This is a genomic window from Collinsella aerofaciens (assembly GCF_040915425.1).
Lineage (GTDB): Bacteria > Actinomycetota > Coriobacteriia > Coriobacteriales > Coriobacteriaceae > Collinsella > Collinsella aerofaciens_BW.
In genome coordinates this window covers 3,160-50,860 of the sequence record NZ_JBCPDN010000004.1, presented here as the reverse complement: position 1 = coordinate 50,860, position 47,701 = coordinate 3,160, and the positions used below count along the sequence as shown (strand labels likewise).

The 47,701-nt window shown below is 58.9% G+C and carries 42 protein-coding genes and 6 tRNA genes; 41 read left to right on the top strand and 7 right to left on the bottom strand.

Annotated elements, in window-relative coordinates:
• The 37 genes from murJ to folB form a co-directional block, all read left to right on the top strand.
• Nucleotides 1-1,181 (top strand): murein biosynthesis integral membrane protein MurJ (gene murJ, locus AB5164_RS01260; RefSeq protein ID WP_368147734.1); only part of this gene is annotated, 1,181 nt, incomplete at its 5' end.
• A 6-nt stretch (nt 1,182-1,187) separates the two neighbouring features.
• Nucleotides 1,188-3,128 (top strand): excinuclease ABC subunit UvrC, encoded by a 1,941-nt coding sequence (gene uvrC / locus AB5164_RS01255; protein WP_346979577.1) that lies wholly within the window; start codon nt 1,188-1,190, stop codon nt 3,126-3,128.
• A gap of 365 nt (nt 3,129-3,493) precedes the next feature.
• On the top strand, nt 3,494-5,107 hold the full coding sequence (locus tag AB5164_RS01250) for an ABC transporter substrate-binding protein (RefSeq protein ID WP_368135294.1): 1,614 nt from the start codon (nt 3,494-3,496) through the stop codon (nt 5,105-5,107).
• A gap of 155 nt (nt 5,108-5,262) precedes the next feature.
• Entirely contained in the window at nt 5,263-6,219 is a 957-nt protein-coding gene (locus AB5164_RS01245; RefSeq protein WP_368135293.1) for an ABC transporter permease, read from the top strand.
• Nucleotides 6,220-6,222: 3 nt separating this feature from the next.
• Nucleotides 6,223-8,238 carry a dipeptide/oligopeptide/nickel ABC transporter permease/ATP-binding protein gene (locus tag AB5164_RS01240; protein WP_117848733.1) on the top strand — a complete coding sequence of 672 codons (2,016 nt, stop codon included), beginning with the start codon at nt 6,223-6,225 and terminating at the stop codon, nt 8,236-8,238.
• On the top strand, nt 8,239-9,066 hold the full coding sequence (locus tag AB5164_RS01235; protein WP_006236159.1) for an ABC transporter ATP-binding protein: 828 nt from the start codon (nt 8,239-8,241) through the stop codon (nt 9,064-9,066).
• An 80-nt stretch (nt 9,067-9,146) separates the two neighbouring features.
• Nucleotides 9,147-10,124, top strand: a complete 978-nt coding sequence (locus AB5164_RS01230; protein WP_368142252.1) for an acetylxylan esterase — start codon at nt 9,147-9,149, stop codon at nt 10,122-10,124.
• Complete coding sequence (locus tag AB5164_RS01225) at nt 10,117-10,968, top strand: acetylxylan esterase (protein ID WP_368136503.1); 852 nt, start codon at nt 10,117-10,119, stop codon at nt 10,966-10,968. Before AB5164_RS01230 ends, AB5164_RS01225 begins: the two co-directional genes overlap by 8 nt.
• 68 nt (nt 10,969-11,036) lie before the next feature.
• A complete protein-coding gene (locus tag AB5164_RS01220; protein WP_138375023.1) occupies nt 11,037-11,957 on the top strand; it encodes a dihydrodipicolinate synthase family protein in 921 nt (306 codons plus the stop codon).
• 170 nt (nt 11,958-12,127) lie between these two features.
• Nucleotides 12,128-13,093, top strand: a complete 966-nt coding sequence (locus AB5164_RS01215) for an ROK family protein (protein ID WP_368136504.1) — start codon at nt 12,128-12,130, stop codon at nt 13,091-13,093.
• Between the two features lie 140 nt (nt 13,094-13,233).
• A complete protein-coding gene (locus tag AB5164_RS01210) occupies nt 13,234-13,920 on the top strand; it encodes an N-acetylmannosamine-6-phosphate 2-epimerase (RefSeq protein WP_006236154.1) in 687 nt (228 codons plus the stop codon).
• Between the two features lie 98 nt (nt 13,921-14,018).
• The gene (gene rapZ, locus AB5164_RS01205) at nt 14,019-14,939 is read left to right on the top strand and encodes an RNase adapter RapZ (protein ID WP_368142251.1); all 921 of its coding nucleotides are present in this window, start codon (nt 14,019-14,021) and stop codon (nt 14,937-14,939) included.
• Nucleotides 14,940-14,945: 6 nt separating this feature from the next.
• Complete coding sequence (whiA, locus tag AB5164_RS01200; RefSeq protein WP_368142250.1) at nt 14,946-15,875, top strand: DNA-binding protein WhiA; 930 nt, start codon at nt 14,946-14,948, stop codon at nt 15,873-15,875.
• 193 nt (nt 15,876-16,068) lie between these two features.
• On the top strand, nt 16,069-17,094 hold the full coding sequence (gap, locus tag AB5164_RS01195) for a type I glyceraldehyde-3-phosphate dehydrogenase (protein ID WP_055286941.1): 1,026 nt from the start codon (nt 16,069-16,071) through the stop codon (nt 17,092-17,094).
• 140 nt (nt 17,095-17,234) lie between these two features.
• The gene (locus AB5164_RS01190) at nt 17,235-18,425 is read left to right on the top strand and encodes a phosphoglycerate kinase (RefSeq protein WP_368142249.1); all 1,191 of its coding nucleotides are present in this window, start codon (nt 17,235-17,237) and stop codon (nt 18,423-18,425) included.
• Nucleotides 18,418-19,185: a triose-phosphate isomerase gene (tpiA, locus tag AB5164_RS01185; protein WP_368142248.1), complete on the top strand. Its 768-nt coding sequence runs from the start codon at nt 18,418-18,420 to the stop codon at nt 19,183-19,185. Before AB5164_RS01190 ends, tpiA begins: the two co-directional genes overlap by 8 nt.
• Nucleotides 19,186-19,190: 5 nt before the next feature.
• Nucleotides 19,191-20,744 carry a 2,3-bisphosphoglycerate-independent phosphoglycerate mutase gene (gpmI, locus tag AB5164_RS01180; RefSeq protein ID WP_117635933.1) on the top strand — a complete coding sequence of 518 codons (1,554 nt, stop codon included), beginning with the start codon at nt 19,191-19,193 and terminating at the stop codon, nt 20,742-20,744.
• Between the two features lie 163 nt (nt 20,745-20,907).
• Entirely contained in the window at nt 20,908-21,162 is a 255-nt protein-coding gene (secG, locus tag AB5164_RS01175) for a preprotein translocase subunit SecG (protein WP_006236144.1), read from the top strand.
• A gap of 294 nt (nt 21,163-21,456) precedes the next feature.
• Nucleotides 21,457-23,133, top strand: a complete 1,677-nt coding sequence (locus AB5164_RS01170; protein WP_225093366.1) for a peptide ABC transporter substrate-binding protein — start codon at nt 21,457-21,459, stop codon at nt 23,131-23,133.
• Nucleotides 23,134-23,289: 156 nt separating this feature from the next.
• Nucleotides 23,290-24,327, top strand: a complete 1,038-nt coding sequence (locus tag AB5164_RS01165) for an ABC transporter permease (protein WP_117746680.1) — start codon at nt 23,290-23,292, stop codon at nt 24,325-24,327.
• A gap of 14 nt (nt 24,328-24,341) precedes the next feature.
• Nucleotides 24,342-25,277: an ABC transporter permease gene (locus tag AB5164_RS01160; protein WP_035138881.1), complete on the top strand. Its 936-nt coding sequence runs from the start codon at nt 24,342-24,344 to the stop codon at nt 25,275-25,277.
• A 2-nt stretch (nt 25,278-25,279) separates the two neighbouring features.
• Nucleotides 25,280-26,371: an ABC transporter ATP-binding protein gene (locus AB5164_RS01155; protein ID WP_022094887.1), complete on the top strand. Its 1,092-nt coding sequence runs from the start codon at nt 25,280-25,282 to the stop codon at nt 26,369-26,371.
• Complete coding sequence (locus tag AB5164_RS01150) at nt 26,371-27,399, top strand: ABC transporter ATP-binding protein (RefSeq protein WP_022094888.1); 1,029 nt, start codon at nt 26,371-26,373, stop codon at nt 27,397-27,399. Before AB5164_RS01155 ends, AB5164_RS01150 begins: the two co-directional genes overlap by 1 nt.
• 593 nt (nt 27,400-27,992) lie before the next feature.
• A tRNA-Leu gene (locus AB5164_RS01145) sits at nt 27,993-28,082 on the top strand.
• A gap of 59 nt (nt 28,083-28,141) precedes the next feature.
• Complete coding sequence (locus AB5164_RS01140; RefSeq protein WP_368142247.1) at nt 28,142-30,487, top strand: GAF domain-containing SpoIIE family protein phosphatase; 2,346 nt, start codon at nt 28,142-28,144, stop codon at nt 30,485-30,487.
• A gap of 78 nt (nt 30,488-30,565) precedes the next feature.
• Nucleotides 30,566-31,312 (top strand): anti-sigma factor antagonist, encoded by a 747-nt coding sequence (locus tag AB5164_RS01135; protein WP_055286928.1) that lies wholly within the window; start codon nt 30,566-30,568, stop codon nt 31,310-31,312.
• Between the two features lie 105 nt (nt 31,313-31,417).
• A tRNA-Gly gene (locus tag AB5164_RS01130) sits at nt 31,418-31,493 on the top strand.
• A 34-nt stretch (nt 31,494-31,527) separates the two neighbouring features.
• Nucleotides 31,528-31,601 (top strand) — tRNA-Cys (locus AB5164_RS01125).
• A gap of 42 nt (nt 31,602-31,643) precedes the next feature.
• Nucleotides 31,644-31,719, top strand: a tRNA-Gly gene (locus AB5164_RS01120).
• 336 nt (nt 31,720-32,055) lie between these two features.
• Nucleotides 32,056-33,789, top strand: coding sequence for a glycoside hydrolase family 13 protein (locus tag AB5164_RS01115; protein ID WP_368142246.1), 1,734 nt, complete (start codon nt 32,056-32,058; stop codon nt 33,787-33,789).
• 132 nt (nt 33,790-33,921) lie between these two features.
• Nucleotides 33,922-33,997, top strand: a tRNA-Gly gene (locus AB5164_RS01110).
• Between the two features lie 3 nt (nt 33,998-34,000).
• Nucleotides 34,001-34,075, top strand: a tRNA-Val gene (locus AB5164_RS01105).
• 634 nt (nt 34,076-34,709) lie between these two features.
• A complete protein-coding gene (gene nrdD / locus AB5164_RS01100; protein WP_055309732.1) occupies nt 34,710-36,932 on the top strand; it encodes an anaerobic ribonucleoside-triphosphate reductase in 2,223 nt (740 codons plus the stop codon).
• Between the two features lie 427 nt (nt 36,933-37,359).
• Entirely contained in the window at nt 37,360-37,941 is a 582-nt protein-coding gene (gene nrdG / locus AB5164_RS01095; RefSeq protein WP_217749989.1) for an anaerobic ribonucleoside-triphosphate reductase activating protein, read from the top strand.
• Between the two features lie 66 nt (nt 37,942-38,007).
• The gene (gene folE / locus AB5164_RS01090; RefSeq protein ID WP_022094399.1) at nt 38,008-38,565 is read left to right on the top strand and encodes a GTP cyclohydrolase I FolE; all 558 of its coding nucleotides are present in this window, start codon (nt 38,008-38,010) and stop codon (nt 38,563-38,565) included.
• A gap of 1 nt (nt 38,566) precedes the next feature.
• On the top strand, nt 38,567-39,148 hold the full coding sequence (locus AB5164_RS01085) for an HD domain-containing protein (protein ID WP_171021502.1): 582 nt from the start codon (nt 38,567-38,569) through the stop codon (nt 39,146-39,148).
• 43 nt (nt 39,149-39,191) lie between these two features.
• Nucleotides 39,192-39,677: a dihydroneopterin aldolase gene (gene folB / locus AB5164_RS01080; RefSeq protein WP_368142245.1), complete on the top strand. Its 486-nt coding sequence runs from the start codon at nt 39,192-39,194 to the stop codon at nt 39,675-39,677.
• Between the two features lie 6 nt (nt 39,678-39,683).
• On the opposite strand, the gene AB5164_RS01075 is transcribed toward folB, so the two are convergent.
• On the bottom strand, nt 39,684-40,460 hold the full coding sequence (locus tag AB5164_RS01075; RefSeq protein ID WP_368142244.1) for a M48 family metallopeptidase: 777 nt from the start codon (nt 40,458-40,460) through the stop codon (nt 39,684-39,686).
• Nucleotides 40,461-40,534: 74 nt separating this feature from the next.
• On the bottom strand, nt 40,535-41,548 hold the full coding sequence (locus AB5164_RS01070) for a dipeptidase (protein ID WP_368142243.1): 1,014 nt from the start codon (nt 41,546-41,548) through the stop codon (nt 40,535-40,537).
• Between the two features lie 120 nt (nt 41,549-41,668).
• On the opposite strand from AB5164_RS01070, the gene AB5164_RS01065 reads away from it, so the two are divergent.
• From AB5164_RS01065 to AB5164_RS01055, 3 genes are all read left to right on the top strand, one after another.
• On the top strand, nt 41,669-42,097 hold the full coding sequence (locus AB5164_RS01065) for an FKBP-type peptidyl-prolyl cis-trans isomerase (RefSeq protein ID WP_055286916.1): 429 nt from the start codon (nt 41,669-41,671) through the stop codon (nt 42,095-42,097).
• Nucleotides 42,098-42,100: 3 nt separating this feature from the next.
• On the top strand, nt 42,101-42,679 hold the full coding sequence (locus AB5164_RS01060; protein ID WP_022094405.1) for an urease accessory protein UreE: 579 nt from the start codon (nt 42,101-42,103) through the stop codon (nt 42,677-42,679).
• Between the two features lie 81 nt (nt 42,680-42,760).
• The gene (locus tag AB5164_RS01055) at nt 42,761-43,558 is read left to right on the top strand and encodes an HAD-IIB family hydrolase (protein WP_217107720.1); all 798 of its coding nucleotides are present in this window, start codon (nt 42,761-42,763) and stop codon (nt 43,556-43,558) included.
• A 77-nt stretch (nt 43,559-43,635) separates the two neighbouring features.
• Here the strand turns inward: AB5164_RS01055 and AB5164_RS01050 are convergent, their stop codons facing one another.
• The 5 genes from AB5164_RS01050 to AB5164_RS01030 form a co-directional block, all read right to left on the bottom strand.
• Complete coding sequence (locus tag AB5164_RS01050; protein ID WP_099431458.1) at nt 43,636-44,016, bottom strand: Fur family transcriptional regulator; 381 nt, start codon at nt 44,014-44,016, stop codon at nt 43,636-43,638.
• Between the two features lie 61 nt (nt 44,017-44,077).
• Nucleotides 44,078-44,488: an acylphosphatase gene (locus AB5164_RS01045; RefSeq protein ID WP_368142242.1), complete on the bottom strand. Its 411-nt coding sequence runs from the start codon at nt 44,486-44,488 to the stop codon at nt 44,078-44,080.
• Nucleotides 44,489-44,490: 2 nt separating this feature from the next.
• Nucleotides 44,491-45,597, bottom strand: a complete 1,107-nt coding sequence (locus tag AB5164_RS01040) for a Gfo/Idh/MocA family protein (RefSeq protein ID WP_271730820.1) — start codon at nt 45,595-45,597, stop codon at nt 44,491-44,493.
• 73 nt (nt 45,598-45,670) lie between these two features.
• Nucleotides 45,671-46,156, bottom strand: a complete 486-nt coding sequence (rnhA, locus tag AB5164_RS01035; protein ID WP_117564440.1) for a ribonuclease HI — start codon at nt 46,154-46,156, stop codon at nt 45,671-45,673.
• Nucleotides 46,157-46,219: 63 nt separating this feature from the next.
• Nucleotides 46,220-47,158, bottom strand: coding sequence for a LysR family transcriptional regulator (locus AB5164_RS01030; protein WP_368135931.1), 939 nt, complete (start codon nt 47,156-47,158; stop codon nt 46,220-46,222).
• Between the two features lie 273 nt (nt 47,159-47,431).
• Between AB5164_RS01030 and AB5164_RS01025 the strand changes: the two genes are divergently transcribed.
• On the top strand, nt 47,432-47,701 hold a 270-nt coding region (locus tag AB5164_RS01025; RefSeq protein ID WP_368147732.1), incomplete at its 3' end, for a PLP-dependent transferase.

The window sequence follows — 47,701 nt, the reverse complement described above, 5'->3', positions numbered from 1 at the left end:
TCATGTTCCGCTTCTTTGCTATCCAAATTCTGTTTTATGGCTTGGGTTCGGTGTTCTCGGGCGTTCTCAACGCACACCGCGACTACTTCTGGTCGACGTTTGCTCCGGTTCTCAACAATGTCATCGTCATCGCCAGCTTTATGGGCTTTGCTCCCGTGTCTGCACAATTTGGCGAGCAGGCCGGTATTATCTTGATCGCAGCTGGTACGACCCTCGGCGTCTTTGTCCAGATGGCCTGCCAGATTCCCGCGCTTGGCAAGCATGGCGTGCATCCTCATATCCATATCGACTTTAAGGACCCCGCACTGCGACAGACGATCGCGCTTGGTATCCCGACGCTGCTCGCCACGGTGTGCATGTTTGTCTCGACTTCTATCACCAATGCCGCCGCGCTGGTGGTGCAGCCCGAGACCGGCCCTTCCGTCATCGCATATGCGCGCCTGTGGTACACATTGCCCTATGCGCTGATCGCCGCCTCGCTTTCGACGGCACTCTATACCGAACTCTCTCACGATGCGCAGGAGAAGGATTACGACAGCGTCCGTACGGGCATTTCGCGCGGTGTTGCCCAGATGCTCTTCTTTCTGATTCCGTTTGCGCTGTATCTGATCGTCTTCGCGCGTCCGCTCAACATGATTTACTGCGCCGGCAAGTTCGATGAATCCGGTGTGGCGCTGGTGTCGGAGTTCCTTATCTATCTGGCACTTTCCCTGCCGCTCTACGGCGTGGTCGTGCTGATGCAGAAGAGCTTCTCGGCCCTGCTCGATATGAAACCTTATAGCCGCTATTGCCTGTACTCAGCTATCGGTCAGGCCGGTTCGGTGCTGCTGTTTGGCGTGGTGCTGGGCTACGGTATGCCGGCAATTGCGCTTTCGTACGTCGTTGACTACGTGGTCTTGGTCGGATGCTCACTGTGGTGGCTGCGCCGTCGTCTGCATGGCCTTCAGGTCAAGTCTATCCTGCATGGCGGTTTCTTCGGCCTACTGTTCGGTGGCTTGGGCGCTGCCGCGGGCGCCGGCGTTATGTGGGCACTTGAGCACTTTGTCGGAGCGCTTGGCAGCTCGATCCTCATTACCCTGGGCTACGTTTGTGTTGCAGGCGTTGTCTCGCTCGCTGTGACTTTTGGCCTTGCCTTCGTCTTTAAGATGCCCGAGGTCTCGGCGCTGCTTCGTCGCAAGTAGGTGCGCGTGGCAGGTCACGACAACATTCCAACACTTGCCGAACAGGTTTCGCGCGTTCCCACGCAACCCGGCTGCTACCTTTGGAAAGATGCCAAGGGCGATGTCATCTATGTGGGCAAGGCAAAAAACTTGCGTGCCCGTATGCGTCAATACGTGACGCTGCAGGATGAGCGCCAAAAAATACCGCTCATGATGCAATTGGTTGCGAGCTTTGACTACATCGTTGTCGAAACCGAGCATGAGGCGCTTGTACTCGAGCGCAACCTGATTGGCCAGTACCATCCGTACTTTAACGTCGATCTCAAAGACGATAAAAGCTATCCCTTTATCGCCATCACTAAAAGCGATCTATTTCCCGCTATTAAATACACGCGCGAGCGCCATAAGCCCGGCACGCGCTATTTTGGCCCCTATACCGATAGCCGTGCGGCGCGTGAGACCATCGATACGCTACGCAAGGTTATTCCTATTTGCTCGGCATCCTGTGCTGAATGGCGCCGCTGCCGCCGCATCGTCGAATCTCATAAGGGCGAAGAAGACATCGTCAATATGATTTGCGCGCAAAACGGGCGTCCCTGCTTTGACTACCATGTCGGGCGCGGGCCGGGCGCATGCGTCGGCGCGATTTCCCCTGCCGACTATGCCAAGAACGTCAAGCGTGTCGAACGCTTCTTGTCGGGCCATCGCAAGGATGTCGTCGACGAGCTTACGTCCGAGATGACGGAGGCAGCCGAGACGCTCGATTTTGAGCGTGCGGCGCGCGTCAAGCGTCGCCTGGAAGTCATTAGGGGCCTGGACGATCGCCAACAGGTCGTTTTTCCATCAAGCGTCGATATCGACGTCATCGGCTTCTATCGCGAAGAGACTATCTCTGCCGCGTGTGTCTTTGTCGTTCGCGAGGGCCGAACGGTTCGAACTTGCGAGTTCATCCTCGATAAAGGCCTGGATGTCGACGAGGAAGAGCTTCAATCGGGCTTTCTTAAGCGCTATTACGACGAGACGGCTGATATTCCAGCCGAGATCAATCTTTCTGTCGAGCTTGAGGATGCCGAAGCGTTGGGGGAGTGGCTTGCAGGCAAGCGCGAACGCTCTTGCCATCTCCATAGGCCGCAGCGCGGCGAAAAGCACCGCCTGCTCGATATGGCTTCCAAAAATGCGCGCCATGCCCTCATGCGCTACATGATGCGCACGGGGTACGCTGACGACCGCACCAATCAAGCGCTCCTGGAGCTCGAAAGCGCGCTGGCGCTGCCGGCGCCGCCGATGCGTATCGAGTGCTTCGATATCTCGACGCTGCACGGAACCTTTACCGTCGCCTCGATGGTGGTGTTTACCAACGGGCGCGCTGACAAGAGCCAGTACCGTCGTTTTAAAATTCAGGCCGAATTGGACGAGGCAAACGACTTCGTGTCGATGTCCGAGGTTTTGGGACGACGCTATGCTCCCGAGCGCATGACCGACGAGCGCTTTGGCTCGCGCCCCGATTTGCTCGTTGTCGATGGAGGTAAGCCGCAATTGACCGCTGCGATCAAGCAACTTGAGGCTCTTGGGCTCGATATACCAGTTTGTGGCTTGGCAAAGGCCGATGAGGAAGTTTTTGTGCCTTGGGACGAGACTCCCGTCGTGCTTCCGACCGGGTCCGCGTCGCTCTATCTAATTAAACAGGTGCGCGATGAATCGCACCGTTTTGCAATCACATTCCATCGTGAGTTGCGTGATAAAGCCATGACGGTTTCGGTACTCGATGACGTTCCAGGCGTGGGACCCACCAGAAAACGTGCCCTTATGCGCCATTTTGGCTCGATGAAGCGTTTGCGCGCGGCGAGCGAGCAAGAGATCGCGGAAGTTCGCGGCATACCCGCCGATGTTGCCAAGGCGGTCCATGAGGCGCTCGTTGCGTGGAATGCCGAGCGCGCCGAGGCGGCGGCTGGCCATTCCGATAGCTAAACACGAGCCTAAACTACTGATATACATGATTGCGTGATTTTCAACCATTTATTTCGCCATGATTGCCTGCTGGTTTCGGGTTTTATTAACGCTAAAACGTTTGACTAGTCATGGTGAACAACCCTGCTATCCTGCGGGTTGACGAAGACTGATATCTCACCTCGTCGATACATACTGTCTGGCGAATCGTTTGTCAATGAATTCGGTGAACGGTAGTAAATACCGTTCAAGCGTATGTATGTATCGGTCGCCGAGCGCGGCACCTCAGTTGGGTCCGTCGGTAGGTAAGGTATATATCGTCCGCAAGTTGCGCGGGGGCAAGTCTAGGTGCTCCCGGGTAAGATTCTCTATTGATAGGAGAAGACATGGCCATCATCAACAAGGGTATGTCCAGGCGTTCGTTCCTCGGCCTCACCGGCAGCGTCGCTGCTGTCGCAGGGCTTGGTCTCACCGGCTGCGGTGGCAGCTCTAGCGACGAGGGTTCCGCTTCCGGTTCCACCGATTCCGCCAACCGTGGCGGCGGCGTGATCACCGCTGGTTCCGCTTACGCTCCGTCCAGCTTCGACCCCGCCAGCACCGGCTCCGCTGTGGGCCTGGGTGCTAACTGGCACGTTATCGAGGGCCTCTACGGCATCGATTACCACGACTACAGCACCTTCAACGAGCTCGCCACCGACGATCCCAAGTCCGTGGACGACACTACCTTCGAGGTCACCATCCGCAAGGGCGCCAAGTTCTCCGATGGCACCGAGGTCACTGCTGACGACGTCGTTGCCTCCTACACCGCTTGTGCTGCTTCCGCTACCTATGCTCCGTTCTTCCAGCCCTTCGAGTCCATCGAGGCCAAGGACGCCAGCACTGTAACGGTCAAGACCAAGGTCCCCAACTTCTCCCTGCTCAAGGATCGTCTGGCCATCATCCGCGTTACCCCGGCTACCCAGGCCGAGGAGGAGCGCGCCAAGCAGCCGATCGGCTCCGGCCCCTGGATGTACGACTCTATCTCCGATACCGAGATCACTCTGGTTCCCAACCCCGAGTACAACGGTGAGTATGCTGCCGAGGATAAGAAGATTCAGTACAGCATCCTGACCGACCCCACCGCTCGCGTTACCGCTCAGCAGGAGGGCTCCACGCTCGTTATGGAGCTCGTCACCGCTGACGCCGTCGACCAGCTCGAGAGCGCTGGCTGCAAGATCGATAACGTTCAGGGTTTCGGCACCCGCTTCATCATGTTCAACGTCGCCAAGGAGCCTTGGAACAACGTCAAGGTCCGTCAGGCCGTCATGTACGCGCTCGACACCGAGAAGATGATCACCAACACCTTCGCCGGCCTTGCCACCGCTGCCAGCTGCTACCTGCCCAAGAGCTTCACCAACTATCATGAGGCTTCCACGGTGTACAAGACTGACACCAAGAAGGCCAAGAAGCTCATCGAAGAGTCTGGCATCACCCCGGGCGCCATCACCCTGCGCACCACCGACAACGAGCAGATCAAGGGCATGGCCGCCCAGGTCAAGAACGACCTCGACGCTCTCGGCTTCGATGTGACCATCCAGACCGATACCTCGCCGGCCACCTACGCTGCCATCGACGGCGGCGAGGCCTACGATATCCTCCTTGCCCCTGGCGATCCGTCCTGCTTCGGCGCCGACCCCGACCTGCTGCTCAACTGGTGGTACGGTGACAACGTCTGGATGCAGACCCGTTGCCCGTGGAAGGATTCCGCTGAGTGGGGGAAGCTCCACGGTCTCATGGACGAGGCTCTTGCCGCCGAGGGCGACGAGCAGCAGAAGAAGTGGAACGAGTGCTTCGATATCATCGCTGACAACGCCGTTCTGTACCCCGTTGTCCACGTCAAGACCGTCTCCGCTTCCTGGGACGATCCGTCCACCGCGCCCAACGGCGAGGCCCTCGATGGCTTCAAGGGCATCGGCACGACGAGCATGTCCTTCAGGGGCGTCGCGACCGTCAAGGCCTAAGACTCGCTTGAGTCATATGTAGGGCGTCGGTCGTAAGGCAACGTCCTCAGAGTTGAAACAAAGACCCGGGCGGCCTCGATGTCGCTCGGGTCTTGTAATGAGTATCCATACTCATATACCAGTTGGTCCTACCGACAAAAGAAAGGGGAGAGAACGTGAACAACTTTCTACGTTTGATTGGAAGGCGTCTCGTGGCGCTGCCGATCATGGCATTGGGCGTCACCGTACTGGTGTTCTTCCTTATGTCGTTCTCCAAGACCGACCCCGCCTATACGGCGTTGGGTGACGGTGCCTCGCCCGAGGCGGTTGCCGAGTACCATGAGAAGTATGGTCTGGACGACCCCTGGCCCGTGCGCTACGTGCGCTACATGGGCGATTTGATCCATGGTGACATGGGCACCTATGGTGCTGCTCGCAACTCCGTTGCCAAGCGCATCTCCACGGCCCTGCCCGTCACGATGCAGCTGACCTTCATCGGTCTTGCCATCGGCGCGGTCGTCTCGTTTTTGCTCGGCGTCATCGCGGCACTGTATCGCGATAAATGGCCGGACCAAGTGATCCGCGTCTTCTCCATCGCCGGCTTGGCAACCCCGTCGTTCTGGCTTGCCGTTCTGTTGATCCTGCTGTTCTCTTCCTACCTTAAGGTGCTTCCGGCGTCCGGTGCTCTGCCTCACTTCACCACCAACCCGGGAGGTTATTTGGCGCGCATGATTATGCCCGCTATCGCTCTGGCATTCCCGCTGACGGGCCAGATGACTCGTATCGTGCGTACGGCCATGGTTGAGGAGCTCGATAAGGACTATGTCCGTATGGCTCGCGGCGCCGGCGTTCCCGAGAAGGTCGTCGTCGGCATCAACGTTTTGCGCAACGCGCTGATCACCCCGGTCACCACCCTCGGTCTTAAGATCGGCTACCTCATGGGCGGTGCCGTCGTCATCGAGGTCATCTTCAACCTCCCCGGCATGGGTACCGCGATCCTGCAGGGCGTTCAGGGCAACGAGGCGAACCTGGTTCAGGGCGTCGTCATCGTCGTTGCTCTTGCCTTCATCATCATCAACATCGTGGTTGACATGCTCTACCTGCTCATCAACCCGCGCATCAGGACGGTGTAGATTATGGTAAAGATTCGAGAGAAGCAAACCGAGCAGCTCGAGAAAGCTGCCTCCAAGGGGCTCAAGCTCGGTGGCTGGAAGAAGATGACGCTGTCTTCTAAGATTGCCGCCGTCGTGCTGGCGCTGGTCGCCCTGACCGCGATTCTGGCGCCTCTTCTTGCCCCCTATAGCCCGGTCGAGATTTTCACTGCTCGCCAGGCTCCCGGCAACGGATTTATCTTCGGTACCGACGATAAGGGTCGCGACATTCTGTCGCGCATGCTCTACGGTGGTCGTTACTCGCTGATCATCGGCTTTGGCGCCACTGCCATGGCTCTGGTCTGCGGCTCGGTCGTGGGCGCCCTCGCGGCGGTTTCGCGCAAGTCCGTTTCCGAGGCGATCATGCGCATCCTGGACATCATCATGTCCATCCCGGGCATCGCCCTCGCGGCCGTCTTCGTCTCCATCCTGGGCAATTCCGTGCCGTCGATCATCTTCGCCATCGGCTTTATGTACACTCCGCAGATTGCCCGTATCGTGCGCGCCAACATCGTGTCCGAGTACGGCGAGGACTATGTCCGCGCGGTCATCGTTTCCGGCGCCAAGGCTCCGTGGATTTTGATTAAGCACGTCCTGCGCAACTGCATCGCCCCGATTATGGTCTTCACCGTTACCCTGGTAGCCGACGCCATCATCTTCGAGGCCTCGCTGACCTTTATCGGCGCTGGTATTCAGGAGCCTACCGCTACCTGGGGCAACATCCTCGCCGATGCTCGCGGTGGCGTGCTCGCTGGCCGTTGGTGGCAGGCGCTGTTCCCGGGCCTGGCCATCATGATCACCTGCCTGGCGCTCAACATCCTGTCCGAGGGTATTACCGACGCCATGGCCGCTGCTCCCTCCGCCGCCCTGGATCCGACCGACTCCTCCAAGCGCCGCGAGGCCGACCTGCTGGTCTCCGACCCCGTTCGCGCTTACAAGGAGCAGGCTCAGTCCCTGTCCGCCCGTCTTGGCGCCCTGCGTGATGTCGAACTAAAGCGTAACGACCGCCATGTGCCCGATGAGTCCGTTGAGCCGATCCTTTCGGTCCGCGATTTCTGCATCCAGTTTGAGCACCACGGTGACATCAACGTCGTCGACCACGTCAACTTTGACGTCCGTCCCGGCCAGACCATGGGCCTGGTAGGCGAGTCCGGCTGCGGTAAGTCCATCACCACGCTGGCCATCATGGGCCTGACCGACGATGACGAGCACCTTTCCGGCGAGGTCCTCTGGGAGGGCCGTGACCTGCTCAAGATGAGCAAGAAGGAGTGGTTCGGCCTGCGCGGTACCGATATCGCTATGGTCTATCAGGACGCCCTGTCCTCGCTCAACCCCTCCATGCTCATCTCTGCCCAGATGAAGCAGCTCACCAAGCGCGGCGGAACCCGTAGCGCCGAGGAGCTCCTGGAGCTCGTCGGCCTCGATCCCAAACGCACGCTCGAGAGCTATCCGCACGAGCTTTCCGGCGGCCAGCGTCAGCGTGTCCTGATCGCTATGGCTCTTACCCGCGACCCCAAGCTGGTCATCTGCGACGAGCCCACGACCGCTCTGGACGTTACCGTCCAGAAGCAGGTCATCAAGCTGCTTAACGACCTTCAGGCCAAGCTCGGCTTTGCCATGATCTTCGTTTCGCACGACCTGGCACTGGTCGCCGAGGTCGCTCATAACATCACGGTTATGTACGCCGGCCAGGTTATCGAGCAGGCGCCCACCAAGGAGCTGCTCACCAACCCGATTCACGAGTACACCCGCGGCCTTCTGGGCTCCGTCCTGTCCATCGAGAGCGGTTCGGGCCGCCTGCACCAGGTTCCCGGCGCCGTTCCGAGCCCGCGCGATTTCCCCAAGGGCGATCGCTTCGCACCCCGCTCGAGCCATCCGCGCATTGGCCTGGACACCCGTCCGGTCTTCAAGCGCGTGCCCGGCACCGAGCACTTCTATTCCGAGCTCCCCGATGAGGTGCTCAAGGCAAATGGTTTGACCCCTCACGCGGAGGTGATGTAGATGAGCGAGACCGCAGTCAACGGCGTCGAGCCGATCATCTTCCTTGATGACGTCCACGTCACCTTTAGGACCCGTACCGGCTCGATTCTGCACCCCAACCTGGTTCACGCCGTCCAGGGTGTAACGATTAAGCTCATGCCCGGACAGACCATCGGCATCGTCGGCGAGTCCGGTTGCGGAAAGTCCACCACCGCCAACGTCATGTGCGGCCTGCAGGCCCCCACGAGCGGCAAGGTCTACTTTAAGGGCAAGGACGTTACCAAGCGTACCGCCGAGGACCGTCGCCACATGGGTCGCGTCATCTCGGTCGTGTTCCAGAACCCGGCCACGGCGCTCAACCCCCGCATGGTCGTTCGCGAGCAACTGCTCGACCCCATGCGCGTCCACAACTTGGGTACCGAGGCCGAGCAGGAGAAGCGCGTCAAGGAGCTCTTGGAGCTCACCGGTCTGCCCAGCTCCGCCGCCGAGGTTCTTCCCGGCCAGCTTTCGGGCGGCCAGCGCCAGCGCGTCGCAATTGCCCGTGCCCTGTCGCTGAACCCCGATGCCATCATCGCCGACGAGCCCACCTCGGCTCTGGACGTTTCGGTCCGCGCGCAGATTCTGAACCTGCTGACCGACCTTAAGAAGGAGCTCGGCCTGGCCATGGTGTTCATCAGCCATGACATCCAGACGGTCCGCTATATCTCTGACGACATCATCGTTATGAATGGTGGCAAGATCGTCGAGCAGGGCGAGGCCAAGCAGGTCTTCCAGCACCCTCAGGACCCCTACACCAAGATGCTGCTCGGCGCTGCGCCGTCGCTGCTGCATCCCAAGCTCGGCGAGTAGCCTCGCTTTCCCTCCCGTGCGCCCGGTTCCCTTGCCGGGCGCACCTCCGTTGCGATTTCGAAAGGCTGGGTTCACGAGCCATGCCAAGTGCTCAGGAGCTACAACAGCAATTTGGTGAATATCGAGGCGCTATGCCCCGTCCATCGGATTTCGATCTCTTTTGGAAGGACCGCATGGCCGAGGCCGACGCCGTCGAGCTCGACTACGAGATTGAGGCGGCTTCGGTTGCGGATTCCGCGACCTGTCGGTTTTTCGACCTCTGGTATACCGGCATGTGTGGTGCACGCCTGCATGCCAAGTACCTTAAACCCGTCTCGGACGAGCCTGTGCCATTGGTACTTCAGTTCCATGGGTATCCGGGTGCAAGCCGCAGCTGGTTTGAGCAGGCGTCGTTTGCGGGCATGGGCATGGCGCTCATTGCTCTCGATTGTCCTGGCCAAGGAGGCCCCTCCGAGGACATTGGTGGATTTGAGGGCACGACGGTCGCGGGCCATATCGTCGCCGGTATCGACGGCGACCCGGCCAACCTCTACTATGTCCGCCTACATCAGGATATTCGCATTCTGTGCCGTATCGTTCGCGAGCTCGAGGGCATCGATCTTACCCGCGTGTATGTGAACGGCGCATCGCAGGGCGGCGGGTTGGGCATTGCGACCTGCGCGCTTAACAGCGAGCTTATCAATCGCGCCGCCATCCTCTATCCCTTCCTGTCGGATTTCCGCCTGGTTTGGGATCTGGACGCCGACGATATTGCCTATGAGGGCCTGCGCTATTGGTCGCGCTGGTTTGACGAGGACTCGACCCGTATCGAGGAAGCCTATGCCAAGCTGGCGTACTTCGATTCCAAGAACTTTGCCCCCATGGTCAAATGCCCCGTTCTGTTTGGCACGGGCACAGCCGATATCGTCTGTCCGCCGGCGACGCAGTTTGCGGTGTACAACAACCTGTCCTGCGACAAGCGTCATGAGTTCTTTGAGGGCTTTGGCCACGAGGAGATTCAGGACTTTGATGATTTGATCATTCCGTTTTTCTGTGAGGGAGGGGAGGCTCATGTCTAAGTGCGAGAGCAATGTTGACGAGCTGATTGTCCCCGGGCTCGTGGGAATTCCTGGAACGGTTTCGTCAAGGCTCGCAGACTATCGGGACTGGCACGGTGATGTCCAAGCAGATGTTTCTGATTTAGAGACATGCGCTCCGAATCTTGAGATTCAAGGCCTGGCCATTACGGCGATTGACTTTGTTAGCCCCTGCGCCCGTTACTCGGAGGTTTCCTTTGAGCTCGGTGACCATGCGGTCCACGCTCGTTTGATTGAGCCTGTCGGTCGTGCCCGAGTATCTGAGCGCGTGCCGCTGTGCCTGATGTTCCACGATATCGATCGGCCTGTGCGCGGCTGGCATCACATGACGAGATTTGCCGCCATGGGATATGCCGTGCTTGCACTGGACGACGGTGTTGCTGGTACGGACGACCTGCAGCGGGGGATTGCTTCGCCCGCTTTTGTCGAGCGCGTCCGTTGGGGCTGCGCGTTGGCGAAGGTCGCGCGCAATCTTGACGGCGTAGACTCCGATCGCATTTTTGCGTGGGGCGAGGGCCTTGGCGGCGGCGTCGCGCTGGCGGTTTCCGCTCTGGACGAGCGGGGCCTTGCCTGCACGGCGGTTGCCAATCCAATCCCCGGTGGCCTTGAGGCTCTGTCGTCTCGGGTGCGCGGATCGGTGCTCATGGGCACATCGCTCATGGATGCCGTGAGCGATCCCAAGGGCCAGTTCGCCGTATTCAACGGTCTTGAGTGTGACCGGAGGCATATCATCTATGCCAAATACGCTCACGAGCGCATCAATGCGTTCGAAAACGAAGTCGTCGACTTCTTGAACCAAACGTTCTACCCGTGTTCTTTGGCCTAGACGGCCTGGACACTGCCAACAAGAGTGGGTGGCATAGGGCCGCCCGCCAGACAACTAAGGAGATTCTTGTGGCAACTCAGAAATTCACCGGCGTTATCCCTCCCGTCGTTGTTCCCGATACCGAAGACCACCAGCTTGATGTTGCCTCCTTTGAGCGCAGCATCAACCGCATGATCGATGCCGGCGTCGATGGCCTGTTCTTCCTGGGCTCCTCGGGCGAGGTCGTCTTCTCCACCGACGAGCGCCGTCGCCAGATTGTCGCCGAGGCCGTGCGCATCGTCGACCACCGCGTTCCCGTTCTGGTCGGCATCATCGATACCGAGACCGAGCGCATGATCGAGCATGGTAAGGTCGCTCAGGAGCTGGGCGCCGATGCGCTTGTCGCCACCTGCCCGTTCTATGCCCTGCAGGGCATGACCGAGGTCGAGGAGCACTTCCGCATCCTGCACGAGGAGCTCGACCTGCCCATCTTCGCCTACGACATCCCCGTGTGCGTCCACACCAAGCTCCCCTGGAAGCTCCTTGCCAAGCTCGGCGCCGAGGGCGTCCTGGCCGGCGTCAAGGATTCCTCGGGTGATGACATCTCGTTCCGCTACCTCGTTCAGGAGAACGAGAAGAACGGCCACCCGATGAGCATCCTCACCGGTCACGAGGTCGTCGTTGACGGTGCCTACCTCGGTGGCGCCGACGGTTCCGTCCCGGGTCTCGCCAACGTTGAGCCCGAGGGCTACGTGCGTCAGTGGAAGGCCGCTCAGGCCGGCGACTGGGCTACCGTCAAGGCCGAGCAGGATCGCCTCAATGAGATTTCGCACATCTGGGATGTCACCTCGGGCGTCCAGGGCTATGCCGGTGGCGTCGGCGCCTTCAAGACCGCTATGAACCTCATGGGTATCTTCGACAGCCCGACCATGCCGCGCCCGGTGAAGGCCATGACCGGCGAGAACGTCGAGGCGATTAAGAAGGTCCTCCAGGACAACGGTCTCCTGTAAAGCTTCCCCAGTCACCCGATCTTGGGGCTCAAGTGGTCGGGCGTGACCCATTAGGTCAACGCCCGACCACTTTTATCCCAACCTCGGGCACCTGGGAAACCTTTACCGTGCGGCGGGGTTAATTCCGACCGCATTTCCTGTAGTTGTTTTTATCTCCTAAGGAGAACGACATGGAGAACAAGTACGTCTGCTCTGTCGATATCGGCGGAACTAAGATCGCGACCGCCATTATGGAGTACCCGGCTGACGGCAGCGTGCCCCATCCCGTTTTTGAGGCCGAGGTTCCTACCGAGGCCCAGGAGGGCGGCGAGGCCGTCTTCCAGCGTATCGAGGCGTCCATCAAGGCCGCTCTTGAGGCGAATCCCGATGTCGAGGTCCTCGGTGTCGGTATCGGTGCCGCAGGCGTCGTCGATCCCAAGACGGGCGCTATCGAGTATGCCAACGAGATCATGCCCGGCTGGTCCGGCGTTCAGTTGGGGCCGCGCCTGCGCGAGGACCTTGGTCTTCCCGTTGCCGTTGTGGGCGACGTGCAGGCTCATGCTCTGGGCGAGGCCCACTGGGGCGTCGGCAAGGGCAAGTTCTCCGTCTTGTGTCTGGGCATCGGTACGGGCATCGGCGGCGCATATGTCGAGAACGGCCGCGTGATGCAGGGCTTCCATGGTGCTGCCGGTCATATGGGCCACATCGAGTGCTCGGCTGCCGCCGGCATTCCCTGCGCCTGCGGACGTTCTGGTCATCTTGAGTCGGTTGCTTCGGGTACTTCCATTGGTCGTATGTACGATGAGCGCTTTGGTCGCGTCGACCCCAGCCGTCCTTCGGTCGGTCGCGATGTGAACGACCTGTGCCGTGCGGGCGACGCAAAGGCGACCGAGGTCATCCATGACGCCGGTTTTGCGCTGGGTGCCAGCTTGGGCTCGCTCGCTAACATCCTGGACCCTGAGGTCATCGTGCTTTCGGGCGGCGTGATTCACCAAGGTCCCGATTGGCGTTCACAGACGTGGAAGGATTCGGTGCACGAGGGCTATGCCAGCCAGGCGCTCGATCCGCTTCAGGATACGCCGATCCTGATCGGCTCTCTGGAGGGCGATGCTCCGCTCATCGGTGCCGCCGAACATCTTCTTGCATCGTTGAAGTAAACATAACTACCAAGTGCGCCTTCTGAGGTGCCGCAGATTGACGTGAAAGAGGAGCGAAGCGTACTTCGGTACGTGAGCGACGGTTTGAACGTCAAGGTGCGGTGTCTCAGAAGGCTGTTTTTAGAAAGGTTGAGTCGAACATGACCGTCGATCCTTTGATTCAATCCCTGAAGGGCAAGCTCGTCGTGAGCGTTCAGGCGTATATGGGCGAGCCGCTTCGCACGCCCGAGACCATGGCTCAAATGTCTCGCGCTTGCGAGCTCGGCGGCGCCGCCGCCATTCGCTGCCAGGGCCTTGCCGACATCGCCGCCATTAAGGGCCGCTGCGAGGTCCCCGTCATCGGCCTGTGGAAGGATGGGCACGAGGGCGTTTACATCACGCCGACGCTGCGCCACGCTCGCGCCTGCGTTGCTGCGGGTGCCGATATCGTGGCGATTGACGCCACCGATCGCCCACGTCCCGATGGCAAGTCGGTCGAGGATACCTTCCGCCCGCTGCACGAGGAGGGCGTGCTCCTGATGGCCGACTGTGCCACCATCGAGGATATTCGTCGTGCTGTCGACATGGGCTTCGACCTGGTGTCCACCACGCTTTCTCATGGTGTTGCCGCTATCGACTGCACCATGGCCGATGGCCCCGATCTGCCGCTTCTGCGTCAGGCGACCGAGGAATTCCCCGGTCTTCCCATCATCTGCGAGGGCCGCGTGCACACGCCCGAGGAGGCCCGCGCCGCGATTGATGCGGGCGCCTGGGCCGTTGTCGTCGGCACCGCCATCACGCACCCCACGAGTATTACAAGTTGGTTCAAGGCTGCGCTTGAGGCGTAAGACAGGCCTCGTATCCGCTTGGGGCGGTATACTCAATAAAGGCAATTGATCGCGCGGGATCCGCTGGCCGGGTCCCGCGCTTGTTTTAGGAGGCACACATGCAAAAGGGAGATGCCATGGATGCGGCGGAGCGCTCGGAGCGCATCCCCGATATCGTCATCATCACCGGAATGTCCGGATCGGGCCGAACGCAGGCCATGCATGTGTTCGAGGACATGGGCTATTTTTGCATCGACAACTTGCCTCCGCGTCTGATCGCCCAGCTTGCCGAACTCGTCGGCATCAATACGGGCGTGGGCAGGCATCTTGCCGTCACCTGCGACCTGCGCAGCCAGGGCTTGTTCGATGAGCTGCTCGATGCCGTTGCCGCGCTCGAGGAGCGCGAGATGAGCTGTGACATCGTGTTTCTCGAGGCCTCTGACGAGGTGCTGATCCGTCGTTATAGCGAAAACCGCCGCCGCCACCCCATTGCCAAGCCGGGGGAGACTACGGCCGATGCGATTCAGCGCGAGCGCCTGCAGCTGCAGGGTGTGCGCGATCGAGCCGATATGATTATCGACACGAGCCGTCTGCGCACCTCTGCCCTGCGCAACAAATTGCGCATGGCGTTCTCCGAGCTGTCCGACCAGCAGCTCATGGACGTTCACGTGTTCTCGTTTGGCTTTAAGCACGGCATGCCCGTCGAGGCGGACATTATGATCGACGTTCGCTTCCTGCCCAATCCGTTCTACGATCCCGAGATGCGCACCATGACCGGTCTCGATAAGAAAGTCTCTGACTTTGTTCTGAACCATCCCAAGACCCAGGAGTTCTGGAAGGCCTGGACGCAGCTGCTCGATACGGTCATGCCCGGCTATATCGCGGAGGGCAAGCCACAGCTTTCTATTGCCATCGGCTGCACGGGCGGTCAACACCGCAGCGTTGCCATCGCCGAGGCCACGGCACGTTATTTGGAAGGCGCCCAATATCACGTGAGCATTTCCCATCGCGACCTGTCGCGCGCCAACACGAAAGCATAGGTCTGCATGTCGTTTACCGCCGAGGTGCGTGACGAGCTCGCGCGCTGCGAACCCGAATGTGAATACTGCGATTTGTCGACGCTTGCCGCCCTGACGCGTGTGAGCGGTACACTTTCGCTGGCCGGCTCCGGGCGGTATCGTTTGACGGTCGCGACCGAGACGGGTGCCGTCGCGCGCACGATGATCACGCTGACGCATCGCATCCTTAAGCTCAAAACGGAATTCACCGTTCGTAAATCGGTCTTGCATAAGGTCCGTAACTATCTCATTACCCTGCCCGATCAACCCGACCTGGACAAGGCTCTGGTGCTGCTGGGCATTCTCGACCGCAGGGGAGGGCTCGTCGCCGGTGTTCCCCGGCACATCGTTGCCCGTCCCTGCTGCAGGCTTGCCTACATCCGCGGCGCGCTCATCGCCGGCGGTTTCGTGGCCGATCCCCGCGGCGACTTTCATTTGGAGATCGCGGTGCAGGGCGAGCAGTATGCCCGGGGACTTTGCGATCTATTGGAACAGATTGGGGTCCACGCGCGTGTTAATGCACGGCGGGGGTCTTATGCCGTGTACATTAAGAGCGCCGAGGAAATCGAGCATCTTTTAAAGCTGATTGGTGCCAAGCGCAGCGTTGCCGAGATTGAGGAGGCGCGCGCGGTCAAGTTGGTTAAGAACGACGTAAACCGTCGCGTGAATGCCGAACTGGCCAACCAGACCAGAAGTGCGGGTGCCGCCCAGCATCAGCTTGCGTTGATCGATGAGCTCGAACAGCGGGGTTTGCGCGACACGCTTCCGGACGCCTTGGCAGTCTTTTGCGACCTGCGCGAGCGCTATCCCGATCTGTCACTGCGTGATTTGGGGGAGATGGCTGACCCTCCCTTGTCGAAGTCAGCCCTCTACCATCGTGTTTTACGGCTTGAAAAGCTCATTGAAGCAAACAGGTAGTTTGAAGTAACGACTTATATATGGATTTAGCTGCTATTTTAGTATTTAAAACGTTTTAACGTAAATTTGATTTTCAATTTCGAGCATTCTCGTGAAATTCAAGTCAAAAAAAAGGTATATTAGGCGAGTGGTTAGTTTGTGGGCCTCAACGGCAGGCGCTGTAGCTTGCGGGGGCCTTACGAAAGGAGACACAATGGCAGTAAAGGTTGCTATTAACGGCTTCGGTCGCATCGGTCGTCTGGCTTTCCGTCAGATGTTCGGTCATGAGGGCTCCGAGATCGTCGCTATCAACGACCTCACCTCTCCCGATATGCTCGCTTACCTGCTGAAGTACGACTCCACGCAGGGCAACTATGCTCGCGATCACGAGGTCGTTGCTGGCGAGGATTCCATCACCGTTGACGGCAAGGAGATCAAGATCTACAAGGAGGCCGACGCCAACAACCTGCCTTGGGGCGACCTCGACGTCGACGTCGTTCTCGAGTGCACCGGCTTCTACACCAGCAAGGCTAAGGCTCAGGCTCACATCAACGCTGGCGCCAAGAAGGTCGTCATCTCCGCTCCGGCTGGCAGCGATCTGCCCACCATCGTGTACAACGTCAACCATGAGACGCTGACCGCTGAGGACAACATCATCTCCGCTGCTTCCTGCACCACCAACTGCCTCGCCCCGATGGCCAAGGGTCTGAACGACTTCGCTCCCATCGTGTCCGGCATCATGACCACCATCCACGCCTTCACCGGCGACCAGATGCCGCTCGACGGCCCGCAGCGCAAGGGCAACTTCCGTCGCTCCCGCGCCTGCTCCGAGAACATCGTCCCGAACACCACGGGCGCTGCCAAGGCCATCGGCCTGGTTCTCCCCGAGCTCAACGGCAAGCTCATCGGTGCCGCCCAGCGCGTCCCGACGCCGACCGGCTCGCTGACCAACCTCTACGCCGTCGTTGACAAGAAGGTCACCGTCGACGAGGTCAACGCTGCCATGAAGGCCTACGCCGAGACCATCCCCGAGACCTTCGCCTACAACGAGGACCAGATCGTCTCCCGCGACATCGTCGGCGAGACCCACGGCTCCATCTTCGACGCCACTCAGACCATGTGCTCTGACCTCGGCAACGGCCAGACCCTCGTTCAGGTCACCTCTTGGTACGACAACGAGAACTCCTACACCTCTCAGATGGTCCGCACCATCAAGTACTTCGAGAAGTTCGTTGCTTAATTTAGCTTTTAGCGAATAGCTCGTTGAGCGTCTAAAGAAGGGCGCGGCCTTATAGGGCTTACACCCTAGGGTCGCGCCCTTTTTATAAGAAATCGTCTGCCGTAATGGGAGGCAGACACGTACGAAAGGTAGAAGCAAACATGGCCTTTACCAAAAAGACCGTCCGCGACATCGATGTCGACGGAAAGCGCGTTCTCGTCCGCGTTGACTTTAACGTGCCTATCAAGGATGGCGTCGTTGGCGACACCACCCGTATCAAGGCTGCCCTGCCCACCATCAACTACCTCGTTGAGCACAACGCTCGCGTCATCCTCATGAGCCACCTCGGCCGTCCCGAGGGCACCGGCTTCCAGCCCGAGCTGTCCCTCAAGCCCGTCGCCAAGAAGCTCGCTGAGCTCTCTGGTCTCGACGTTGCCTTTGTCGCCGATACCTACGGCGAGAAGGCTGCCGAGGCTGTCGCCGCCGTCGAGCCGGGTAAGGTCCTCGTTCTCGAGAACGTCCGTTTCGACAAGCGTGAGAAGAAGAACGACCCCGAGATCGCCAAGAAGCTCGCTTCCTATGGTGACGTCTTCGTTCTCGATGCCTTCGGCACCGCTCACCGTGCCCAGGGTTCCGTCGTGGGCCCCGCCGCTTACCTGCCTGCCGTCGCCGGCTTCCTGCTCGAGAAGGAGGTCGACACGCTGACCGGTATCTTCGCCGAGCCCGAGCGTCCCTTCGTCGCTATCGTCGGCGGTTCCAAGGTTTCCTCCAAGATCGGCGTTCTCGATCACCTCATCGACTCCGCTGACACCCTGATCATCGGTGGCGGTATGGCCTACACCTTTTTCCTGGCTCAGGGCCTGTCCGTCGGTCAGTCCCTCAAGGAAGAGGACTGGGTCGAGCGCGCCGGCGAGATGCTCAAGAAGGCCGAGGAGAAGGGCGTCAAGATCCTGCTCCCCATCGACAACCGCGTTGCCGATCACTTTGGCGAGGACGCTGTCCCCGAGGTTGTCGCTTCCGACGCTATCCCCGACGACCGTGAGGGCATGGACATCGGCCCCAAGACCGAGGAGCTCTACGCCGAGGCCGTCAAGGGCGCTAAGACCGTGTTCTGGAACGGCCCCATGGGTGTCTTCGAGTTTGACAACTTCGCTCACGGTACCCAGGCTATCGCCGAGGCTGTCGCCGAGGCCGACTGCACCTCGATCATCGGCGGTGGCGACTCCGTCGCAGCTGTCAACAAGTTTAACCTAGCCGACAAGATGAGCTGGATCTCCACCGGTGGTGGCGCTTCCATGGAGCTCGTCGAGGGTAAGGCCCTGCCCGGAGTGGAGGCGCTTCTCGATGCCTAATCGCACCCTTCTTATCGCTGGTAACTGGAAGATGAACAACGACGTCGCCGAGGCCGCCAAGCTCGCCGACGAGCTGGCTCAGGCTCTGCCCGAGGTTCCGGCTGGCGTCGAGGTGCTCGTCTGCCCTCCGACCATCGACATCACCACGGTTCATGACCGCATTCAGGCTGCCCCCATCGCCCTCGGTGCACAGAACGTGTACTGGGAGGCCAAGGGTGCCTTCACCGGTGAGTCCTCTTGCGACATGCTCAAGTCCGCTGGCTGCACCTACTGCATCATCGGCCACTCCGAGCGTCGTGACTACTTCCACGAGACCGACGAGGACCAGAACAAGAAGGCCAAGGCTCTCGTTGCCGCCCGTCTTGTTCCCGTCTTCTGCTGCGGCGAGTCCCTCGAGGTCCGCGAGGCTGGCACCTATGTCGAGCACGTTGTGAACCAGGTCAAGGCTGGCCTTGCTGGTCTTGAGATCACCTGCCCCAAGCAGGTCGTCGTCGCCTACGAGCCCATCTGGGCCATTGGCACCGGCAAGACCGCTACCGCCGAGGACGCCCAGGAGGTCTGCGGCGCTATCCGTGAGACCCTCAAGGAGATGTTTGGCGAGGAGCTCGCCAACGGCATCCGCGTTCTCTATGGTGGCTCTGCCAAGCCCGGCAACATCGCCGAGCTCGTCGCCAAGCCCGACGTTGACGGCGCCCTCGTGGGCGGCGCTTCGCTCAAGGCTGCCGACTTCGCCTCTATGGTCGTCAAGGCAGGCGAGTAGGACATATGGCACAGCGTCATCTTCCCGCACTCCTGATCATCATGGATGGTTGCGGCCTTGCTCCGGCCGATGGCGAGAACGCCGTCGCCGCTGCCAAGACGCCCTTCCTTGATAGCCTGTACGAGAAGTACCCCCACACCACGCTCGGCGCTTCGGGCGAGGACGTGGGTCTTCCCGATGGCCAGATGGGTAACTCCGAGGTGGGTCACCTCAACATCGGTGCCGGACGCATCGTGTTTCAGGAGCTTTCGCGCATCAACAACGCCATCAAGGACGGCTCCATCGCCAAGAACGAGGTTTTTGTCAAGGCTATGGACGACGTCAAGGCTGACGGCAAGACCCTCCACCTCATGGGCCTTATGAGCCCTGGCGGTGTTCATTCTCATATGAACCACGTTGAGGCTCTGGTCAAGATGGCTGCCCAGCATGGCGTCAAGACCGTTCGTGTACACGCCTTTATGGACGGCCGCGACGTCGACCCGCAGTCCGGTGCCGGTTACATGAGTGAGTTCTGCGCCTTCCTGGCTAAGATCTCCGAGGAGACCGGTTGCGACGCTCGCGTTGCCACCGTCTCGGGTCGTTATTGGGCGATGGACCGCGACAACCGTTGGGAGCGCATCCAGCGCGCCTACGACGTCATGGTCAACGCGTCCGATGCTGATACCGACCCCGTTGCCGGTATCAAGGCCTACTACGAGAAGGACCCGCGCGGCGACGAGTTCGTCGAGCCCTTCGCTGCCCACAACGAGGGCATTCACGAGGGCGACGCGGCCATCTTCTTCAACTTCCGTCCCGACCGCGCTCGTCAGATGACCCGCGTGTTCACGGACAAGGAGTTCGACGGCTTTGAGCGCGAGCAGATCAAGCTTTCGCACTTTGTGACGATGACCGAGTACGATCCGACGTTTGACGTCGAGGTCGCCTTCCCCAAGACGTTCCCCGAGAACGTCCTGGCCGACGTTATCGCCGCCAATGGCCTGAAGCAGCTGCACACTGCCGAGACCGAGAAGTACGCCCACGTGACGTTCTTCCTCAACGGTGGCATCGAGGAGCCCAAGGAGGGCGAGGAGCGCGTGCTCGTCGCTTCCCCCAAGGTCGCTACCTACGATCTGCAGCCTGAGATGAGCGCTCCCGAGGTTACCGAGAAGCTCGTCGCCGCTATTAACGAGGATCGCGCTGATTTCTACATCGTGAACTTCGCGAACTGCGACATGGTTGGTCACACCGGTGTTTTCGACGCCGCCGTTAAGGCCGTCGAGGCTGTTGACGATGCCCTGTCCAAGGTTGTCCCGGCGATTCTCGCTAAGGGCGGCTTTGCGCTGATTACCGCCGATCACGGCAACGCCGATCACATGTTTGACGTTGCTTCCGACGGTTCCAAGCATCCGTTCACGGCTCACACCACCAACCGCGTGCCGTTCATCATCGTTGATGAGAAGGCACAGCTCACCGGTATCGAGGACGGCCGTCTTTCCGATATCGCTCCGACCATGCTCACCATGGCTGGTATTGAGCCTTCCGCCGAGATGACGGGTCGCGTGCTCGCCACCGAGGCCTAAGAGAAAACTCCAAGCGTTTTCTTGCAGGGGGTTGCCCATATTTGGGCAACCCCCTTTTTGGTATTTCTGCCATTTCCGCACCGTCCCCGAGTGGCAGGTAGGGGAGAGCGGGGGATTGTGGTACAGTACTGGAGTTTGAATTGTTCTATTAAGGAGCTTATCTATGGGTCCGTTCCAGATTCTTCTGTTTGTCGTTTGGGCTGTTTCTGCCGTGGCGCTGACGATTCTCGTCCTGATGCATTCCGGTAAGGGTACCGGCGTTTCGGATATGATCGCTAGCTCGCTGTATAACTCCAGCTCTGCCACGGGCGTCATGGAGCAGAACCTCGACCGCCTGACCGTCATCATGGCTGTCGTGTTTGCCGTGTGCGTCGTGCTGTGCATGTTCTTCTTCCCGCAGGGCATCGTGGGCTACTAATCACGAGCCGCATAAGTACTTGTAAAGGGTTCCGCAAGTGCGGGACCCTTTTTGTTTACAAATTTGTAACAGAGTCAAAATATCCCCACATACTTCGCCCAACTAAAGAAATTCTTGACCGTTGACCGGAATTAGCCCCAAATCGTGCATAAAATGCGCTACTGTATTGCGAAACGTTGGTCCGTTGTGCATAACCAGCCATAGCGACGGGCGACGTTTTTATGGTTCGGATCGGATTGTCTCGACATGTGTCCGACTGAACATTTCTTTGTCCTATCTCATAAGGAGGATGGCATGGCTGATTCTATGTTCCACCAGCCCGTTATGGGTCGTCGCGCCTTCGTTGGCGGTACCCTTGCTGCGAGCTCCATGGCTTTTCTTGCCGCATGCGGCAAGAAGGGTGGCGACGCTTCCGGTTCTGAGTCCGGTTCGACGCTGAACTTCTACATCAACAACCCGGTCTGCATCGACCCCTACAACGTCCAGGAGGACCAGGGCACTCAGGTCGAGTACCAGCTCTTTGACGCTCTGACCTCTTACGACGCCGAGAAGGGCGAGATCGTTCCGCTGGCTTGCGAGTCCTTTGAGTCCAATGACGACGCCACCGAGTTTACCTTCAAGATCAAGAAGGCCAAGTTCCACAACGGTGACGACGTTACCTCCAAGTCCTTCAAGCTCGGTTGGGAGCGTCTGGTCAACACCAAGTCGGCCATCGCTACCGAGTACGGCCCTTCCGAGGTCTCCTATCACCTTTCCATGGTCGAGGGTTATGACGACCTGCTTGCCGGTAACGCTACCGAGCTCAGCGGTGTTACGTGCCCCGACGATGAGACCCTCGTCGTCAAGCTGTCTTCCGCTTACGCTGACTTCCCCTTCGTCGCCTCTCATCCGGCTCTGGCCCCGGTTCCCGAGTGCGCCGAGTCCGATGTCAAGAGCTTCTATCTTGCCCCGGTCGGTAACGGCCCGTTCATGATGGACGGCAAGTGGGAGGATGGCCAGGAGATCAACGTCAAGAAGTTCGACGATTACTATGGCGACAAGGCCAAGATCGATGGCATCCACTTCCAGGTCATCAAGGACATGGAGACCGCTTACAAGGAGTTCCAGGCCGGTAACCTCGATGTCTGCGACGTTCCCGTCGCTCAGATCGATGCCGCCAAGAAGGATCGCGGCGTGTCCAAGGACGGCTACACCATGGGTGACGGCGAGCGCATGCTGCTCGGCGCCGAGCCTTCCACGTACTATCTGACCTGCAACACCACGGCTGAGCCGTTCAACAACGCCGACCTGCGTAGGGGCATCTCCCTGGCCATTAACCGTGAGGCCATCTGCAAGACCATCTTCAAGGGTACCCGTACCCCTGCCGACGGCATTGTTCCTCCGGGCATCGATGGCTACAAGGAGGGCGCATGGGAGTTCTGCGCCTACGATGTCGACAAGGCTAACGAGTACCTCGACAAGGTTGCTCCCGCTGGCGCTAACGGCGATCGTGGCATTAGCGTGACCCTGTCCTACAACCAGGACGGCGGTCACAAGGAGATCATGGAGTCCATCATCGGTGACCTCGCCAAGGTTGGCGTTACCGCTGTCTCCGATACCCCTGAGTGGTCTGCCCTGCTCGAGCAGTATCAGAACTTTAACTATCAGTTCGGTCGTCTGGGTTGGATTGCCGACTACCCGATCATGGACAACTTCCTGTATCCGCTGTTCCACTCCGACTCCCTCGGTGGCGACAACCGCTCCGGTTACAACAACCCCGAGTTCGACGCCAAGGTCGACGAGGCTCGTACTATTGTTGACGACGAGGAGCGCGTCGCTAAGATGCAGGAGGCCGACGCAATGGTCGCTGCCGACTGCCCGGTCATCCCGATTATGTTCTACACGCACACCATCGCCGGCTCCGATCGCATTAAGCACCTCTATGTCGATCCGCAGAAGCACGCCGATCTGGGTACCGCTGAGCTCGCCTAAGAGTTTGCAGCTTCCGTGAGGGTCAAGTATTTACGTAGACCTCATGGGAAACATACAGTTCTCCCTAACCTGGGGTAAACTGGCTGATGGTAATTTTGGGATGCCGGTCTGGCGATCGGCATCCCATTTAGGTTAATCCCTAGATAGGGGAGTGGTATGGGTAAGTACATCGTTAAACGTGTGCTTCAGTTCATCCCGGTGTTTTTGGGCGTTACGCTGATTCTGTTCGCCCTCCAGAATATCGTGCCGGGAGATCCGATCAAGCTGATCGGTGGAGACAAGGCTCTGTCCCCCGAGGTGGAGCTTCAGCTTCGCGTCCGCTATCACCTGGTCCAGACGGACGAGGACGGCAACGCGATCCTTGACGAGAACGGCGACCCCGTTCAAACGTCGCTTGTGGACCGTTACTTGTATTACATGAACGGCCTGCTTCATGGCGATCTGGGCAATTCGTATCAGCGCAAGCTGCCGGTTACGGAAATCTTTGCCCAGAAGTATCCGTATACGGTCAAACTTGCCGCGTGCGCCATCGTGCTCGAGGCAATTATGGGTATCGGTGCGGGTATCATTTCGGCGGTAAAGCGTTATTCCTTCTGGGATATTTTGGTAACGCTCACCACGTCGATCCTCGTTGCGGTCCCGGCCTTCTGGCTCGGTATGTTGCTGCAGCTGTTCTTTGGCGTCATCCTCAAGGACGCCACGGGCGGTGCAATCTCCATGCCGATCTCGGGTGCCGGCGGTTCCAGCTCTCAGTATCAGGATTGGATGCACTATGTGCTTCCGACCATTACGCTGGCTTCGGTTTCGACCGCTTATGCTGCGCGCATTATGCGCTCGCAGCTGCTTGATGTCATGAACCAGGATTACATCCGTACGGCAAAGGCCAAGGGTCTCTCCAATCGTGCGATCATCGTCAAGCATGCGCTTAAGAATGCACTCATCCCCGTCGTTACCTATATTGGTGTCGACTTTGGCGGCATGCTTTCGGGCGCCATCCTGACCGAGACGGTCTTTAACTGGCCCGGTATCGGCTATGAGGTCTATCGCGCCATTAGCATGCGTGACTGGCCCATCGTTATGGGCGGCGTTACGCTCATCGTTGTCGTCGTCATGGTGATCAACCTGCTCGTCGACATTAGCTATGCATTCCTCGACCCGCGCATCCGCCTTGGCGGTCCGTCGGATAAGGCCTAAGGGAGGTACGTCTCATGCAGGAAACTGATTCTCAGTCTCAGGAGCAGGCTACCGCCACCAAGGCCGCATCTGCTCCCGCCAAGTCCCGCACGCTGTGGGGCGACGCTTTTAAGCGTCTTCGTAAGAACAAGCTCGCCGTTATCGGTGTCTGCTGGATCATCATCGTCGTTGTGGTTGCCCTGACTGCAGATCTGTGGGCTAAGCCCTGGCTCGGTTCCCCGACGGCTTCCGACTCGACCACTATGGCCGAGACGTCGCTGTTGGCTCCGTGTGCAGAGCACCCGTTTGGCACCGACGCCCTTGGTCGCGACATTCTCGTCCGCGTTATCTACGGTGCGCGCGTTTCGCTGTCCGTCGGAATTATGGCCACCGCGATCTCCACGCTAATTGGTCTGGTCATGGGTGCTCTGGCCGGTTTCTACGGCGGCATCTGGGATACGATCATCATGCGCTGTGCGGACATCTTCCTGGCGTTCCCGTACGTGCTGTTCGTTGTCGCCATGATCGCCGTTATCGGCCGTGGCCTTCAGAACGTCTTTATCGCCATCGGTATTCTCGGCTGGCCTTCGATTGCGCGCGTCTTCCGATCCGCGATCCTGACGGTCAAGGAAAATGACTATGTTGATGCTGCGCGCGCGATGGGTGCATCCGATGCTCGTATCGTCGTACGTCACATCTTCCCGAACTCCGTCGCCTCCATCGTGGTCTACGCGACCATGAACATTGGTGGCGCCATTCTGACCGAGTCCGCTCTGTCCTTCCTCGGCATGGGCGTTATTCCGCCTACGCCTTCGTGGGGCTCCATGATTCAGGACGGTCAGCAGTATCTTCTGACCGCTCCCTGGATGATGATCATGCCCGGTCTGGCAATTCTCTCGACGGTGCTCGCCTTCACCCTGCTGGGTGACGGTCTGCGCGACGCCCTCGACGTCAAGATGAAGGACGCATAAGGATGAAGAAGAACAAGAACTATGTGGACCTGAAGGACCAGCCTGTTCCCGAGGGCCAGCATCTGCTCGAGGTCGATGACCTTAAGATGTATTTCCACACCGAGGACGGCGTTGTTCGCGCTGTCGACGGTGTCTCCTACACGCTCGATCGCGGCGAGACCCTGGGCGTCGTCGGTGAGTCCGGCTCCGGTAAGTCCGTGACCGCCATGACCATCATGGGTCTTATCTCGATGCCTCCGGGAAAGATCGAGGGCGGCGACGTTCGCTATCGCGGTCGTTCTATCCTCGAGATGACCGAGGAGGAGATGCAGCACATTCGCGGCAACGACATCGCGATGATCTTCCAGGATCCTATGACCTCCTTGAACCCGGTCTATAAGATCGGCAAGCAGGTGGGCGAGGGCCTTCGTCTGCACCGTGGCTACTCCAAGCAGGAGGCGCTCAAGCGCGCTACCGAGCTTTTGGACCTCGTGGGTATCCCCGAGCCCGAGAAGCGCGTCAATGAGTATCCGCACCAGTTCTCCGGCGGTATGCGTCAGCGTGTCATGATCGCTATGGCTCTTGCCTGCGATCCCGATATCCTGATTGCCGACGAGCCCACGACGGCTCTGGACGTTACCATTCAGGCTCAGATTATCGAGCTCATGCAGGAAATGCAGGAGAAGAACGGCAACGCCATCATCATGATTACCCATGACCTGGGCGTCGTTGCCGATATGGCCGATAAGATCATGGTTATGTACGCCGGCCGTCCCGTCGAGTTCGGTACTGCTGAGGAAATCTTCTACGAGAGTCGCCACCCCTACACCTGGGGCCTTATCCGCTCCATCCCGGAGCAGGCCATCGAAGAGAAGAAGCCGCTTACGCCGATTCACGGCAACCCGCCTTCGCTCATGAACCTGCCTGAGGGCTGCGTCTTCTCTCCTCGTTGCCCCTATGCGACGGACAAGTGCCGCAAGCAGCGCCCCGAGCGCGTTGTCACCGAGTCTGGTCATTACTCTGCGTGCCACTACTCCGGTGACCCCGAGTTCCTCAAGAACGCTCCTGAGACGTCCCGTACGCGCAAGGATTCCAAGAAGGGAGGCGAGGCGTAATGGCAGATACCAACGAGCGTACTCCGCTGCTGAAGGTCGAGCACCTCTCTAAGGAGTTCCCCGCTGAGTCCGGCATGTTCGCCAAGCGCTTCTCCAAGCGTGTCGTCTCTGCAGTGAATGACATTTCGTTCGAGATTTATCCGGGCGAGACCTTTGGTCTGGTCGGTGAGTCTGGTTGCGGTAAGTCCACGACGGGTCGCACCATCATGCGCCTGACCAAGCCGACGGCAGGCAAAGTGTTCTTCCAGGGCAAAGACGTTGCCGAGATGAGCAAGCATGAGATCAAGGACATGCGTCGCGAGATGCAGTTTATCTTCCAGGATCCTTATGCTTCGCTGAATCCCCGTATGACCATCGGCGAGATCGTCTCCGAGCCCATGACCATTCACGGCGTGGGCACCAAGGAAGAGCGCATTGAGCGTGTCCGCGAGCTTCTCGACGTTGTCGGACTGAACCCCGAGCACATCAACCGTTATCCTCATGAGTTCTCCGGCGGTCAGCGTCAGCGTGTCGGCATTGCCCGCGCATTTGCGCTGAAGCCAAAGCTGATTATCTGCGACGAGCCGGTTTCCGCTCTGGATGTGTCCATTCAGGCTCAGGTTTTGAACCTGCTTAAGGAACTGCAGGACAAGTTCGGTACCGCGTATCTGTTTATCGCTCACGACCTGTCTGTCGTGCAGCACATCTCCGATCGCGTTGCCGTTATGTATCTGGGTAAGATGGTCGAGGTTTCGGACTGGAAGACACTCTACAGTGAGCCGCACCACCCGTACACGCAGTCGCTGCTGTCTGCCGTGCCGGTGCCCGATCCGGATATCCAGAAGACCCGCAAGCGCATCATCCTCGCCGGCGATCCGCCGTCGCCGCTGGATCCGCCGACCGGCTGCCGTTTCCACACGCGCTGCCCGATCGCGCAGGGCATCTGCTCCGAGAAGCTTCCCGAGTTTAAGGAAGTTGCCCCGGGTCACTGCTGCGCCTGCCACTTCGCCGAGCCGTTCCCGATCAAGGAATCGCACATCGACCTGTAGTCGGTTGTTCTTGTCCGGGCCCGCCCTGGTGTTACTTTTCAGAACGTCCTCGGACATGCAAGAAACCCCCGCTGCGCACTTCGTGCGGCGGGGGTTTCTTGCGTCCTGCGGAGTGTTCTGAAAAGTAACACCAGGGCGGGCCCTACGTTAACTCGGCAGGGGGAGTGCGATTCCTTGATCGCTCACTTTGTCTAATAAGAAATTTAGTGAGGCCGGAGCTTTGGCTCCGGCCTCCCCATATAAGGGCTCGGCAAAGCCGAGCCACCAAATTTGCATCAGCCCCCAGAACATGTTTGAGAACTGTGCCTGAAGTACGTATTTGCAGGCCCCGAATCGGTGTTGCCTCCCGGCGCATTCCGCAGGGGGAGCGATATTTTGCAGCACGAAGTGCGTAGCAAAATATCGCTCATGCCCGAGGACGCGCTGGGAGGCAACACCGATACGGGGCCGGACATATCGATTTACCAGCGCATTTACAAATTCGTAAACTTTTTTCAAAAAAGTGCTTGCACAGTTCTCGAATCATAGGTTATTATCTTCCTCGTTGAACGCGCGGGTCCAACAAAACGAACTGCGAATCAACAACATAGCATGTCGGAGTGGCGGAATTGGCAGACGCGCTAGCTTGAGGTGCTAGTGACCGCTTTTTGGTCATGCGGGTTCAAGTCCCGCCTCCGACACCATCGCATTTGAGAAGCCTCTTCGGAGGCTTTTTTGTTACCGATAGACGGTGAGGTCCACGATGGAAACGCTTGAGCGCAACGAGTGGGCAGACGTTGCCCAACTGGTCGAGATCACGAGCGATGCTGTCATCATCTGTGAGCTCGACGGAACCATTCTGCATGTGAATAATCGTTTGCTCGACCTGATGTGCGAGGAACGCGCTGACGTCATCAGCGGTGATGTCAAAGACGTTCTGTACTCGTCTGCCTTTGAGCGCGCGACCGAACATCGCCTGCCGTTTGAGACCGATGGCTCCGAGAGCGAGCTGATGCTCAAGCTGAGCGACGGGTCTTTTATTCCCGTCTTGGTTCGCGCGGGTTCCGTTACGCCTCCGTGTATCTTTGGACGTCGTGCACCGCGTGTCCTGGTGGCGCTTCACAGCATCGAAGAGCAGTATTCCCACGATCGTCAGCTCAAACGCGCGCTATCGGAGCTTAGGGTGGCGAATAAACGCCTTTCGGGCACCCTTTCGGTCATTATGAGTACTGTGGGCTCCGATGAGCTCCCCAGCTTGCTCGATACCGTTTTGAATCAGCTCGTTGGAACGCTCGATGCTTCGGGTGCCGCTATCTATTTTTCTGAGAGCGGCGGTTTTAAACTTCGCGGTGTTTCCAAGGAGCTGTACGACAGCTACCTGCCTGAGTTTTTGCCGTATGGCGCTGGCATTCCGACGTATGTTCTTCGTGAGTCGCGTGCCTGTCGCTTGTCGATTCAACAGGACCTTAAGGGTGATAAGGCCGCCTCCGGTATGTTTATGGACTTGGACAATCGTTCTAAGCACCTATTGCGCATGCAGGATATGCCTCCGTACCGCAGCGAGATCTGTCTTCCCGTTTTTTACGGTACGCAGATTCTTGGCGTGCTGGAAGTTGGTTGGAAACGCCCTCAGGCACCGCTCGCCTATGACGTTAATGTACTCGAGGTCATTTGCGATTACCTGTCTATCCAGCTGGTCGGCATGGCATCGAGCCTTCGCTCCCGTCGCACGGCCGAGCTTGGCCGCTCGCTCAATGTCTTGCGTGATGAGTTGTTTACCTTTCTAGACGATTCCGCCGCGGCTACCCAGGCGGTATCGTCCGAGATCTGCAATATGCTTAACTGCCATTTTTGCCCTGTTGAGTATGACGCCAGCCTGGATTCCTACGTCATAGATTTTGAAGGCGGCAGTCGCGTTGCTTTGCCGGACGATCCCGAGAAGCTTTTCTTTTCCACGACGGCGCCAGCGGCACGTCTGGGGGCTGGACCTGATGGCTTTGAGGCATCTGTTTTGGGAGGTACGAGTGCCGAGGACCTTAAACACGTCCGTATAACTCGCGTTGACGAATCGATGCCTATGGGAGGCTGGCTTAGGGCGCATGGTCTGCCTTGTCAAGGTCTCTACGTCGACTCCGGCATCGAGGCGGGGTGCCCGCGCTCTGAGGGTGATGGCAAGCACAGTAACGACGCGATTGTTCCTGCTTCTGTTGCGAAGAGCCCGACGACGCGCGCGCTGCTGCTTCGTGATGGTAGCCAAGAGCCGATTGATGATCTTGAATATGACTACTTGGTGCACTTGGCGCATGACTTTGAACTGATCTACGAAGGCGAATCTCAAAAGCGCGAGGAGCGCCATATCGCTCAGACCCTTCAGATCGGCATGAGAAATTCCCTGGGGGATGTTCCGGGTATCGCAACCGATTCGGTGTACCTGTCGGCCACGAACTCGGCGTTGGTCGGCGGCGATTTCTATACGCTCATCCGTCTTCCCGACGACTGCGCCGTCATGATTTTGGGCGATGTGTCTGGCAAAGGCATTGAGGCTGCATCGATGTCCGCGCTCGTCAAGACGGCCCTGACGGCATATGCCTGGGAGGGCGCTGGACCGGCCCGCATGGCACGCTCCCTTAACAGCATGCTCATGGGCTTCTCGAGGGTCGAGACGTTCGTGACGGCCTTTATCGCCAAGATTGACCTTAAAGCCGGACGCGCAACGTATTGTTCGGCGGGCCATCCTCCGACCATGGTCATCAGGCCAGAGTCGATGCCGCTGGGTGGCGGCGAGGCCCGTGGGGGAGAGGTCGAGCTGCTTGGATGCCAATCGGGCGTAATCGGTGCTTTTGAGAGCATGGTGTACGAGACAGGCGTGTTTACGTTCGCTCCTGGTGACATGCTCTTCATGTATACGGATGGAACGATTGAGGCCCGCGATCGCACCGGAGCGTTCTTTGGCGAGCAGCGCCTTCGTGACCTTCTGCTCTCTGTCTCGGGTGAGGGCGTATCGGGAATCTGCGGCAAGGTCTTGGGCGAGCTTGACCGATTTACCGAATCGGCGCTGGACGATGACATTGCATTGGTGTCCCTTGAGTTTTTACGGGGTCGTTCATAGACGACGCTGGGCGGGCTGAATCCGCACGGTTGGGGAAACGAATGCATCGAGTGGGCTTTTTTGGGGAACCATGGTCGTATGAATGAGTGGAATGACATAGCGGTTTTGACGCCACCAGGCGATATCGACATCGCCACGGTGCCTGCGCTGCGTCGGCGGTTGGATGCTTTGATTGGCCGCGGCGTGCGCCGTGTTGTCATCAACTGTCAGGCTGTTAGCTTTATCGATTCGACGGGCTTGGCATTCCTGCTTACGCGCGCTCGTGAGCTCATGAGGCGAGAAGGCCTGCTTTCGCTCGTCAATGCATCAGGTGAAGTTGTTCGCTTTTTGGAGATTGCTCGTCTTGTCGATATCCTTCATGTCGCGGGGCCGGCACGGGAGTCTATTCCCGCCATCCCGGTGGGGGAGCTGCCTCGCTGGAGTAAGAGCGTCGAGGTCCGTCAGGGTATCGAGAATCTTCCATACTACCGACATCGCATCGCTGAACTCCTTGAATCGCTTCCGTTGCGCCGTGACGAGCGCTACGATGTCGCATTGGCGTCGGGGGAGGCGCTGGGTAATGCCTATGACCATGCGGGCGGTATCGGGTGCGTCCTGACGGTTCAGGCCTATGGCGATCGCGTTGTGGTTGAGGTGCTTGATCGAGGTGCCGGCTATTCTATCGATGAAACGAGCGAACCGGTCGCATCTGAGGAGCGCGGTCGTGGCATCAAGCTTATGCGTATGCTCGTCGATAACGTGGAGGTTGCTCGTCGTACGGACGGCGCCGGCACGCGCGTACAGATGGTGAAGCTGTTTAGCGGAGCGCTGGAATCGTGTGCCTAGCCAATCGCTTTAGCGCGTTTAGCTACTAAGAACATGCGGCAGACAAGTTTTTTGAAAAAAGTACTTGCGTCTTTTGGACAACTCGCGTAAATTAATAACCCGCAAGCGGACATGGCTCAGTTGGTAGAGCACAACCTTGCCAAGGTTGGGGTCGCGGGTTCGAGCCCCGTTGTCCGCTCCATTGCATTTCCGGACCGTTTAGGCGGTCCTTTTTCGGCGAAGTGGCCAAGTGGTAAGGCAGAGGCCTGCAAAGCCTTTACCCCCGGTTCGAATCCGGGCTTCGCCTCCAGGCAACATCCGGGCGCTCCGGCGCCCGTTTTGTTTTACATATGCGGACATGGCTCAGTTGGTAGAGCACAACCTTGCCAAGGTTGGGGTCGCGGGTTCGAGCCCCGTTGTCCGCTCCAACTATCTTACGCGGTTCTAACGAACCGCGTTTTTTGTTGACGCTGCGCGGGCCCCGGACACCCCATCTTGCCCCTCAATCGTCGGTCGCGTACATAAAGTACGCTTCCCTCCTCTTTCTCGGCAACCTGGGGCACCCGGAGCCCGCTCACTGTCGTGGCCGGGAAAGTGGGTCTTCCGTTCTTTTCACTAATCGGTCGATTCGTCCCAGGAGGCTTGAACCCGAGAGGGGTCGAGCATTTTGGGTCGTGGCTGTGGCGTTGTTTGCCGCGGATGTCCGCTTTGGGCGTATCATCGTGGGCATCTCGCAAAACCTCGTTGCAAGGGAGACTTATCCCATGGCTACAGAAAAGTCCTCTTCGCGCTCATGGATGTCCGATGCCGCGATCTATCAGATCTACCCGCGCTCGTTTAAGGATTCGACTGGTTCGGGTCTGGGCGATATCGCGGGCATTACCCAGAAGATGGACTATCTTGAGCGGCTGGGTATCGAGGCCATCTGGCTGAGCCCGTTTTACCCATCGCCTCTTGTCGATGGTGGCTATGATGTGGCGGACTACTGCGATGTCGATCCACGTCTCGGCTCGCTTGACGACTTTGATGATATGATCGCTGCGGCTCACGCGCGCGGCATCAAGGTCATCGTCGACATCGTGCCCAACCATTCATCCAGCCAGCACCCCTGGTTCAAAGCCGCTCTTGCCGCCGGCCCCGGATCGCCCGAGCGCGCCCGTTATATCTTCCGCGATGGTCGCGGCGAGCATGGCGAGCTGCCTCCCACCAATTGGAATGCCAACTTTGGCGGCCCCGCATGGACGCGTGTTGCGGATGGTCAGTGGTATCTGCACATGTTTACGCCCGAGCAGCCGGACTTTGACTGGTCATGCCCTGAGGTTCACGCGCTCTTTTGCGACGTCCTGGCGTTTTGGAGCGATCGAGGCGTCGACGGCTTTCGCATTGATGTGGCGCAGGGTCTCGCCAAGGATCTCGACCGCGATGACCTCGACCGGTGGCATCTCGCCGAGGGCGATGACATGGTTGACGACGGCACCCACCCGCTGTGGGACCGCAATGAGGTCCACGAGATCTATCGCGAGTGGCGCCGCGTGTTCGATCGCTATAATCCGCCGCGCAGTGCCGTTGCCGAGGCATGGGTGCTGCCCGAGCGCCAGTATCTCTACGCGCGTCCCAGCGAGCTTGGCCAGACATTCAACTTTGAGTTTGCCAAGGCCACTTGGACCTATGATGACATGCACACTGCAATCGAGAAGGGCTTGAAGGCAGCCGTCGAATCCGATTCCGCCTCGACCTGGGTACTCTCCAACCACGACGTGCCGCGCGTGGCGACACGCTATGCCCTGCCGCAAATCAAGGCGACGCGCTACCACCAGATTGCGCTCGACTGGCTCTTACGCGACGGGTCGTCTTATGACGAGGACCGTGAACTCGGCGAGCGCCGCGCGCGGGCGGCCCTTTTGCTTGAACTGTCGCTTCCGGGCTCGGCATACGTGTATCAGGGTGAGGAGCTCGGCCTTTTTGAGGTGGCTGATATCCCGTGGGCTGCACTCGAAGACCCTACTGCGACCAATACGCACGGACCGAAGCGTGAGAAGGGGCGCGACGGCTGTCGTGTGCCCCTGCCGTGGGTGGCGGCGGACGATCCCGCGCATGGCGGATCGTTTGGGTTTTCGCCGGCAGACGCCGATGCGGCGCCCCATCTGCCGCAGCCTGCATGGTTTTCCGATTATGCTGCCGATAGGGAAGAAGTGGACCCGACATCGATGCTTGCGCTCTATCGTGACGCCCTCTGGCTGCGGCGCAAGCTGCGCGGGTGCGCCAACGATCTTGCGTGGCTCGATCTTGACGGGCGCACCGGTCTTGCGGATGGTGCCGAGGGCGCTGAGGGCGGCGTCATCGCCTATCGCCGCGATAACGGCTGGGCGTGTGTGACGAACTTCGGTGCAGCACCCGTGGAGCTGCCGGCGGGCAGGGTCCTGCTCACCTCATCACCGCTTGCAGACGGCAGGCTCGCACAGGACAGCTCTGCCTGGATCATGCTCGGTGAGATGTAGGGGCATCTCGCTGCGAGCCTGCGTTTGTCCACGCCTTTCGTGACGACTGATGTCCTCGCGAGAGCGTCGCAAAACTTTTTAAAAAAAGTTCTTGCATTTGGGTGGATCATCCCGTATATTAAATCCTCGCAGGCGGACATGGCTCAGTTGGTAGAGCACAACCTTGCCAAGGTTGGGGTCGCGGGTTCGAGCCCCGTTGTCCGCTCCATTTGGGCGTTTAGCTCAGGGGGAGAGCGCTTCCCTGACACGGAAGAGGTCAGAAGTTCAAATCTTCTAACGCCCACCAAATGTTCGCAGCTCAGAGGCTATGTCCTCTGGGCTGTTTTTGTTTTGCCACCAAGCACGCCGCCAAATAAGCCACCAAATATTGATCCAAGGTCTGTACGCGATGGTCTTCGCGTCCCGTAGAGGTGCCGGCAGATTGCATACGTCCTGGCCGATCGTGACCGCAACATGTTGGTCAAGCACAATCTTTTGGATTCTTTTGGCGTGAGCGGCTTGGTTTTGGTAGGATTTGTCAGCGGCTTGACTAAGGGGGTTTTATAACTGCTATGCAGGTAGCCGTGTTGGTAACGTTTTACCGACTTGCCAAGAACCCCTCATTTTTAATGCGTCTGCAAAATGACTAATTGCTTTGACCTGCTGAAACACTATATGTTGTGTTTGACCTAAAAAAAGAATACAGGATATAGATGCGTCTTTGTCGTATGATAGATGGCGGACAGAGAACGAAGACCTTAACTGCCTCTTTTGAACGTGTCCTTGAGCCGCTTGATCGGCTCCAGGGAATGTCCGCATGGAGGCTTATGGTTTATCGAGAACACAGATTGCGCGACGGCGCCGCAAGACAGGGGCAAGCCCTGCCGGGTATCGTTTGGCTCTGAAGCGCGATGAGGCTACGATGCGAAAGAGGCAAGAGGATGAAGATCATCAAGCGCAGCGGCACCGAGGTTGTCTTTGACATCGATAAGATCGTCAATGCGATTCGCGCCGCCAACTTGGAGGTCGAGGAGAGCTCTCGTCTAACCGACCGCCAGGTGGTTTATGCGGCGCAAAACGTCGCCGAGGCATGCGAGAACGCGGGCCACACCGTTTCGGTCGAGGAGATCCAGGATTTGGTCGAGGACGAGATCATGCGTCTCGACTGCTACGAGGTTGCCCGCCACTACATCATCTATCGCTATGTTCAGAGCCTGAAGCGCCAGAAGAACACGACCGATGACAAGATCCTGTCGTTGATTGAGTGCAATAACGAAGAGGTCAAGCAGGAGAACTCCAACAAGAACCCGACCGTCAACTCCGTTCAGCGCGACTATATGGCTGGCGAGATCTCCAAGGACCTGACCCAGCGTGTGCTGCTGCCCCAGGAGATTGTGGATGCTCACAATGAGGGTCTGATCCACTTCCATGATTCGGACTACTTTGCCCAGCACATGCATAACTGCGACCTGGTGAACCTGGAGGATATGCTCCAGAACGGTACTGTTATCTCGGGTACGCTGATTGAGAAGCCGCACAGCTTCTCGACCGCCTGCAACATCGCGACGCAGATTATCGCCCAGGTTGCTTCCTCCCAGTACGGTGGCCAGTCGATTTCGCTGACCCATCTTGCCCCGTTCGTCGAAGTGAGCCGTCAAAAGATTCGCGGCGAGGTCGCCCGCGAGCTCGAGGAGCTCGGCGTTTCCGCATCTCCCGAAAAGGTCCGCGAGGTTGTTGAGGATCGCCTGCGCGATGAGATTCGTCGCGGCGTCCAGACGATTCAGTATCAGGTCGTGACCCTTATGACCACCAATGGCCAGGCGCCGTTCGTGACGGTCTTTATGTATCTTAACGAGGCCCGTACGCCTCAGGAGAAGCACGACCTTGCCATGATCGTGGAGGAGACGCTTCGCCAGCGCTACGAGGGCGTTAAGAACGAGGCCGGCGTTTGGATTACCCCGGCATTCCCCAAGCTCATCTATGTACTCGAGGACGATAACGTTCACGAGGATTCCCCGTACTTCTACCTGACCCAGCTGGCTGCCAAGTGCACCGCCAAGCGCATGGTTCCCGACTACATCTCCGAGAAGAAGATGCGCGAGCTCAAGCTGTCGAAGGGCGAGACCGCCGGCAACGGCGACTGCTATACCTGCATGGGCTGCCGCAGCTTCTTGACGCCCGACCGCTCGGGCAACGGCTTTAACAACGTTGCCAACGCGCTGAACTACGACCCGAACAAGCCCAAGTACTATGGTCGCTTTAACCAGGGCGTCGTGACCATCAACCTGCCTGATGTCGCGCTGAGCTCGCATCAGGACATGGACAAGTTCTGGAAGATCTTCGACGAGCGCCTTGAGCTGTGCCACCGCGCCCTGCTGTGCCGTCATGAGCGTCTGATGGGTACGCTTTCTGACGCCGCACCGATTCTTTGGCAGTACGGTGCCCTCGCCCGCCTGAAGAAGGGCGAGACGATCGATAAGCTGCTCGTGGGCGGTTACTCCACCATTAGTCTGGGTTATGCCGGCTTGTATGAGTGCGTCAAGTACATGACGGGCCACAGCCACACCGAGAAGGAGGGCACGCCCTTTGCCATGGCCGTCATGCAGCGCATGAACGACAAGTGCGCCGAGTGGAAGGCCGAAAGCGATATTGACTTCTCGCTGTACGGTACCCCGCTTGAGTCGACGACCTACAAGTTCGCTAAGTGCCTGCAGCGTCGTTTTGGCATCATCCCGGGCGTGACGGACAAGGGCTACATCACCAACAGCTACCACGTCCACGTGTCCGAGGAGATCGACGCATTCGACAAGCTCAAGTTCGAGGGTATGTTCCAGCAGCTTTCGCCGGGCGGTGCCATCTCCTACGTTGAGGTTCCCAACATGCAGGACAACCTCAAGGCTGTCATTCGCGTGATGCAGTACATCTACGACAACATCATGTATGCCGAGCTCAACACCAAGAGCGACTACTGCCAGGTGTGCGGCTACGACGGCGAGATCAAGATTGTCGAGGATGACGGCAAGCTGGTGTGGGAGTGCCCCAATTGCGGCAATCGTGACCAGGAGAAGATGAATGTCGCCCGTCGCACGTGCGGTTACATCGGTACCCAGTTCTGGAACCAGGGTCGAACCGAGGAGATCCGCGACCGCGTGCTGCATCTCTAATACCGCTCCGGGGCTGAACCGAGAGGGCCGCTTGGGCATTTGCTCGCTATTTCGGACAGTCCTGCGCAAGACGAAGGCCACATTAAGTGGCCTTCTTTGCGTGCGGAACTCATATCGAGCAAATGCCCAAGCGGCCCTCTCGGTTCAGCCAAGTTGACGTAGCTGAGATGCAGCGCGCGGCCTGCTCGCTCCTCGAAGTTCTTAGCGGAAATAATTCGAGCTGCAGCTGCGATTTACTTGCGATAGCGGTTGAGCTGCAACAAAGTTTTTATTGGACTTCGAACCCCATACTCGATGTTCGCTTCGTTCATTGAGTTACCCTTTGCATGAGGCCGGGACATATCGTCCCGCCCGCAGTTTCGCAGGCCGAAGGCCGAGAATGTTTGAGGACGGGATGATATGTCCCGGCCTCCCGGGAGAGTTACCTATGAATTACGCGAACATTAAGTATTTCGATATTGCTGATGGGGAAGGCGTTCGTACTTCTCTGTTTGTGAGCGGGTGCCGTCGTGGGTGCAAGAACTGCTTTAACTCTGTTGCGTGGGACTTTGCTGCGGGCGAGCCCTTTGATCGCGCCGTCGAGGACAAGATTATCGAGAGCCTCGACCATCCCTTTATCGATGGTCTGACGATTTTGGGCGGCGAGCCTATGGAACCTGAGAATCAGGCGGGGCTCGTTGATTTCATTGAGCGTGTTCGCGCTGCCTATCCCGCGGGGTCGGGCAAGACCATTTGGTGCTTTACCGGCGACGTGCTCGAGGAGCTTATGCCGGGTGGCCGTCATCATACCGAGGTGACGGACCGTATCCTGGCCTGCCTCGACATGTTGGTGGACGGCCCGTTCGTTCAGGATCTGTACGATATCTCATTGCGCTTTAGGGGCTCGAGTAACCAGCGTGTGATCGATATGAACGCCACGCGCGCCCGTGCTGTGCGCGAGGGCGTTGCGCTTTGCGACGCTGTGGAGCTTTGGCGGGACGATCCGGTCTATTCGACCCATACTATGTAGCTTGTGGCCGATGCCAAAGGGCGTGGTACCATAGCGCGAACGCAAAATCGGAAAAGTGAGGCCCAGATGGTCGATCAGGAAAAAGTCGAGGCCGCCATTAAGCTGTTGCTTGAGGGCATAGGCGAGGACCCAACTCGTGAGGGCCTGCTGGAGACCCCGGCGCGCGTTGCCCGTATGTATGGTGAGATCGCCGGCGGTATGGACCAGAGTGCCGAGGAGCACCTGTCCAAAACCTTTGCCGTCGCTTCGAACGATTTGGTTATCGAGCGCGACATCACGTTCTACTCGCTGTGCGAGCACCATCTGCTGCCGTTTTATGGCAAGGCCGCCATTGGCTATATCCCTAACGGTCGGGTGGCTGGGCTTTCCAAACTCGCCCGCACGGTTGAGGTTTATGCCCGCCGTCTGCAGCTGCAGGAGCAGCTGTGTGCGCAGGTTGCCGACGCTCTCATGGATTATCTCGCTCCCCAGGGAGCGATTGTGCTCATGGAAGCCGAGCATATGTGCATGACCATGCGCGGCGTGCAAAAGCCCGGCACCAAGACCGTGACGCTCGCTCGCCGCGGCGTCTTTGAGACTGATCCCGCGCTCGAGGAGCGGTTCTTTAGGATGCTGGGCCGTTAGCATGAGGGTCGTCAACGACTTTACATCGAAGACCGATGAGGGGACGTCGCGTCGCGGCTTTATGGCTTCGGGCTTGGCTCCCTTTGGTGCCATGCCTCGCATTGATTACATTTGCGCCAACGGGCTGTTCCGGCGCCACCTGGGTAACATTGCACAGTTGGAATCGGGGCGCATCTTCTGCCGCCACGGTATTGACCATCTTCTCGATGTCGCTCGCATTATGTGGATCAAGAATCTCGAGGAACAGCTCGAATTTGACCGTGAGGTCATCTACGCCACGGCACTTCTTCACGATATCGGCAAAGATGAACAGTATGAATCGGGTATATCCCATGATGTTGCAAGCGAACGCGTCGCTGATGCGATTCTCGGCGGTATGCCCGATGATGTGGCGTTTGAGCCGGCCGATGCCGCAGCCATTAAGACGGCCATTCTGGGCCATCGAAAGCTGCGTGTGAACAGCCAACCGCTTGAGCGTCTGCTCTATGCAGCCGACAAAGCGTCGCGCGCCTGCTTTGCATGCCCCGCGCGCAATGCTTGCAACTGGAGCGATGATAAAAAGAACCTGTCGATTCGCGTGTAGTTAGTTTGCGCGGTCGGGGTTCTAAACGAAGGAGACGATCGCGATGAGCAACAAGAAACTGCCCGAGAATGCAACCAAGACTGAAGGCGCCGAGCTCGCCCGCCGTGGAAGGGGCGAAATATCCACCGCAACGGCGGTGCCCCACGTGAGTTATGACGATCTGCGCCATGCTGACCGCATTACTATCGACGGTCTCGAGGTCTTTGCCAACCACGGCGTGTATCCCGAAGAGAATGCGCTGGGCCAGAAGTTCATCGTGTCCTTGGTGCTCTATGCCGACCTGCGTGCAGCGGGGGAGCACGATAACCTGGACGCTTCGATTGACTACGGCTCGGTGTGCCACGATGTCGATGGCTATCTGCGCGAGCATACGTTTAAACTCATCGAGGCGGCAGCCGAGGGTGTGGCCCAGATGCTGCTGCGTCGTTACCCCTTGCTGCTTGGCGTGCGTGTTAAGCTCGATAAGCCTTGGGCTCCCGTCGGTCTTTCCCTGGCAAGCTGCGGCGTCGAGATCGAGCGCGTGCGCTAGTCGACGCTAGAGCTTGTTGAGGGGCGGCTGCTTGAGCCGCTGCGACAGAGCTCTATTGTTGGGGCAGTATGTGTCGAGCAGGACGTGAAACCGCTGATTGTGGCTTGGCTCGAGCAGGTGGACGAGCTCGTGGGCGACAACCATGCCGAGACACTCGATGGGATAGGCGGCAAGTTCGCGTGCGATGCGAATGGCGCCGGTTTTGGGCGTGCACGAGCCCCAGCGCGTTTTCATGCTGCGCACGGAAACGCGGGAAACGGCGACACCCATTGCGATTTCGTATGCGTGCACAATATCGCGCAGTGCCGATGTGACCTCGGACGTATAGAGCTGGTCAATATGGGCTTGGATCTCGCTGGGCGTTAAGCCGTCGAGGGTCGCGTTCCACTTGGTCTGCGGACGTTCGTCTGGCTCGTCGGTACCCATAAAGCTTGCGAACGTGGCTTGTTTGGGCCGCGGTGCGGGTGATGCGAAGTTGTGGTCGAGTGCATCCTGAACGGTGATGGGCTTGCCCCAAAGTGCAATGATGGACGAGGGACTGAGTGACTCTCGCGCCGTCGCCTGACGTTGCTCACGCTGGGCAAGTCGGCTGATAATCCAGGCGCTGTTGCGCTTCACAAACGCTTCGATACGCTCGCGGCTGGCGCCGAGCGGCGCGCTGGCGTGGACCTCACCGCTCGATGTGACGCGTAGGTTGAAGTTCTTGACGCGCTTTTTGGTAACGACGACGGGGATGGGCGTCCCATCCGGTCGGGGTACGGAAATCGTAAACTGCTGCGTCAAAAGCGGTCCTTCAGATTGGGGACGGGCCGGCATGTCGACCGTTCGGCATGCCGGCCCGCTCAAGGGATGTGAAATTAATAACGCTCAAAGAAGGCAAGCGCGTTGTCGCTGCAGAGCTTCTGCATCACGGTCTTGCCAAAGTGCTTGGAGAGCATGTTCTGGAACTCGGGCATCTTGCTGGCGTCGGAGAGGAAAGCGGGCACCGCGGCACCGTCCCAGTCGCCGCCGAGCGCGATGACATTTTCGCCACCCAGGTCAAGCCAGTGCTCGATATGTGCCGCCAGCTGGTCGAAGGTGACGCCTGCGGCTGTCTTGTCGGTTGCGTCGTTGGATAGGAACTCGCTGCAGTAGTTGAGGCCGACGATGCCACCCATGTCGCGAATGGTGCGGAACTGGTCGTCGGTAAGGTTGCGCTTAACGCCGCAAACTGCGCGGGAGTTGGAGTGGCTGGCGACGAAGGGGCGCGTGGCGTGGGCGACAACCTCGTCAAAGCACTCATCGTTGAGGTGGGAGACGTCGAGCACCATGCCGGCGTGCTCCATCTGCGTAAGCGCCTCGATGCCGGCGGCGGTGAGGCCGGCGTGGGTGTCGTGGCCGCTCGCGAGCGGTCCCTGCGCGTTCCAGCTGAGTGATGACATGAGTACGCCCAAGCTCTTGAGCACCTCGATCAGCGCGGGGTCCTCGGCAAAGAACGTGGCGTTTTCGATGGTGTGGATGCAGGCGACCTTGCCATCTTTGAGCGCAGGGCGAATGTCTGCCGCGCTGCGTACGTTGACCATGCGGTCGTGGTTGAGCATTGCCTGGCCGCTCATGTGCGCCATGATCTGCGCCTGGAAGCGCGCGGCGTGGGCGGTGGGAATCTCGTCGGGGACAAACGTGGCGAAGCACTGTGCCCACGGCGTGTTGCCGATCTTTGCGAGCGAGATGGCGCAGGCGTTGCCCTCGATGAGGTCGAAATCTTGCGGATGCGTTTCGTCGCCGGGGAAATAACCGTCGGTGCCGGCGGTAAAGCGCAGGTCGAGATCGAGCGTGGCCCAGCCGATGCGGTCGGCGGTGTCGCAGTGTAGGTCAAATACGGGATATGCCATGGTTCCTCCGGTTGCAGCGTTTCTTTGCAAACTGTCATTGAATTGTATGACTAGGGTATAGTTAGCGCCATATGTTCATGGCGGCCCGTGTTGTGCGCCGCCCTTATTACGGAGGTTACCATGTCCAACCAGGGCAAGAAGGTCAAGACCCATTATCGCGGCACGCTCGATGACGGCACGCAGTTCGATAGCTCCTACGATCGCGGCGAGCCGCTGGAGTTCACCTGCGGCGCCGGTCAGATGATCAAGGGCTTCGACGCCGCTGTTGTCGACATGCAGGTGGGCGAGAAGAAGACCGTGCACATTCCTGCTGCCGATGCCTACGGCGAGCACAATCCCGAGATGGTTATTACCTTCCCGGCCGAGCAGGTTCCCAACATCGAGCAGATCGAGAAGGGCATGAAGCTCTTCCTGTCCACGCCGAGCGGCATGCCTGTCCCCGCCGTCGTCATCGACGTAACGCCCGAGGCTGTGACGCTCGATGCCAACCACGAGCTTGCCGGCAAGGACCTCAACTTTGATATCGAGCTCGTCGAGGTCGAGGGTTAGAGCATGCCTGAGCGCTTGGTTTCGACGACATGCTTGGGAAATCTCAACGATCCGTCCTATGAACTTCTGCTTCGCCGGAAGCTGGGCGGCGTCTTTGAAGTTGACGAGCTACTGCTCGATTGGGACCAGGCTGATGTATGCGCGTTTGTGGGCGTGACGGAGCTGGGGCGCACGGTCGATGTTCGGCTGGATACTGCCGACGGCGGTCGTTTTGTCGACGGCGACGTGCTCGCCGTCGACCGTTCGGGCGTGGTGCCCGTGGCGGTTGTCGTGCGCCTGCGCAGCGCCGAGGTTTATTTGGTCGAAGTTGACCGCATGGACCCGATTGCGCTCGCGCATGCGTGCTGGGAGATCGGCAATATGCATGCGCCGCTTTTTCGAGGCGATTCGGACGAGTATACCGTGCGCATGTATACGCCGGTGCAGCCTGTTTTGGGCCGCATGCTCCGGGGCGTCGAGGGCGTTCGGCTCTCGACGGTTACCCGTGAACTCGATTCGGACCGGCGCTTTGCGTCGAGTGCGGCGGATGCCGTTGTGAGTATGGCACCAGACTTTACGATCGTAAAGAAGGCGCGCGGTTAACGTGCGTATAAGTAAGGCGGACTTTGAGAGACAACTATTCAAAGTCCGCCTTTCTGTTGATGAGATGCTGTGGGGGAGCATATGGGTCTTGAAGGAATCAAGCTGATTGCATGCGATTTGGACGGCACGTTGCTGCATCCGGGGGAGCGCGAGCCGCGTTCCGAGGCCTTTGAGCTCATCGATGAGCTGCATCGTCGCGGTATCGTGTTTATGCCGGCGAGCGGCCGTCAATATGCGAGCTTGCGCTATCTGTTTGCCCCGGTGGCCGATGAGCTCGCCTATGTATGCGAAAACGGAGCCCTGGTGATGAGCGAGGGACGTGCCGTTGTCAAGCGTTCCATGGAGCGTAGCCTTGCTATGGATATCGCGAATGCCGTGGTTGCGTATCCCCATGCCGACGTGACCCTTTCGTGTGAGGGACACCTCTACACCATGAGCGGCAACGATGCGTTCGTCGATCATTTGCGCTATGAGGTCCACTGCGATGTGGCGGTGGTCGCCCGCCCCGAGGACATCGACGAGGACGTCATTAAGATTGCCTTCCAGACGCCCGAGGTGGATCAGCCGGCGGCCCTGGAGTATTTTGAGCGCCTCTTTAGCGACCGTGTTGACGTGATGACGTCGGGAACCGAATGGACGGACTTTATCGGTTTCGGTTCGGGCAAGGGCTCCGCGCTTGCCGATTACGGTCGTGCCCTGGGTATTTCGCCCGATGAGATGATGGCGTTTGGCGACAATGAGAACGATCGCGACATGCTCAACGTCGTGGGCCATCCCTATCTGATGGAGAGCTGCAACCCCTCTATGCGTGGCATTAACGACCGCGTCCGCTACGTGCGCACGGTCGAAGAAGAGCTGCGTCGTCTACTTGCTGAGTAGACATTTGGGACATGTCTAGGAATCTACTTTTTGCTGCAAAGTGCGGAAAGGTGGATTTTAAGGCATGTTCCAAACATCTACCGGCAGTCGGGGCAGAGACCCTCGAAGATGGTGTAGTGCGACGTGACGTGCCAGCCGATTTGCTCGGACGCTTTGGCGTCGAGCTGGGCATCGAAGGGGAGCGGTACGTCGATGACGCGGCTGCATGAGGTGCAGATGATATGTGCGTGCGGCTCGATCGTGCGATCGAAGCGGCTGCCGCCCGGCGTCTTGATGGAGAGGATCTCGCCGGCGTCGGCCAAGAGATTGAGGTTGCGGTAGACCGTACCGCGGCTGATTTTGTCATCCTGCGCGCGCACGACGTTGTAGATTTCGTCGGCGGTGGGATGGTTGTAGCTTTGGCGCACGGCGTCAAGAACCAGCTTTCGCTGCTTGGTATTCCTTCTTTGCACCGCCATGCGCCTCGCCTCTTTTCTATCAACGGTCGTAGGTAAATGATACCGTATTTAGCACACAATACTAATAATGAGGACTGAAACCGTCTTCATTGGCAAGTGGGGCTCGGGCCTGGGCATCTACAAGGCGAAAACGCGTTCCCATGCGCTCGTAGGAGGCATGAAGTGCCTCGAGATGAGATAGGATGTCTGCCGGAGCTCCCTGTATCTCCATCTCGACTGAGCCGTCTTCCATGTTACGCACCCAGCCGGTGAGTGCGCGTGCCTGCGCGAGGTTGGTGTTGGTAAAGCGAAAACCAACGCCTTGGACTTGCCCCGCCCAGCGCAGGAAATAACGCAGGGGAGTGTCTTGAGTGGCCTCGTCGCTTACAAGCACGGTAAGCCTGCGGCGCAGCTCGAGCTCGACGTTTGACGGTTTTTGAGGCTCTCGACTGCCGCCGGTGACGCTGGAGAAGAACGTATCGAAGAGGCCCATCGCTATGCCTGCTTGCCTGCGTCGGCCGGGAAGGTTATGCCGGCCTGCTGACGCACGGCATCCATGATGCGTAGTGAGACGAGCGTGACATCGCGGTAGTGGCCAAGCTCGTGGCGTCCCGCCGGGGTCTCCCAAATCTCTTCCTTGACGTTATCGATGCCGCCGATGGCGGTGATAAAGTCTGTGAGTTCGTATTCCATGGTGTTGCTCGATTTGGGCAGGTCGAGCACGCGGCCGTTGTCGCCCTGTTCGCGCGGCGCCTCGGTCGCCGAGCCGCGTACGACGTCGCCGCGATAGTCGATGCGGACGTTGCGGGGCGTTGACAGATGGTCAATCTGGATAGTGCCACGCTCGCCTTCGATCTGCGAGGGCAGTAGGTCATTCGTAATTTTGGAGTGCGCGAGCTCGACGGAGATGCGGCCTCCGCCATAGCTGGCGAGGATGGAACCGCAGCCGTCGATGGGGCCGTGCGTGAGCTGTCGCGTGGTGGGGTCGAGCAGAGTAGTCATGCTCGTAAGGCCGGAGGGCATGCCGAAAATCTCGACCATGGGCTCGACGGCGTAGACGCCAATGTCCATGAGGGAACCCGATGCCATATTGCAGTCGAAGATATTGGTGGCGCGTCCCGCGAGAATCTCGTTGTAGCGCGAGGAATACTTGCCAAAGCGCAATGAGGCACGGCGGATGGGGGCGATCTCGCCCAGGGCGTCCTCGATGGCGTGGAAGGCGTGATCGTGGAGGGGACGCATGGCCTCGAGGGCCACGACACCTGCTGCCTCGGCAGCGCGGAAGACTTCCAGCGCCTGCGCTTCGGTGGCGCAGAAGGGTTTCTCGACGATGACGTGCTTGCCACCGGCGATGCAGGCAAGGGCCTGCTCGTAGTGAAGTGCGTTAGGGCTGCCGATATAGACGGCGTCGACGTCGGCGGCGGACGCGAGCTCATCAAGTGCGGTGAAGTTACGCTCGCCACCGCGCTCGGCGGTAAAGGCAGCACCGCGATTGGCATCGCGCGAGAGCGTGCCCACAAACGCGGCTTGGTCGTTGGCGTTGACGACTTGGATAAAGTCGTCGGTAATCATGGATGTGCCGATGGTCGCTATACGCAGCATGTGTCCCCCTTGCGTTGTTTGGCCTACAGGACGAGTGTAGCGCGGGAGGACACAAAAGCGTGCGAAAACGCCGTTACAGGTCGCTCTCGTTAAAGCCGGTGTCGATATCGAGGTTGCTGCCGTCGGCCGCCGTGGTGGCAAGCTCATCGCAGCGCTCGTTGAGCTCGTGGCCGGCGTGACCCTTAACCCAGATGAACTCAACCTTGTGCTTGCTTTTGGCGGTGAGTAGGCGCTCCCACAGATCGCGGTTCTTAACGGGCTGCTTGTTGGCGGTTTTCCATCCGCGCTTTTTCCAGCCGTCGATCCAGTGCTTGTTAAAGGCGTTGACGACGTACTGCGAATCGGAATGGACCTCGACCTCGCAGGGGCGGTTAAGTGCCTCGAGCGCCACGATGACCGCCATGAGCTCCATGCGGTTGTTGGTGGTCTTGGCGTAGCCGCGCGAAAGCTCGGAGGTGAAGGTCTTGCCGGCGGGATTGGTGTATTTGAGCACGGCACCGTATCCGCCGCGTCCCGGATTTGATCGGGCCGAGCCGTCGGTATAGATGATGACCTTCACATGGTTCCTTTCGTTGGGTACGTTTCGTGTGAGTGACCATTGTAGCGCCGCGTTCGCCGAGGGCTAGCAATCTACCATATCTACCCCGTCCTCTGATGGCTGGTTTTCTTGGATGATGCGGTCGAGCTCGTCGAGGTATTGCTGCAACAGGGGAGAGGCCTTGCGTTCATCGTGCATGATATAGCCTACGTGCATCGTCGGGGCATCTGCCAGCGGAATCGATGCCATGCCCCATTGCATTTCGTTTGAGAGCACGCCGGTGGAGAGCGTGTAGCCGTTCGAGGTGATCAGCAGGTTGGTGAGCGTGCCGCGGTCAGAGACTCGAATATTGCGATCGCAGGGGATGTAGCTAAACGGCTCCTCGGCGTAATAGAAGGAGTTTGAGGTTCCCTGCTCAAAGCTGTAGCGCGTATAGGGCGTAAGGTCGGCAAGGGACAGCTGCGGGCGGCGGGCAAGCGGGTGGCGCTCACTTACGAACACGTGGACCTTTGCATCAAAGAGGTGATGGAAGCTTGCTCGGGCATCGGTAAAGGCTTTCTGTAGGACACGATCGTTAAAGTCGTCCAGATACAGGATGCCGATGTCGCTGCGAAACGCGCGGACGTCATCGATGATCTGCGACGTGGTGGTCTCGCGCATGATGAACTCGAACTTGCTGTCGCGGCAACGCTCGACCACGTTGACAAAGGCCTCGACCGAAAAGGCGTAGTGCTGGGCGGAAATGGCGAGGCGGGCTTGCGGGGTGCCGCCGTCCTCGTAGCGGGCCTCGAGCATATCGGCCTGCTCTACGACCTGGCGCGCATAGCCCAAAAGCTCGGTGCCGTCGTTGGTGAGCGTGACGCCGCGGCTGGAGCGCGTAAAGATCTCCAGGTGGAGTTCCTGCTCCAGGCTTTTGACGGCGTTTGAGATGTTGGACTGAGCGGTATAGAGGCGCTGAGCTGCGGCGTTGATTGAGCCGGACTCTGCCACGGCAATCAGAAAACGAAGCTGCTGAAGGGTCATCGGCGCCGTCCTTTCGATTGCTATCTATAAAACCGATAACAGGTTAGCGCTTTTAAGTGATTGACCGAGCGAAACAATGCTCGTACTATTCAAAACACACAAAGGCGGTAGGTAATTAAACCGACCACTGAACCGGGATGCGAAAGGAGGCCCGCATATGAATTGCTTACCAAGGCGAATGCCGGGCTCCTGTTTGCGCCCGTCGGCGTGATCAGGAGACAGCGACTTACTTCTCTCTTATTTATTTACTTTTGTTCGATCAAGGAGATCATCATGAGCCAGTTCATCAACAACCCCGAGCACACCTTTGGTTTCGATACCCTGCAGCTTCACGTTGGCCAGGAGAGCGCCGATCCCGCATCCGACTCCCGCGCCGTGCCTATCTACCAGACCACGAGCTATGTGTTCCGCAACTCCCAGCACGCCGCCGACCGCTTTGGTCTTGCCGACGCCGGTAACATCTACGGCCGTCTGACCAACTCCACCCAGGGCGTCTTCGAGGATCGTATCGCCGCACTCGAGGGTGGCGTGGCAGGTCTCGCC

Coding starts and splice junctions, on each gene's coding strand:
- AB5164_RS01250 (WP_368135294.1), top strand. CDS start 3,494: ATGGCCATCATCAACAAGGGTATGTCCAGGCGTTCGTTCCTCGGCCTC.
- AB5164_RS01240 (WP_117848733.1), top strand. CDS start 6,223: ATGGTAAAGATTCGAGAGAAGCAAACCGAGCAGCTCGAGAAAGCTGCC.
- AB5164_RS01235 (WP_006236159.1), top strand. CDS start 8,239: ATGAGCGAGACCGCAGTCAACGGCGTCGAGCCGATCATCTTCCTTGAT.
- AB5164_RS01230 (WP_368142252.1), top strand. CDS start 9,147: ATGCCAAGTGCTCAGGAGCTACAACAGCAATTTGGTGAATATCGAGGC.
- AB5164_RS01225 (WP_368136503.1), top strand. CDS start 10,117: ATGTCTAAGTGCGAGAGCAATGTTGACGAGCTGATTGTCCCCGGGCTC.
- AB5164_RS01215 (WP_368136504.1), top strand. CDS start 12,128: ATGGAGAACAAGTACGTCTGCTCTGTCGATATCGGCGGAACTAAGATC.
- AB5164_RS01210 (WP_006236154.1), top strand. CDS start 13,234: ATGACCGTCGATCCTTTGATTCAATCCCTGAAGGGCAAGCTCGTCGTG.
- rapZ (WP_368142251.1), top strand. CDS start 14,019: ATGCAAAAGGGAGATGCCATGGATGCGGCGGAGCGCTCGGAGCGCATC.
- whiA (WP_368142250.1), top strand. CDS start 14,946: ATGTCGTTTACCGCCGAGGTGCGTGACGAGCTCGCGCGCTGCGAACCC.
- gap (WP_055286941.1), top strand. CDS start 16,069: ATGGCAGTAAAGGTTGCTATTAACGGCTTCGGTCGCATCGGTCGTCTG.
- AB5164_RS01190 (WP_368142249.1), top strand. CDS start 17,235: ATGGCCTTTACCAAAAAGACCGTCCGCGACATCGATGTCGACGGAAAG.
- tpiA (WP_368142248.1), top strand. CDS start 18,418: ATGCCTAATCGCACCCTTCTTATCGCTGGTAACTGGAAGATGAACAAC.
- gpmI (WP_117635933.1), top strand. CDS start 19,191: ATGGCACAGCGTCATCTTCCCGCACTCCTGATCATCATGGATGGTTGC.
- secG (WP_006236144.1), top strand. CDS start 20,908: ATGGGTCCGTTCCAGATTCTTCTGTTTGTCGTTTGGGCTGTTTCTGCC.
- AB5164_RS01170 (WP_225093366.1), top strand. CDS start 21,457: ATGGCTGATTCTATGTTCCACCAGCCCGTTATGGGTCGTCGCGCCTTC.
- AB5164_RS01165 (WP_117746680.1), top strand. CDS start 23,290: ATGGGTAAGTACATCGTTAAACGTGTGCTTCAGTTCATCCCGGTGTTT.
- AB5164_RS01160 (WP_035138881.1), top strand. CDS start 24,342: ATGCAGGAAACTGATTCTCAGTCTCAGGAGCAGGCTACCGCCACCAAG.
- AB5164_RS01155 (WP_022094887.1), top strand. CDS start 25,280: ATGAAGAAGAACAAGAACTATGTGGACCTGAAGGACCAGCCTGTTCCC.
- AB5164_RS01150 (WP_022094888.1), top strand. CDS start 26,371: ATGGCAGATACCAACGAGCGTACTCCGCTGCTGAAGGTCGAGCACCTC.
- AB5164_RS01140 (WP_368142247.1), top strand. CDS start 28,142: ATGGAAACGCTTGAGCGCAACGAGTGGGCAGACGTTGCCCAACTGGTC.
- AB5164_RS01135 (WP_055286928.1), top strand. CDS start 30,566: ATGAATGAGTGGAATGACATAGCGGTTTTGACGCCACCAGGCGATATC.
- AB5164_RS01115 (WP_368142246.1), top strand. CDS start 32,056: ATGGCTACAGAAAAGTCCTCTTCGCGCTCATGGATGTCCGATGCCGCG.
- nrdD (WP_055309732.1), top strand. CDS start 34,710: ATGAAGATCATCAAGCGCAGCGGCACCGAGGTTGTCTTTGACATCGAT.
- nrdG (WP_217749989.1), top strand. CDS start 37,360: ATGAATTACGCGAACATTAAGTATTTCGATATTGCTGATGGGGAAGGC.
- folE (WP_022094399.1), top strand. CDS start 38,008: ATGGTCGATCAGGAAAAAGTCGAGGCCGCCATTAAGCTGTTGCTTGAG.
- AB5164_RS01085 (WP_171021502.1), top strand. CDS start 38,567: ATGAGGGTCGTCAACGACTTTACATCGAAGACCGATGAGGGGACGTCG.
- folB (WP_368142245.1), top strand. CDS start 39,192: ATGAGCAACAAGAAACTGCCCGAGAATGCAACCAAGACTGAAGGCGCC.
- AB5164_RS01070 (WP_368142243.1), bottom strand. CDS start 41,548: ATGGCATATCCCGTATTTGACCTACACTGCGACACCGCCGACCGCATC.
- AB5164_RS01065 (WP_055286916.1), top strand. CDS start 41,669: ATGTCCAACCAGGGCAAGAAGGTCAAGACCCATTATCGCGGCACGCTC.
- AB5164_RS01060 (WP_022094405.1), top strand. CDS start 42,101: ATGCCTGAGCGCTTGGTTTCGACGACATGCTTGGGAAATCTCAACGAT.
- AB5164_RS01055 (WP_217107720.1), top strand. CDS start 42,761: ATGGGTCTTGAAGGAATCAAGCTGATTGCATGCGATTTGGACGGCACG.
- AB5164_RS01050 (WP_099431458.1), bottom strand. CDS start 44,016: ATGGCGGTGCAAAGAAGGAATACCAAGCAGCGAAAGCTGGTTCTTGAC.
- AB5164_RS01045 (WP_368142242.1), bottom strand. CDS start 44,488: ATGGGCCTCTTCGATACGTTCTTCTCCAGCGTCACCGGCGGCAGTCGA.
- AB5164_RS01040 (WP_271730820.1), bottom strand. CDS start 45,597: ATGCTGCGTATAGCGACCATCGGCACATCCATGATTACCGACGACTTT.
- AB5164_RS01030 (WP_368135931.1), bottom strand. CDS start 47,158: ATGACCCTTCAGCAGCTTCGTTTTCTGATTGCCGTGGCAGAGTCCGGC.